This is a genomic window from Pseudomonas sp. QLc11A (genome assembly GCF_052112305.1).
GTDB classification, from domain to species: domain Bacteria; phylum Pseudomonadota; class Gammaproteobacteria; order Pseudomonadales; family Pseudomonadaceae; genus Aquipseudomonas; species Aquipseudomonas laurylsulfatiphila.
The window spans coordinates 57,672-112,886 of the sequence record NZ_JAVAJJ010000020.1 but is presented as its reverse complement, the minus strand read 5'-3'; the positions used below and the strand labels follow the sequence as shown (position 1 = coordinate 112,886).

The 55,215-nt window shown below is 58.9% G+C and carries 58 protein-coding genes, 2 tRNA genes and 3 pseudogenes (2 of these 63 running past the window's edge); 26 read left to right on the top strand and 37 right to left on the bottom strand.

Annotation, left to right across the window (positions count from 1 at the left end; translation table 11 throughout):
* From Q8X48_RS25020 to Q8X48_RS25000, 5 genes are all read left to right on the top strand, one after another.
* Positions 1-258, top strand: the final stretch of a protein-coding gene (locus Q8X48_RS25020) for a CaiB/BaiF CoA transferase family protein (RefSeq protein ID WP_407800147.1). 909 nt of this gene lie to the left of the window's left edge; only the last 258 of its 1,167 coding nucleotides appear in the window; its start codon lies off the left edge, out of view; the stop codon is at positions 256-258.
* The gene (locus Q8X48_RS25015; protein WP_407800146.1) at positions 248-1,390 is read left to right on the top strand and encodes an acyl-CoA dehydrogenase family protein; all 1,143 of its coding nucleotides are present in this window, start codon (positions 248-250) and stop codon (positions 1,388-1,390) included. Before Q8X48_RS25020 ends, Q8X48_RS25015 begins: the two co-directional genes overlap by 11 nt.
* Positions 1,391-1,485: 95 nt before the next feature.
* Positions 1,486-2,913 (top strand): purine-cytosine permease family protein, encoded by a 1,428-nt coding sequence (locus Q8X48_RS25010; RefSeq protein WP_046043091.1) that lies wholly within the window; start codon positions 1,486-1,488, stop codon positions 2,911-2,913.
* A gap of 73 nt (positions 2,914-2,986) precedes the next feature.
* On the top strand, positions 2,987-3,601 hold the full coding sequence (locus tag Q8X48_RS25005) for a TetR/AcrR family transcriptional regulator (RefSeq protein WP_407800145.1): 615 nt from the start codon (positions 2,987-2,989) through the stop codon (positions 3,599-3,601).
* A 187-nt stretch (positions 3,602-3,788) separates the two neighbouring features.
* Positions 3,789-5,030, top strand: a complete 1,242-nt coding sequence (locus Q8X48_RS25000; RefSeq protein WP_407800144.1) for an NADH:flavin oxidoreductase — start codon at positions 3,789-3,791, stop codon at positions 5,028-5,030.
* A 58-nt stretch (positions 5,031-5,088) separates the two neighbouring features.
* Here Q8X48_RS25000 and Q8X48_RS24995 read toward each other — a convergent pair whose 3' ends face one another.
* Together Q8X48_RS24995 and Q8X48_RS24990 are read right to left on the bottom strand one after the other, a co-directional pair.
* Positions 5,089-6,570 carry an FAD-dependent oxidoreductase gene (locus Q8X48_RS24995; protein WP_407800143.1) on the bottom strand — a complete coding sequence of 494 codons (1,482 nt, stop codon included), beginning with the start codon at positions 6,568-6,570 and terminating at the stop codon, positions 5,089-5,091.
* 18 nt (positions 6,571-6,588) lie between these two features.
* The gene (locus Q8X48_RS24990; protein WP_407800142.1) at positions 6,589-7,380 is read right to left on the bottom strand and encodes an SDR family oxidoreductase; all 792 of its coding nucleotides are present in this window, start codon (positions 7,378-7,380) and stop codon (positions 6,589-6,591) included.
* Positions 7,381-7,653: 273 nt separating this feature from the next.
* Here Q8X48_RS24990 and Q8X48_RS24985 point away from each other — a divergent pair, with 273 nt between their 5' ends.
* Positions 7,654-8,355: an EthD domain-containing protein gene (locus Q8X48_RS24985; protein ID WP_407800141.1), complete on the top strand. Its 702-nt coding sequence runs from the start codon at positions 7,654-7,656 to the stop codon at positions 8,353-8,355.
* A gap of 69 nt (positions 8,356-8,424) precedes the next feature.
* Here Q8X48_RS24985 and Q8X48_RS24980 read toward each other — a convergent pair whose 3' ends face one another.
* The gene (locus Q8X48_RS24980; protein WP_407800140.1) at positions 8,425-8,910 is read right to left on the bottom strand and encodes a nuclear transport factor 2 family protein; all 486 of its coding nucleotides are present in this window, start codon (positions 8,908-8,910) and stop codon (positions 8,425-8,427) included.
* 209 nt (positions 8,911-9,119) lie between these two features.
* On the opposite strand from Q8X48_RS24980, the gene Q8X48_RS24975 reads away from it, so the two are divergent.
* From Q8X48_RS24975 to Q8X48_RS24960, 4 genes are read left to right on the top strand one after another with little or no spacing between them, the layout of a single operon-like run.
* Positions 9,120-9,554, top strand: a complete 435-nt coding sequence (locus Q8X48_RS24975; protein ID WP_407800139.1) for a nuclear transport factor 2 family protein — start codon at positions 9,120-9,122, stop codon at positions 9,552-9,554.
* Positions 9,541-10,302 (top strand): SDR family oxidoreductase, encoded by a 762-nt coding sequence (locus Q8X48_RS24970; protein ID WP_407800138.1) that lies wholly within the window; start codon positions 9,541-9,543, stop codon positions 10,300-10,302. Before Q8X48_RS24975 ends, Q8X48_RS24970 begins: the two co-directional genes overlap by 14 nt.
* A gap of 41 nt (positions 10,303-10,343) precedes the next feature.
* Entirely contained in the window at positions 10,344-11,099 is a 756-nt protein-coding gene (locus Q8X48_RS24965) for an SDR family NAD(P)-dependent oxidoreductase (protein ID WP_407800137.1), read from the top strand.
* A 15-nt stretch (positions 11,100-11,114) separates the two neighbouring features.
* A complete protein-coding gene (locus Q8X48_RS24960) occupies positions 11,115-11,891 on the top strand; it encodes an SDR family NAD(P)-dependent oxidoreductase (protein WP_407800136.1) in 777 nt (258 codons plus the stop codon).
* Positions 11,892-12,030: 139 nt separating this feature from the next.
* Here the strand turns inward: Q8X48_RS24960 and Q8X48_RS24955 are convergent, their stop codons facing one another.
* Positions 12,031-12,936, bottom strand: coding sequence for an NAD-dependent epimerase/dehydratase family protein (locus Q8X48_RS24955; RefSeq protein ID WP_407800135.1), 906 nt, complete (start codon positions 12,934-12,936; stop codon positions 12,031-12,033).
* Positions 12,937-13,018: 82 nt separating this feature from the next.
* On the bottom strand, positions 13,019-13,897 hold the full coding sequence (locus tag Q8X48_RS24950; protein WP_407800134.1) for an SDR family NAD(P)-dependent oxidoreductase: 879 nt from the start codon (positions 13,895-13,897) through the stop codon (positions 13,019-13,021).
* Between the two features lie 383 nt (positions 13,898-14,280).
* Between Q8X48_RS24950 and Q8X48_RS24945 the strand changes: the two genes are divergently transcribed.
* The 3 genes from Q8X48_RS24945 to Q8X48_RS24935 all read left to right on the top strand — a co-directional run bounded on the left by Q8X48_RS24945 (position 14,281) and on the right by Q8X48_RS24935 (position 18,503).
* Positions 14,281-15,912, top strand: a complete 1,632-nt coding sequence (locus Q8X48_RS24945; protein ID WP_407800133.1) for a DUF1302 domain-containing protein — start codon at positions 14,281-14,283, stop codon at positions 15,910-15,912.
* 22 nt (positions 15,913-15,934) lie between these two features.
* Entirely contained in the window at positions 15,935-17,308 is a 1,374-nt protein-coding gene (locus Q8X48_RS24940; protein WP_407800132.1) for a DUF1329 domain-containing protein, read from the top strand.
* Between the two features lie 64 nt (positions 17,309-17,372).
* Complete coding sequence (locus Q8X48_RS24935) at positions 17,373-18,503, top strand: helix-turn-helix transcriptional regulator (RefSeq protein WP_407800131.1); 1,131 nt, start codon at positions 17,373-17,375, stop codon at positions 18,501-18,503.
* Positions 18,504-18,790: 287 nt separating this feature from the next.
* Here the strand turns inward: Q8X48_RS24935 and Q8X48_RS24930 are convergent.
* Positions 18,791-18,961: pseudogene (locus Q8X48_RS24930) on the bottom strand (IS3 family transposase); the annotation flags it as partial.
* A 101-nt stretch (positions 18,962-19,062) separates the two neighbouring features.
* Here Q8X48_RS24930 and Q8X48_RS24925 point away from each other — a divergent pair.
* Together Q8X48_RS24925 and tnpB are read left to right on the top strand one after the other, a co-directional pair.
* Positions 19,063-19,260, top strand: a complete 198-nt coding sequence (locus Q8X48_RS24925) for a transposase (protein ID WP_407800130.1) — start codon at positions 19,063-19,065, stop codon at positions 19,258-19,260.
* A 115-nt stretch (positions 19,261-19,375) separates the two neighbouring features.
* Entirely contained in the window at positions 19,376-19,675 is a 300-nt protein-coding gene (tnpB, locus tag Q8X48_RS24920) for an IS66 family insertion sequence element accessory protein TnpB (RefSeq protein WP_407800129.1), read from the top strand.
* 2 nt (positions 19,676-19,677) lie between these two features.
* On the opposite strand, the pseudogene Q8X48_RS24915 reads toward tnpB, so the two are convergent.
* Positions 19,678-19,884, bottom strand: a pseudogene (locus Q8X48_RS24915) (DUF4158 domain-containing protein); the annotation flags it as partial.
* Between the two features lie 264 nt (positions 19,885-20,148).
* Between Q8X48_RS24915 and Q8X48_RS24910 the strand changes: the two are divergent.
* Positions 20,149-20,367, top strand: coding sequence for a hypothetical protein (locus Q8X48_RS24910; protein ID WP_056722256.1), 219 nt, complete (start codon positions 20,149-20,151; stop codon positions 20,365-20,367).
* A 118-nt stretch (positions 20,368-20,485) separates the two neighbouring features.
* Here Q8X48_RS24910 and Q8X48_RS24905 read toward each other — a convergent pair.
* The 10 genes and pseudogenes from Q8X48_RS24905 to thrS all read right to left on the bottom strand — a co-directional run.
* Positions 20,486-20,785 (bottom strand): annotated as a pseudogene (locus Q8X48_RS24905) (tyrosine-type recombinase/integrase); the annotation flags it as partial.
* A 411-nt stretch (positions 20,786-21,196) separates the two neighbouring features.
* Positions 21,197-21,273, bottom strand: a tRNA-Pro gene (locus Q8X48_RS24900).
* 88 nt (positions 21,274-21,361) lie between these two features.
* Positions 21,362-21,718, bottom strand: coding sequence for a MerR family transcriptional regulator (locus tag Q8X48_RS24895; protein ID WP_003179985.1), 357 nt, complete (start codon positions 21,716-21,718; stop codon positions 21,362-21,364).
* Positions 21,699-22,001: an integration host factor subunit alpha gene (gene ihfA / locus Q8X48_RS24890; protein ID WP_002553164.1), complete on the bottom strand. Its 303-nt coding sequence runs from the start codon at positions 21,999-22,001 to the stop codon at positions 21,699-21,701. The genes Q8X48_RS24895 and ihfA overlap by 20 nt, the downstream gene beginning before the upstream one ends.
* Before the next feature lie 3 nt (positions 22,002-22,004).
* A complete protein-coding gene (gene pheT, locus Q8X48_RS24885) occupies positions 22,005-24,383 on the bottom strand; it encodes a phenylalanine--tRNA ligase subunit beta (protein WP_407800128.1) in 2,379 nt (792 codons plus the stop codon).
* Positions 24,384-24,409: 26 nt separating this feature from the next.
* Entirely contained in the window at positions 24,410-25,426 is a 1,017-nt protein-coding gene (pheS, locus tag Q8X48_RS24880) for a phenylalanine--tRNA ligase subunit alpha (protein ID WP_007975711.1), read from the bottom strand.
* Between the two features lie 109 nt (positions 25,427-25,535).
* Positions 25,536-25,892 (bottom strand): 50S ribosomal protein L20, encoded by a 357-nt coding sequence (rplT, locus tag Q8X48_RS24875; RefSeq protein WP_007905879.1) that lies wholly within the window; start codon positions 25,890-25,892, stop codon positions 25,536-25,538.
* A 28-nt stretch (positions 25,893-25,920) separates the two neighbouring features.
* The gene (gene rpmI / locus Q8X48_RS24870) at positions 25,921-26,115 is read right to left on the bottom strand and encodes a 50S ribosomal protein L35 (RefSeq protein WP_002553160.1); all 195 of its coding nucleotides are present in this window, start codon (positions 26,113-26,115) and stop codon (positions 25,921-25,923) included.
* Positions 26,116-26,175: 60 nt separating this feature from the next.
* Positions 26,176-26,727: a translation initiation factor IF-3 gene (gene infC, locus Q8X48_RS24865; protein WP_172435703.1), complete on the bottom strand. Its 552-nt coding sequence runs from the start codon at positions 26,725-26,727 to the stop codon at positions 26,176-26,178.
* The gene (gene thrS / locus Q8X48_RS24860) at positions 26,727-28,649 is read right to left on the bottom strand and encodes a threonine--tRNA ligase (RefSeq protein WP_007975710.1); all 1,923 of its coding nucleotides are present in this window, start codon (positions 28,647-28,649) and stop codon (positions 26,727-26,729) included. Before thrS ends, infC begins: the two co-directional genes overlap by 1 nt.
* Positions 28,650-29,022: 373 nt before the next feature.
* On the opposite strand from thrS, the gene Q8X48_RS24855 reads away from it, so the two are divergent.
* Both Q8X48_RS24855 and Q8X48_RS24850 read left to right on the top strand, forming a co-directional pair.
* On the top strand, positions 29,023-29,325 hold the full coding sequence (locus Q8X48_RS24855) for a hypothetical protein (protein WP_015095842.1): 303 nt from the start codon (positions 29,023-29,025) through the stop codon (positions 29,323-29,325).
* Between the two features lie 291 nt (positions 29,326-29,616).
* Positions 29,617-29,829 (top strand): cold-shock protein, encoded by a 213-nt coding sequence (locus tag Q8X48_RS24850; RefSeq protein ID WP_003179963.1) that lies wholly within the window; start codon positions 29,617-29,619, stop codon positions 29,827-29,829.
* 70 nt (positions 29,830-29,899) lie between these two features.
* Here the strand turns inward: Q8X48_RS24850 and Q8X48_RS24845 are convergent, their stop codons facing one another.
* A complete protein-coding gene (locus Q8X48_RS24845) occupies positions 29,900-30,220 on the bottom strand; it encodes an I78 family peptidase inhibitor (RefSeq protein ID WP_102674384.1) in 321 nt (106 codons plus the stop codon).
* Positions 30,221-30,389: 169 nt separating this feature from the next.
* The gene (locus Q8X48_RS24840; RefSeq protein ID WP_007975706.1) at positions 30,390-30,695 is read right to left on the bottom strand and encodes a hypothetical protein; all 306 of its coding nucleotides are present in this window, start codon (positions 30,693-30,695) and stop codon (positions 30,390-30,392) included.
* A gap of 133 nt (positions 30,696-30,828) precedes the next feature.
* Between Q8X48_RS24840 and Q8X48_RS24835 the strand changes: the two genes are divergently transcribed.
* Positions 30,829-31,041 carry a hypothetical protein gene (locus Q8X48_RS24835; RefSeq protein WP_126050551.1) on the top strand — a complete coding sequence of 71 codons (213 nt, stop codon included), beginning with the start codon at positions 30,829-30,831 and terminating at the stop codon, positions 31,039-31,041.
* A 33-nt stretch (positions 31,042-31,074) separates the two neighbouring features.
* On the opposite strand, the gene Q8X48_RS24830 is transcribed toward Q8X48_RS24835, so the two are convergent.
* The 8 genes from Q8X48_RS24830 to Q8X48_RS24795 form a co-directional block, all read right to left on the bottom strand.
* Positions 31,075-32,103, bottom strand: a complete 1,029-nt coding sequence (locus Q8X48_RS24830; protein ID WP_407800127.1) for a nucleoside hydrolase — start codon at positions 32,101-32,103, stop codon at positions 31,075-31,077.
* A gap of 43 nt (positions 32,104-32,146) precedes the next feature.
* Positions 32,147-32,551, bottom strand: coding sequence for a D-ribose pyranase (gene rbsD, locus Q8X48_RS24825; RefSeq protein WP_407800126.1), 405 nt, complete (start codon positions 32,549-32,551; stop codon positions 32,147-32,149).
* Positions 32,548-33,465, bottom strand: a complete 918-nt coding sequence (rbsK, locus tag Q8X48_RS24820) for a ribokinase (protein ID WP_407800125.1) — start codon at positions 33,463-33,465, stop codon at positions 32,548-32,550. Before rbsK ends, rbsD begins: the two co-directional genes overlap by 4 nt.
* Before the next feature lie 92 nt (positions 33,466-33,557).
* Positions 33,558-34,577 carry a LacI family DNA-binding transcriptional regulator gene (locus Q8X48_RS24815; RefSeq protein WP_407800124.1) on the bottom strand — a complete coding sequence of 340 codons (1,020 nt, stop codon included), beginning with the start codon at positions 34,575-34,577 and terminating at the stop codon, positions 33,558-33,560.
* Positions 34,578-34,580: 3 nt separating this feature from the next.
* Entirely contained in the window at positions 34,581-35,558 is a 978-nt protein-coding gene (locus tag Q8X48_RS24810; RefSeq protein WP_407800123.1) for an ABC transporter permease, read from the bottom strand.
* Entirely contained in the window at positions 35,555-37,108 is a 1,554-nt protein-coding gene (locus Q8X48_RS24805) for a sugar ABC transporter ATP-binding protein (protein WP_407800122.1), read from the bottom strand. Before Q8X48_RS24805 ends, Q8X48_RS24810 begins: the two co-directional genes overlap by 4 nt.
* 55 nt (positions 37,109-37,163) lie before the next feature.
* Positions 37,164-38,135: a sugar ABC transporter substrate-binding protein gene (locus Q8X48_RS24800; protein WP_102699300.1), complete on the bottom strand. Its 972-nt coding sequence runs from the start codon at positions 38,133-38,135 to the stop codon at positions 37,164-37,166.
* Between the two features lie 193 nt (positions 38,136-38,328).
* On the bottom strand, positions 38,329-38,790 hold the full coding sequence (locus Q8X48_RS24795) for a hypothetical protein (protein ID WP_407800121.1): 462 nt from the start codon (positions 38,788-38,790) through the stop codon (positions 38,329-38,331).
* Positions 38,791-39,155: 365 nt separating this feature from the next.
* On the opposite strand from Q8X48_RS24795, the gene Q8X48_RS24790 reads away from it, so the two are divergent.
* The 3 genes from Q8X48_RS24790 to Q8X48_RS24780 all read left to right on the top strand — a co-directional run bounded on the left by Q8X48_RS24790 (position 39,156) and on the right by Q8X48_RS24780 (position 41,388).
* Complete coding sequence (locus Q8X48_RS24790) at positions 39,156-40,244, top strand: asparaginase (RefSeq protein ID WP_102699298.1); 1,089 nt, start codon at positions 39,156-39,158, stop codon at positions 40,242-40,244.
* A 210-nt stretch (positions 40,245-40,454) separates the two neighbouring features.
* Complete coding sequence (locus Q8X48_RS24785) at positions 40,455-40,694, top strand: DUF1654 domain-containing protein (protein ID WP_007975694.1); 240 nt, start codon at positions 40,455-40,457, stop codon at positions 40,692-40,694.
* Positions 40,695-40,698: 4 nt separating this feature from the next.
* Positions 40,699-41,388 (top strand): endonuclease, encoded by a 690-nt coding sequence (locus tag Q8X48_RS24780; RefSeq protein ID WP_126050537.1) that lies wholly within the window; start codon positions 40,699-40,701, stop codon positions 41,386-41,388.
* 87 nt (positions 41,389-41,475) lie between these two features.
* On the opposite strand, the gene Q8X48_RS24775 is transcribed toward Q8X48_RS24780, so the two are convergent.
* A complete protein-coding gene (locus Q8X48_RS24775) occupies positions 41,476-41,841 on the bottom strand; it encodes a penicillin-binding protein activator LpoB (protein ID WP_095965325.1) in 366 nt (121 codons plus the stop codon).
* A gap of 250 nt (positions 41,842-42,091) precedes the next feature.
* Here Q8X48_RS24775 and csrA point away from each other — a divergent pair, with 250 nt between their 5' ends.
* A complete protein-coding gene (csrA, locus tag Q8X48_RS24770; RefSeq protein WP_007975691.1) occupies positions 42,092-42,283 on the top strand; it encodes a carbon storage regulator CsrA in 192 nt (63 codons plus the stop codon).
* A gap of 164 nt (positions 42,284-42,447) precedes the next feature.
* Here csrA and Q8X48_RS24765 read toward each other — a convergent pair whose 3' ends face one another.
* Positions 42,448-42,903, bottom strand: coding sequence for a DUF2214 family protein (locus Q8X48_RS24765; RefSeq protein WP_407800120.1), 456 nt, complete (start codon positions 42,901-42,903; stop codon positions 42,448-42,450).
* Between the two features lie 203 nt (positions 42,904-43,106).
* Here Q8X48_RS24765 and Q8X48_RS24760 point away from each other — a divergent pair, with 203 nt between their 5' ends.
* Positions 43,107-43,859: a carbonic anhydrase gene (locus Q8X48_RS24760; protein ID WP_407800119.1), complete on the top strand. Its 753-nt coding sequence runs from the start codon at positions 43,107-43,109 to the stop codon at positions 43,857-43,859.
* Positions 43,860-43,966: 107 nt separating this feature from the next.
* Here the strand turns inward: Q8X48_RS24760 and Q8X48_RS24755 are convergent, their stop codons facing one another.
* Positions 43,967-44,161 (bottom strand): hypothetical protein, encoded by a 195-nt coding sequence (locus Q8X48_RS24755; RefSeq protein ID WP_095965322.1) that lies wholly within the window; start codon positions 44,159-44,161, stop codon positions 43,967-43,969.
* Between the two features lie 251 nt (positions 44,162-44,412).
* On the opposite strand from Q8X48_RS24755, the gene Q8X48_RS24750 reads away from it, so the two are divergent.
* The gene (locus Q8X48_RS24750) at positions 44,413-44,619 is read left to right on the top strand and encodes a hypothetical protein (RefSeq protein ID WP_095965321.1); all 207 of its coding nucleotides are present in this window, start codon (positions 44,413-44,415) and stop codon (positions 44,617-44,619) included.
* 1,088 nt (positions 44,620-45,707) lie between these two features.
* Here the strand turns inward: Q8X48_RS24750 and Q8X48_RS24745 are convergent.
* The 3 genes from Q8X48_RS24745 to Q8X48_RS24735 all read right to left on the bottom strand — a co-directional run bounded on the left by Q8X48_RS24745 (position 45,708) and on the right by Q8X48_RS24735 (position 48,699).
* Complete coding sequence (locus tag Q8X48_RS24745) at positions 45,708-46,364, bottom strand: trypsin-like peptidase domain-containing protein (protein WP_407800118.1); 657 nt, start codon at positions 46,362-46,364, stop codon at positions 45,708-45,710.
* Positions 46,365-47,202: 838 nt separating this feature from the next.
* Positions 47,203-48,024 (bottom strand): MinD/ParA family protein, encoded by an 822-nt coding sequence (locus Q8X48_RS24740; protein WP_126050527.1) that lies wholly within the window; start codon positions 48,022-48,024, stop codon positions 47,203-47,205.
* A gap of 598 nt (positions 48,025-48,622) precedes the next feature.
* Positions 48,623-48,699, bottom strand: a tRNA-Val gene (locus tag Q8X48_RS24735).
* Between the two features lie 184 nt (positions 48,700-48,883).
* Here Q8X48_RS24735 and Q8X48_RS24730 point away from each other — a divergent pair.
* Positions 48,884-50,167 carry an NAD(P)/FAD-dependent oxidoreductase gene (locus tag Q8X48_RS24730; RefSeq protein WP_407800117.1) on the top strand — a complete coding sequence of 428 codons (1,284 nt, stop codon included), beginning with the start codon at positions 48,884-48,886 and terminating at the stop codon, positions 50,165-50,167.
* A gap of 117 nt (positions 50,168-50,284) precedes the next feature.
* Here Q8X48_RS24730 and Q8X48_RS24725 read toward each other — a convergent pair whose 3' ends face one another.
* The 4 genes in view from Q8X48_RS24725 to Q8X48_RS24710 are tightly spaced (at most 2 nt apart) and all read right to left on the bottom strand, a layout consistent with a single transcriptional unit that may run on beyond the window.
* Entirely contained in the window at positions 50,285-51,256 is a 972-nt protein-coding gene (locus tag Q8X48_RS24725; RefSeq protein WP_407800116.1) for an XdhC family protein, read from the bottom strand.
* Position 51,257: 1 nt separating this feature from the next.
* Complete coding sequence (locus Q8X48_RS24720; RefSeq protein ID WP_407800115.1) at positions 51,258-52,496, bottom strand: c-type cytochrome; 1,239 nt, start codon at positions 52,494-52,496, stop codon at positions 51,258-51,260.
* A gap of 2 nt (positions 52,497-52,498) precedes the next feature.
* Positions 52,499-53,038: a (2Fe-2S)-binding protein gene (locus tag Q8X48_RS24715; protein ID WP_007982256.1), complete on the bottom strand. Its 540-nt coding sequence runs from the start codon at positions 53,036-53,038 to the stop codon at positions 52,499-52,501.
* Positions 53,031-55,215: the 3' portion of a xanthine dehydrogenase family protein molybdopterin-binding subunit gene (locus Q8X48_RS24710; protein WP_407800114.1), read on the bottom strand. Its footprint extends 647 nt past the window's final position; 2,185 of the gene's 2,832 nt are visible here — the last part of the coding sequence; its start codon lies off the right edge, out of view; its stop codon occupies positions 53,031-53,033. Before Q8X48_RS24710 ends, Q8X48_RS24715 begins: the two co-directional genes overlap by 8 nt.

Below are 55,215 nucleotides of genomic sequence, written 5' to 3'. Positions count from 1 at the left end.
GTTGAACAGGTCTGCGACATCCTGCTCGAGGCGGGCGTGCCGTCCTCCCCTGTGTGGAACCTCGCCCAGGCGGCCAGCAGTGAACAGGCCCAGGTGCGACAGTTACTGATTCACCCCGAGGGCTCCGTGCAGCCGCTGGTACCGCAACCGGTTTTCTTCAATGGCCACAAACCCCACGCAGTCACCCACGCCCCACGCCTCGGTGCCGACAACCATGCTTTCGGACTGAACAAACAGGAGCTTTCCCATGAACTTTGAATTAGATCAGGTCGAATTGGCCGTTATCGAAACCGCTGAAAAACTGGCTCGCGAGGTGATCCAGCCGCGCGCTCAGCATTACGATGAAACCGAGACATTCTGTGCCGAGAGCCTGCAGGCATTGGCCGAGCTCGGTGGGTTGGGTATCAACTTGCCCGAGGAGTACGGCGGACTGGGTATCGGCAGCCTGGCCATGAGCCGTGTGGTTGAAGCCGTGGCTGGCGCCTGCGCCTCGACCGCTTCGGCCCTGACTGCGCATTTCCTGGCGACCGATTCGATCCTGATTGGCGGCACTGAAGCACAGAAACAGGAATGGCTCCCCCGCGCCGCCAGCGGAGAACTGCTCGGTGCCTTCGCCCTGACGGAGCCGGCCGCTGGCTCCAACCCGGCCGACATGCGCTGCCGTGCCCAGCGTGAAGATGGCGGTTGGCGGGTGCGCGGTAGTAAGCACTACATCACCAATGCCCGCGAAGCAGGCTTCATTGTGCTCTATGCCAAGACCGACACCGAAGCCGGCCACAAGGGCATCAGCGCCTTCATGATTCCCCAGGACACCGCGGGGATCAGCTTCTCCAGTCCGGAAAAAACCATGGGACTGCGTGGCAGCACGATCTATGAGTTGGCCCTGGACTGCTGGTTGCCCGAGTCGGCATTGCTGGGCATCGAAGGTGCCGGTTTCAACACGGCCATGGCGGTGTTGGATCGGGGTCGCGTTGAAGTGGCGGCCATGTCCTTGGGCATTGCCAATGCCGCCTTGCAAGCAAGCTTGAACTGGGCCCGCGAACGGCAGATCGGCCCCAAGCCGCTTGCTGCCTACCAAGGCACACAGTGGCGTCTGGCCGATATGTACGCACAGCTGGAAGGTGCCCGCATGCTGACCTGGAAAGCCGCCGCCCGCCGTGACAGCGGTGAACGCTTCAGCCTGGACTCAGCCACGGCCAAACTGGTCGCCGCCGAATGCGCCGGTTTCATCACCGATGCTGCGCTCCAGCTCCATGGCGGTTATGGCTACATTCGCGACCTTCCACTGGAACGCTACGTACGCGACGCACGCATCCTGCGAATTTTCGAAGGCACGTCCGAAGTGCAAAAAATCATCATTTCGCGAAGCTTGCTCGACGCCCAGCGCTGATCGAGCGAAAAACCGGGCCTGTTTGACGGGCCCTCCCCTGAGTCACTCCCCCACGAGAAGGCTGTCGTCCGGTACGACGCCCGAGAGGAACTGCCATGTCCGCCACCAAAGAAAGTGCGCAGCGCAAGACGTATATAGAACGGCGATCCATCGATTACATACCTGAGTCCGAGCGCCATGGCCGGCTGCTCAGTCAGTTCACCCTGTGGTTCGGCGCTAACCTTCAAGTCACGGCGATCGTCACCGGCGCACTGGCTGTCGTATTGGGCGGTGATGTGTTCTGGTCGCTGATTGGCTTGTTGATCGGGCAACTGCTGGGTGGCGCGATCATGGCGCTGCATGCCGCTCAGGGCCCCCAGTTGGGCCTGCCGCAGATGATCTCCAGTCGCGTGCAATTCGGCGTCTATGGCGCCGTCATCCCTATCGTCCTGGTCTGCCTGATGTACGTGGGCTTTTCTGCCAGCGGCTCGGTGCTTGCGGGCCAGGCCATCAGTCAACTGGTCAACGTCAGTGACGCCGCTGGCATCCTGATTTTCGCGGTGATGATCGTTGTGCTCACCGTGCTGGGCTATCGGACTATCCATTTGATCGGACGCCTGTCGAGCCTGATTGGCGTGGTGTCTTTCTTCTACTTGTTCTACCGCTTGCTGTCAGCTCATGACATCAGCGAGCTGCTGGGAAATCGACACTTTTCACTGGCCAGCTTTCTCTTGGCAATATCACTCTCGGCTTCCTGGCAGATCGCATTCGGCCCCTATGTCGCTGACTATTCGCGCTACCTGCCGAGAAAGACTTCGGCCTGGAAAACCTTTTTGGCTGTGGGCCTGGGCTCAGTGATCGGCACTCAAATCTCCATGGTCTTCGGTGTATTCGTCGCCGCCTTGGCGGGTGATCAGTTTGCCGGCCACGAGGTGTCCTACATCGTCGGCATGGGGGCCAGCGGCGTCGTCGCGTCACTGCTGTTTTTCAGCATCGTGTTCGGCAAGGTGACCATTACCACACTCAACGCCTACGGTAGTTTCATGTCCCTGGCTACCATCATCAGCGGTTTCAGAGGCAACCAGGAAATTTCCAAAACCGTGCGGTTGATCTACATCCTGGTCATGGTCGGATTCGCCACTGCACTGGCGCTGTTGGGGAGGCATTCGTTCCTTCATGACTTCTCAGCGTTCATCCTGTTCCTGCTGGCCTTTTTCACGCCCTGGAGCGCCATCAACCTGGTTGACTTTTATCTGGTGACCAAGGAGCGCTATGACATCCCCGCCCTCTCCAATCCGGATGGTCGATACGGACGCTGGAATGTCACAGGCATAGCGGTCTACGCCCTCGGCGTAGTGATTCAGATGCCCTTCATAGCCACCAGTTTCTACACCGGCCCCTTGGTTGAAACCTTGGGTGGGACGGACATTTCGTGGTTGATCGGCCTAACCGTACCAGCCCTCATTTACTACTGGGTGGCGCGTAACTCGACGCAACGGATTCCCGCGCAGCTGATTCTTCCGGAAGAAGCCAATCCAGCCTGATTACACACTCACGGCAGGGCGGTCCAGCAGGACCGCCACTGCACCTCTCGCAACGCAGAGCGCCTGACCTCCCATGCTTGCCGCAAACACACAGAAGCACCCCGTCCCAAGTGCCCGCGACCGCCTGCTCGATGTTGCACTGGAACTCTTTGCAACGCGCGGCTACCAGGCCATCGGACTGCGCGACCTGGCTGGCGAGTTGGGGCTTCATGCCGGCTCGCTGTACAACCATATCGAGAACAAACAAAGCCTGTTGTTCGAACTGATCGAAGGCGCGGTCTCCGACCTGTTGGCCGGTACCAAGCGCCGCATGCGGGGAGCCCGGACGCACCGCGACCGTCTCCAGCGCTTTGTGCACGCATTTGTGGTATTCAACATGGCCGAGAAACATCGGCTAATGCTGGTGACACGAGAGTTCGTCAACCTCAGCGATGAGCAACAACAGGAGATCAATCAGCTGAAGAGCAGCTACGCCACCCTGCTGAAGGCCATCGTTTCCGCCGAGTGTGGCGAAACTGGCTGCATCGGTGACCGCACAGGCCTGATCACAGAGGCCGTCATCGGCATGCTTTACGGACAGTCCCTCTGGCAAAGCATTGACGTCCCGGAACAACAACTCACGGATGCCCTCACCCACTTTGCCCTGGGCATCATTGCCTGCAGCAGAGACCCAGCGCTCAAGGCATAAGCACTATGCACCCGTTACGACATACGCCTCATGACGAACTGCATGCCCGCTTGACGCCAATGCCCCGCTTTCGCGTTCACCCCTAGTCCTGTCGGACGATGTTGCTGCCGGGAAGGAGGGAGAACAATCCCGCCAGTTCCCGGGTAGGGAACGCTGCACTGACAATTAGAACAACAAAGGGTTAGCCATGCAGAACAACAACGTTCAGGCCATTGCGCCGTCCCCCTTCAGTCCGCTGACCATTGGTCCGCTGACACTGCGCAACCGTTTCATCAAGTCCGCCACCAACGAGGGCATGTCCACCAATGGCGTACCAAGCAAACAGATGGCCAGGTTCCATGGCGACATCGCTGCCGGTGGCATGGGCATGACCACGCTGGCCTACTGTGCCGTCAGCCCGGATGGCTGTACGCTGCCGAACCAGATCGTCCTCAACCGGGATAACCTTTCGCATCTGCGCGTGATCACCGACGCCGTGCATCGTCATGGCGCCGCGGCCTCGGCACAGATCACCCACGGCGGCTGCTTCACCTTTTTGCCGCCGCGGCAGACAGCGCGCCCACTGTCCTCCAGCGGCGGCTTCAACAAGGTTGGCATGCTCAGCGGCATGTTCCGCAAGCAGGCGATGACCGAGGTCGACATGCTGCGGGTCGCCGACGAGTTCGTGCGCGGCGCGCGGCTGGCTCGCGAGGCCGGCTTCGATGCGGTTGAACTGCACATGGGCCACGGCTATTTGCTCAGCCAGTTCATTTCGCCGTTGTACAACAAGCGCCGCGACCCGTATGGCGGCAGCCTGGACAATCGCCTGCGCTTCCCCGGCCTGGTGCTGCGCAAGGTGCTCGATGCGGTGGGCAAGGACCTGGCGGTGGTGTGCAAGTTCAGCATCACCGAGGGCGTGCGGGCCGGCAATACCGCCGAGGACGGCGCCGCCATCGCCCGCATCCTCGAACGTGAGGGCGCGCACCTGCTGGTGTTGAGCGCGGGGATGAACGTCGAGTCGACGACCACCATGTTCGGTTCCACCTTTCCCAAGGAAAACCGCGTCACCGTCCGCAACCCGATCATCGCCGCCGGCATGTTCATCCAGAGCCTGATCGAACCCAAGGTCGAGTTCCGCGAGCTGTATCTGCTCGAGCATGCCCGCAAGATCCGGGCGGCAGTGAAGATGCCGCTGGCCTACCTGGGCGGGGCCAAGAGCCTGGCCGGAATCGAGCAGCTGATGGCCGAGGGCTTCGACGCCGTGGCCATTGGGCGCGTGCTGATCGCCGAGCGCGACTATGTCAACAAGCTACAGTCGGGTATCAGTCGCGACTCAATCTGCACCGCCTGCAATCGCTGCGTGGCGATGATGTACACCCCGGGCGGCACCTCCTGCGTGCTGGGACAACCCGGTGACCCGCAGCTCAACAGCCAGGGCGCCGCGTCCTGATTCCGGTGGATGTTGCTGCGGTTCGCCGCCACTGCGTTGGGAGCGCAGTGGCGGCCCTTTAGCCTTGCTGTCGCGCTTTGGCGGCATGCAACCCGGCCTGGCGACCGAAGAAGGTCGCATCCGCCAGGGACATGCCGGAACTATAGCCGCCACCCCAACGGGGCAATCCGCACGCAGTACGCCCTGCCGCATACAGGCCGCCAATCGGCTCACGCTTTTCCGTGAGGACTTCGCCAGTCGGCAGGGTATCCAGCCCTCCCAGGGTAAAGTGTGGGTAAAGCGCATAATCGACTCGGCAATCCAGCGCAACGAACGGCGGCTCGTTGAGTGGCTTGAGCCATTTTGCGGCTTTGTGGAACAACGGGTCGCTGCCATCGGCGGCATGGCGGTTGTACAGCGCTACTGTGGATACCAAGGTCCCCTCGGGGAGCCCAAGGTCCCCTTCCACCTCCTCCCAGGTTTCGCCTGCCGCGGCAATCTGGATGCGTGTGAAGTCCGCGGGCGGCTGGAACGTGGCGTTATCGACCAGCAGGTAAATGCGGTCGCCCATCTGCTGCATGATGTGATAACCGACGCGGCCGTGATAGCAATCCTCATTGATGAATCGCTGGCCACGCTCATTGATGAAAATCCCATTGACCAGCGATTCGGGCGCATAAAACGGCAGGCTCAGGAAGGCCTCGCCCATGTGGATCGCCGCGCCCCCCACGCTCATCCCCAGGAGGATGCCCGTGCCATTGTCGCCAGGGGTTCCGATGGGATTGTCGGAGCGCAGCAAATGTGGCACATGGCGTTTGACCATATCGCGATTCATCACGAAGCCGCCGGCACACAGGATGACGCCGTTGCGGGCCCGGGCAAAACAGATCTGGCCAGCGATCCGAACCACCACGCCATGGACATGATTGGCCTCATCGGCAATCAGGGCGAGCACCCGGCTGTCGTAGCGAACCTCCACGCCAAGCGTTTCGACGCGCGCGGCCAGTGTGTCCATCAACATGCGCCCGCCGCCCCAGCCGGTCCACTGCGGCGTGTGTCCGCGCGGGCACGGCTTGGCGTGCTCCACGAACGGCCATGCCTCTTCACTGCCGGACCAGATCAGGCAGTCGTCTGTCACTGGCTCGAGCATTTTTTCCGGCAAAAACGTGTTCTTGTACTTGACCCCTTGCGCGACCAGCCACTCATAGTGGCCAAGACTATTCTCCGCATACAGGCGTACCTTCGACTCGTCGGCGTCGGCGCCGCCTGCCATCATCAAATAACGGAAAAGGTCTTCGGTGTCGTCGCTGAAGCCGGCTTGCCGCTGAGCGGGCGTGCCACCGCTGCCACCCAGATAGATTTCGCCCCCCGACAGAGCGCTCGTGCCGCCGTGGCCGGAGGCGGCTTCCAGAAGCGTCACGGCCGCGCCCGCGCCGGCGGCCTCAATGGCAGCACAAGCGCCTGCGGCGCCAAAACCGACGACAATCACATCTGTCTCGAGGTCCCAGTTGGGAACCTGGTGGGTCCGGCAGGGCCGTGAAGAAGAAAAATTAAATGACATAATTGGCGTCCCGTGATGTCACGCTAAGAAGTCGCCGCCATTGACGTCGAGTGTTGCGCCGGTAATCGCGCTGGCGTAATCGGATACCAGAAAGAGTGCGGCTCTGGCACATTCATCGTCGGTCGGTATGCGCCCGAGTGCGATATTGGCGGCGATCGGTGCAATGATATCGGCCTCCGGCACCCGGTATTCGGCCGCTGTCTGCTGGACATAACCCTGTACCGGCGCGCCCCACATCCAGCCCATATGGACATTGTTGGCCCGCACACCATGAGATCCCAGTTCCCTGGCCAGATACTTGACCGCCACTGCCAGAGCGCCCTTGGACGCCGCGTAGCCCGATTCGCCTGGAAACGGTTTGCGCGTGGCCTGGGTGTTGATCATGACGATTGCGCCGTTACCCTGCTTTTTCATGTGCGGCAGGATTTCCTGCGTCAGCGTCATGGTGCCGATGACATTGGTGTCGAAGACCGAGCGCCAGCTATCGAGATCAGCCTGCTCGATCGCTTCAGGGAAATTGCCATGCACGTAGGCACTGTTCACCAATGCATCGATCCGGCCGAACCGCCCGATCGTTTGGTCTGCCAGGCGCTGGCATTGCGCCCTGTCATTAATGTCGGTCACTACCTTGAGCACCTCGCATTGCGTGCCCAGATCGCGAATCCGCGCCTCTGCATCGTCCAGCTTTACGGCTGTGCGTGCGGCGAGAATCACTGCATGCGCGCCCTCGCGTGCGGCTTCGATGGCAAGCTTGACACCCAGGCCGGGGCCGATACCGGACACCACGACGACTTTGTTTCGTAGCAACATTTCAATGTCTCCAGTTATTGTTATTGGTGTGGATTTGAAAGGTCACCGTATAAGTGAGCGGCGGCCACGTTCTTCGTCCGACTGGACTAAGTGACTGCGCCTGGTGCGTACAGGCGCCGGGAACGACGTGGGCTGCGGGCGAACGACAGATCCCGAATAGTCTGTTTGAGGGATTCCACGGTCTTTACCGTGACTGACCATGGTTTGAAGACCTCATCTGGAGGTCGACACAGGCCAAGATACCCACTCACTGAAACGAGGATCTTTATCGCTATGGAAAAAGTCATCTACCTGCTCTGGCGTGATCCGCAGACCAGTCGCGAAACCTTCGTCCGCCGCCTGCGCAGCGAGGTCGCCGGACAGCTGCAGGCCTTGGGTGCCCAGGGTTTGCAATTGAACCTGGCCGACGCCGATGTCGCACCTGCAGCCGGCCTGCGCCAGGAGAATAACCGGCCGTTGCCCGACGCCAGCCTGTCGCTGTGGCTGGACAGCGCCAACGGCCCCTCGCGTCGTCCGTTTGACAACCTGATCGTTACCGCGACGGCACGCATGGCCGCCTATCTGGTCTGCGAGTCGGTCGCAATCCGCAACACTCGCTTCCCGGCCACACCCGGCGAGCGTACCCACGGTTTCGCCCAGGTGGCCCTGCTGACCCGCCCGCCGCGCTTGACACCGGAAGCGTGGCTGGACATCTGGCGCAATCACCACACCCCGGTGGCCATCGACACCCAGGACAACTTCCAATATGTGCAGAACCTGGTGGTATTGGCATTGACCCACGGCGCTCCGCGGATCGACGCTATTGTCGAAGAGTGTTTCCCACCAGCGGCCATGACCGATCCCCAGGCCTTTTTCGATGCGGTTGGCGACGAGGCGAAATTCCAGCGCAACCTGACCGCGATGATCGACAGCTGCAATCGCTTTATCGACTTCGACAAGATCGATGTGCTGCCTACCAGTCAGTACTGCCTGTAGGCCGATCTGCATTTCTCGGTAACCGCCAAAAAGCCCGACGCACTGCGCCGGGCTTTTTCATTGGTTTTTCTACGCGTGGCAGGCCGCATCGAACAGGCTGGCAGTCAGCTTGAACTGTTCGGGCAATGGTGAAGTCAGGGTCTCGAATACGCGGCGGTACCCTGTTGCAAGGATCTGCCAGGCCCCGTCGCGCTTAACGTATTCATCCTGGTAAAAAGCCGTACCGTGCAGCATCCAGCCCCCGTCCAGATCAATGACATGATCTTCCAGGTACCAGGTGCCCCTGGCCCTGTCGGGCGCCAGCATTTCGATCTCCGGATGATGGCCCTGGTGCTTGGACAGCAGGCCGGGCCTGTCCATTATTGCCTTGAGCCCTTCTACGAATGCAGCGCGGCCATCGAAGCTGTACTTGCCACTGTCCAGGGCGGTTTTCACATCTTCGGCCAGGCAGGTTTCGAACAAGGTCCAGTCGTGGCAGTCGAGCGCGCGAAAGTAGCGGTACTTGAGCTGTCTGATCTGCTCGATTTCGAGGTAGGTGTCCATCGTCATAGCCATCGGTTGTGCTCCTGTGGGTGGGTCTTCGCGCAGGATAGGCAGGGGGTGGGCGACACTCATCGTCCGGCCAGACTACGGCCGGCCCGAAGCCTGTTTGAACAATACCGCCCTGCCCCTTGCGGTAGTCTCCTAGGACGATGCCCCCCCTCCTCCGGAATGCGAGTTTGACCGCACCTGCACCATCGCAGGGCAGACAAGTAGGCTCGAGAATGTCCAAGGCATCGCACCAGCAAGCGCTCTACGAACTCATCTGTCGTTATGCTCAGGCAGTCGACCAACGCGACTGGGCGGTGCTGTCCCGCCTGTTTACCCCCGAGGCAACGCTCAAGGGGCCGGGATTCAGCTTCGATGGCGTCAGCGCCATCGTCGAAGGCATGAACGGCCTGGGTCACTACAGCAAGACCCAGCATCACATCCATAACCACCTGGCTGAAGTGGATGGCTTGCAAGCCAGTGCGGAAACCTACTGCGTGGCCAACCATATCTATGAGACCGAGGGTATCGAGCGCAAGCTCGACTGGGGCATTCGCTACCGCGACCGTTTCGCCTGCATGGATGGCATCTGGCACTTCACGTACCGCGAGCTGTTGCTCGACTGGAGCCAGGACCTGCCCCTGCGAGGAGCCCCACATGAAACGCGTTGAGAACAAGGTCGTGCTTATCACCGGCGGCGCCAGCGGCGTTGGCAAGGCCGATGCCCTGCTGCTGGCCGCCGAAGGCGCCCGTGTGGTGGTTGCCGACGTCAACTGCCAGGCCGGCCAGGGCGTGGCCGATGAGATCGGTGCGCATGCCCTGTTCATCGAACTGGATGTGGCCGACGAAACACACTGGCAACGAGCGATCGCCAAGACCCTGTCCCACTTCGGGCGCCTGGACGTGCTGGTCAACAATGCGGCGATCTGCCCGCTGGGGACTATCGAGCAAGCCAGCCTGGAACAGTGGCGCAACGTCATGCGGGTCAATGCTGACGGCTATTTTCTCGGCTGCAAGTACGCTGTCGAGGCGATGAAAAATAATGCCGCGGGCGGCTCGATCATCATGATGTCTTCGGTCGCGGCCCTCGCCGGCCTGGCGCCGATGTGCGCTTACAGCAGTTCCAAGGGTGCGGTGACCGCGCTGACCCGCAGCGTGGCCGTCCATTGCAAGCAGCAGGGCTACCGCATCCGCTGCAATTCGGTGCACCCGGACGGCATCTGGACCCCGATGACCCAGGCCATGGTCCCCGACCTCGACCCGGTAGCCCTGGGCATCGGCGACAACCCCATGGCGCGCATGTGCATGCCCAAGGACGTGGCCGACCTGGTGCTTTTCCTCGCCTCGGATGAATCGCGCTTCATCAATGGCGCCGAGCTACGCATCGACAACGCGCAGCTGATTTCCGGTATCGCTTGATGTTCCACCAACAAAAAAAATCTCTGACAAAGGAACCACACATGAACATGCTCAAAGGCAAAGTTGCCCTGATCACCGGTGGTGGCCAAGGGGTCGGCCAGGGAATCGCCTATGCCCTCGCGGATGAAGGTGCAACGGTCGCAGTGGCAGGCCGCACGCGCGTCACCCTGGAGCAAACCTGTGCAGAAATCCGTCGCCGTGGCGGCACCGCGCTGGCCGTGGAATGTGACGTGATGAGCCAGGCCGACATCGATCGCTGCGTCGCCCAGGTAATAGAAGCCTTCGGCGGACTGAACATCCTGGTCAACAATGCCCAAATCGTGCCGTTAGGCAGCATCCTCGAGGTCAGCGACGAAGCCTTCATGCAGGGCATCGACTCGGGCCCCATGGCCACCTTGCGCCTGATGCGGGCCTGCTACCCCTACCTCAAGGGCGACGGCGCGGTGATCAACCTGGCCTCCTCGGCGGCGGTACGCTGGGACGCATCGGGCTACGGCCATTATGCCGCGACCAAGGAAGCAATCCGCGCCCTGAGCCGTGGCGCCGCTTGCGAATGGGGGGTGGTTGGCATCCGTGTCAACGTCATTGCGCCGCATGCGCTATCACCGGGCCTGCGCGGTTGGGTCGAAAACAACCCGCAAGAGGCCCAGGCCTTTTTCAGCAGCATCCCGTTGCGCCGGGTCGGCGATTGCGAGACCGACATCGGTCGCACCGTCGCCTTCCTGGTCAGCGACAACGCACGTTACCTGACTGGCGCGACCATCCCGTTGGATGGTGGCCAGGCTTACTGGGGTTAATCGAGGAGCAACTGTATGCAACGTTTAGCAAACAAAGTCGCCATTATCACCGGCGGGGCCCGCGGTATGGGCGCACAGACCTGCCGACTGTTCGTCGAGCACGGCGCGCAGGTAGTCATCGCCGACCTGCTGGAAGCCGAGGGCCAGGCCCTGGCCAGTGAACTGGGCGACGCCGCCAGCTTTCGCCGCCTGGATGTCAGCGACGAGGGAAGCTGGCAGCAACTGGTGAACGAGACGGTAGAACGCCTCGGGCGCATCGATGTATTGGTGAACAACGCCGCCGTGCTGGTCTTCGGCTCCCTGGAGCAACTGTCCAAGGCCGACTTCGAGCGGGCGCTATCGATCAACCTGACCGGTACCTTCCTTGGTATCCATACCGTGGCGCCAATCATGCGTGCGCAGCGCGCCGGCTCGGTCGTCAACATCTCCTCGGTGGACGGCTTGCGCGGAGTCAACGCCCTGGCCGCCTACGTCTCCAGCAAGTGGGGCGTTCGCGGGCTGACCAAGGTTGCGGCGCTGGAGCTGGGCCCGCATGGCGTGCGAGTCAATTCGGTGCATCCGGGCGGGGTCGATACGCAAATGTCCAACCCCACCGGCGCCCCGCGCGACTCGCTCAACAACCAATACCGTCAGGTACCGCTGCAGCGCATCGGCGCCCCGGAGGAAATTGCCCACGCCACGCTGTTCCTCGCCAGCGACGACGCCAGCTACTGCAATGGCAGCGAACTGTCGGTGGATGGCGGCGCGGCGGCTGGTTGCTACTACGAAGGCTTGCCGGGTTCGCCCATCTGAATCATGAGGCCCCCATAGAAAAGACCCGCACGTCGTGCTGGCCTCAGGCGACCCCCGCCTTTCAAGCGGGGGAAACTTTTAATCGTGTGACTCACCTGCCGACACCGGCCATGCAGGACAAGGCCGGTGTCGGTTGTCTCTAGCCGCGGTACTGACTCACCACTTCGTTCACCGCACGCTGGATATCCTGGCGCACGTAACCGAGCAATTCGGCGTCCTGCGCGTCGGGCTGGTAGCTGATGGTGTTGCCACGCCCCGTATAGAGGGCCATGTCCGGTAGCAGCGGGTGCTCCTGGTCCAGAGATGGCATCTCGGCGTCGTTGCCGACAGCGCGCAGGAAGGCCTGGAAGTATTGGGCGTAACTGAGATTCTCGTCCCCTACAAGGTATGCCTTGCCCGATTCGCCGCGCTGCAGTGCACCCCAGATTGCCTGGGATAGCGAGCGAGTAGAGATGAAGTTGCTGCCACCCGCCGGACCGTAGAACGGCATTGGCGCGAACTTGCCTTCAGCATAACGGGTGTAGGCCTCGAACATATCCACCTTGAGTCCCGGCACCATCCCTACAACGAAGGGCGCGTTGACGCTGCAGACTCTGAAGTCCGGCCCGGACAGTGCTCTTGCACCGTCATCCGATAGATGACGCGAGCGCACGTACGGGATGCTGTCGATCAACTCCGGTGCCACTTGAGGATAAAAGCTGCCCACCAGCACCGCCTGCTTGATCCCGGCGCTACGAGCCAGCTCGAAAAAGCGCGGGATGGCCTCGACATTCGCGCGTTGCCAGTGAGCATCGATATCACCCTCCTGCGGAACGTGGCGGATGTCGCTGCCGGCAGCGAACACCAGGGCATCGAAGCTGGCCAGCTCGTCCCGGCTGAGGGTACCCGCGATGTAGTCGCACTGCAGTTGTTTCAACTCGGCGAGGGCGCTGCTTGCGGCCGCCGGTTTACGGCCGGCGATAGTCACGTCGTTACCCTGGTCCTTGAGATAGAGGGCAGCATGACCACCGATCAGGCCGGTCCCGCCAATTACGAGAATCTTCATCGAATATTCGCTCCTGCTTGAGCCCGAAGTCGGGCCGTTTTTTGGGGGGGGAAGCGCCAGGGCAACGCCGGGCGCGCACAGCTCAGATAACGCGTGCGGGGTGCTGTCGCCGAGGAGCACCGAGCATCTCGCGATAGGACGGTGGCTGACGTCCGGCCTCATCGCTGATGCCATAGCCCAGGGCCAGCTCGGCGCTGATCAGGGTCTGCCCGGAGAGGCTGGCCAGTTCCGGGGCATCGAGCAGCGAGCGGATCACTCGACCGTTGAATTCCGGAGTTTCTGCCATGGCCATGAAGGCATCGTATTGGTCGGTGCGCTCCGCTCCGGCAATAGCCGTGCGTTCGGTACGCTGCGGGCCGAGCCAGAGAGATATCGCGGCAACGCCGGTGCCCTCGAAGTCCACCGCCATATCCGCGGCCAGCTTGTCGCAGCCGGCCTTCTGTGCACCATAGGCCGGACCGTGCATGTAGCAGCCGGCGCCGAAGGAGGACACAAACGCAATCAGGCCATGTCCGTTACGCACCAGCAGGGGCGCGGCATGGTAGCTGGCGACATAGGCCGAGCGCAGACCGACGTCGAGGATGTCCATCAACTCCAGGGGTTTGTCCCAGAACGGCCCTGGATCTATCAGGTTCTCGTGGAGCAAGGCGGCGTTGTTTACCAGAAGGTCGAGACGCCCCTGCTCGCGTTCGACGCGGGCGAGGAGTTCGCGTACCTGTTCATCGTCGCGGTGGTCACAGGACACAGCGATGCCCTTGCCTCCAGCGCGAGTCACTGCCTCGGCGGTTTCCGCCAAACTACCAGGCAGCGGCTGACCGCGCAGCTGGCTGGTGCTGGCGGTGGCTGAGCGGGCACTGAGGTAGACGGTCATGCCCGCCGCACCGAGGGCGATGGCAATGCCCTTGCCAACGCCGCGGCTGGCGCCAGTGACAACCGCGATCCTGGAGTTATCCGATTTCATCTGTGCTTCCTTATTATTGTTGGTGGTGATGCGCAGCCCGTCAGTGCGGGGTCAGAAATTGAGACCGTTACCGCTGGCCTGCTCCACCGCCAGTGACCAGTACTGTTTTGCCTGTGAAGTCCATCATCCCGCTACCCTCGTTGGCTTGTCGTTTCGGCGATTGTTTGCCGGCGCTACCGGGGCGGCATCGTCCTGAGGGACTACCTCGAATCCAAAGGGCGCACAGCCGCATCAGACGGTGCTGGCATGCAGAAGGCGGTCTTTCTACACCTAGTCCGGTAGGACGATGAGGACGTACAAGCGTCGACTCCATAGTCATGTCGCAGCGTTCACACCCCGACACATACCGACCGGGTAATACCTGGCTCAGGTAAGAGGACGACATGATAAAAACAATAATCGCCCAGCAACCCCTGCGTTCCGCCGCTCGCTTGTCTCTGGCCATGTTGGCCGGTGGGCTGGCTGGTCAAGCCCATGCCTTGAGCTACCAGCCCAGCGAAGATTTGAAGGTCCAGTGGAACACCAACCTCACCTATGGCCTGGCCTGGCGCACCGAGTCCCGCGACAAGCAGTTGTCCGATGGTTTCCCCAACCCTTTGATCGCCAACATCGACGACGGCAACAACGCCTTCGACCGCGGTAGCCTGATCAGCAATCGATCCAGCTTCCTCACCGAGATAAACCTCAACTGGCAACAGGATTACGGCCTGTTCATGCGCGCCAGCGGCTTCTACGACGACGTCTACAACCGCGACAACGACAACGACACCGGCACCTCGAACTGCTTCGTCGGCGGCGAATGCTCAAGTGCCAAGCACTTTTCCCAGGAGACCATCGACCAGCACGGACGTGATGTACGTCTGCTCGACTCCTATGTATACGGCAGCTGGAACCTGGGCGGGCACGACGTCAACCTGCGCCTGGGCGACCAAGTGGTCAGTTGGGGTGAAAGCCTGTACATCGCCAACGGTATCTCCGGCGCGCAAAGCCCGGCCGACGCCACCAAGGCCAATACCCCCGGAGTCGAGGTCAAGGAGATCTTCCTGCCAGTGGGCCAGCTGTTCGGCCAGATCAGCGTGACCGATAACATAGGCCTGCAGGCTTACTACCAATACGAATGGCGCAAGACCGAGATCGACGGCGTCGGCAGCTTTTTCTCGGTCACCGACCAGATCGACGAGGGCGGCTTCACCGATGCCTTCGGCCTGACCCACCGCCTGAAGGACGACAAGCCCAGCGACAAAGGGCAGTACGGCGTGGCCATGACCTATATGGCCGAAGCTCTGAACAATACCGAATTCGGTTTGTACTACTCGCGCTTCCATGACAAGGCACCGCAGCTGGATTTCCTCAGCCACTGGAACGAAGCCGCTTACCTGGTGCGTTACTTCGATGAAGTCGACCTGTTTGGCGCCAGCTTCTCCACCGTACTTGGCGAAACCAACGTCAGTGGCGAGATCAGCTACCGCGACGGTGCGCCCGTGATGGTGGATACCGGCCTGGTGCCTTACTCGGTACGAGGCGAGACCCTGCAGACCCAGGTGTCCTTCGTCCACATGCTGAGCAACACCTGGGTGGCCGACACGGTCAACCTCACCGGTGAAGTGGGCTACAACCGCGTCCTGCAGAACGACAAGGCGCCAAGTTTCAATGTGTTCGTCGCCGATGGCACGGGCGGGTTCGCCTCCCTCACCACGCCGAACACCGACACGCTGTTCAACGACACATCGTCTTGGGGCTACACCGTCGGCGCCACCTTTTCCTACCTGAACCTCATCAATGGCTGGGATATGAGCATTCCCCTTGTGTTCAGCCAGGCGGTCAACGGCGACTCCTCGCTGCTCGGCAGTTTCGGCATGGGTGAGGGAGACAATCGCCTGGGTGTCGGCGTCAGCTGGAGCTACCTCAACAACCTGACCCTCGATACTCGTTACAACGCCTTCCTTGGCGACGCCAAGGACACCCCGCTGGCCGATCGCGACAACCTCGCCATCAGCGCCAAGTACAGCTTCTAACTCAGTGCGCCGGAGAATCCACATGCATATTCAGCACAAGACCCTATTGCTCAGCGTGTTGCTTGCCAGCAGTTTCAGCAGCGTCGCACTGGCCAAATCAAGCCCTGAAGAGGCCGCCCGTCTGGGCCGCGAACTCACCCCCATGGGCGCGGAAAAAGCCGGCAATGCCGATGGCAGCATTCCCGCCTGGAGCGGCAAATGGCGCGGTGCACCGCCCAACCTGAACTACGCCGGCAGCGGCAGCCAGTACCCGAATCCCTACGCCGATGAGAAACCGCTGTTCACCATCACGGCACAGAACATGGCGCAATACGAAGGCAAGCTTTCCGACGGCCAGAAAGCCCTGTTCCGGCACTACCCGCAGACGTTCAAGATGCCGATCTACCCCAGCCATCGCGATTTCCGCTACTCGGAAAGGGTCGAGAGCAACATTGCGAAGAATGCTGTCGATGCCGAACTGATCAGCGATGGCAACGGCGTGACCAATGCCATTGGTGCCTCTCCCTTCCCCATCCCGAAAAATGGCTACGAGCTGATGTGGAACCTCAACCTGCCTGCCCGGGCCTGGAAGGAGGACGCCGTCTACACCATGGCCCTTACCCTGTCCAACGGTGAGCGCTCGCTCGAGTCCATGGACTACAAGATCTACTCGGTCTGGGACGACCCCAAGGAAAGCGTCGGTAGCTCCGGCGGCGTACAGGCCTACGCCATGGTGTCCACCCTGGAACCTGCGCGTAAAAAGGGCGAGATCATCCTTGCCCACACGTTCACCGACCCCATGGCCTCTCCATCCCAGGCCTGGCAATACGTTCCTGGCATGCGTCGGGTACGTCGAGCCCCCACCGTGGCCTACGACACCCCCTTCGGTGCCGGTGGCTTTCGCGTGATGGATGAAGACCGCCTATTCAACGGCGCGCCGGATCGGTACGAGTGGAAGTTGCTCGGCAAACAGGAGATGTATATCCCCTATAACAACAACAAGCTCGACGATCCCGGCCTGAAGCTCGACCAGTTGCTGGCTACCAAAGGCCACGTCAATCCCGATTACATGCGTTACGAGTTGCACCGTGTATGGGTTCTGGAAGCCAACCTCAAGCCCGGCAAACGGCACGTCTATGGCAAGCGCAGGCTCTATATCGACGAAGACTCGTGGATCGGCGTGCTGGCCGACAACTACGACGGCAAGGGCGCCCTGTGGCGCAGCAACATGCAGACCACGGTGTACGCCTACGACATGCAGGGCTTCCAGGCGCGCCTCGCGATGTTCCATGACCTGATCGCCGGTTCCTACCTGACCGACCGCCTGCTCAATGGTCAACCCCCCGCTCGCCTGAACAGCAGCAGTTTCGAAGCGGACTATTTCACCACTACCAACCTACGCAAACTCGGGCGCTGACAATCAGAGCCACTGCCCGAACGCCACGCGGTCGGGCAGCAGGCTCACACGACATGAGGTCCATATGCTACGTCCCCTGAGCCTTGAAGAATTCAGCGGCATGCTCGGCAGCCTTTACCAGGGGCCGCTGGAAAGTATTCCCTGGAGCACCTTTCTAGACCAACTCAAATGCTCGATGGGGGCCAAGCACGCCACCCTCACCCTGCGACCGCCGAGCCAGCACGTGGACGGTCTGAGTATCAACACTGCCGGTTCCTCGGCGGCGATGTCAGCGTCCTACAATCAGTACTTCTACACCCTCGACCCCTTCACCGACCTGCCCAATCGCCAAGTCGTCATCTGCACCGAATTCGTTTCCGAGAAGGACTGGCTGGAATCCGAGTTTTACAAGGGGTTCCTGGAACCTGTGGATGTGTTCCATATCCTTGGAGCCGACATCAACACCAGCCTTGGCTCCAAATGCCGGATCCGCATCTCCCGCGATCGCGCCAGCGGGCCATTCAATCAGCAGGACAAGGAGTTTCTTGCCTCGTTCCTGCCGCACCTTGAACGTACAGTCATCCTGCACATGTGCCTCAACCGCATCGAGAGTGAACGCAACCTTTATGCTGGCGCCGTCGACAAACTGGCTGTGGGCACCATCATCCTCGACCAGGACGGAAAGGTCCTGCAGAGCAATCGACTCGCCCAACGCCTGCTGGCGGAAAGGGACGGTATCGAACTGGTCAACGACGGTCTGCAAGTGGGGACGGTGCGCGATTGCCAGGAATTCCACAAACTGATCGATCAGGCCTTGCTCTCGCAGAAGGGCAAGAACCCCTCGCTGGTCAAGGCCATGCGCGTGCAACGTCCTTCCGGGCGGGTCAACCTTGGCCTGATCGTGCGCCGCGTGCAGCAAAGCGAATGGAGCGACGGCAGATACTGCCCGGCAGTGGTCATTTTCATCAGCGACCCTGCGCAGAAATCCACCGCCCTTGAAGAAATCGTCCGGTCGCTGTTCGACCTGACGCCTGCCGAAACTCACCTGACCTTTCAGTTAGCCAATGGCCAGACCATTGATGAAGCCTCGGAGGAACTCGGCATCAGCCGCAACACGGCACGTGCGCAACTGCGTTCTATCTTTTCGAAAACCGGGGTCACCAGCCAGACCTTACTGGTGCGCTTGATTCTGCGTAGCGTCGCCACCCTCGGTTAAGCGGCCGCCACGCACGATAAAACGGGTTTCCTTTAGCGAAGGATGATTATGAAAACAAAAAAAACACTATTTATCGCCGCGCTATTGTGCGTTGCCACTTTTGGCTATGTGGCGCTTCTAGTGACAATCCCGACATTGCAGCATACAGCCATCAGTCAATGTCAAAAGTATGGATACTCGTGCTTTCTAATACCCTTCAGATTCTGGCCTTGAGTCTCTGGCTATCCTATAAGGCTGCTGGAGTTCTCCGTGGACTCGCCCCTATAAAGCTGGGCACCAACTCCCCGTTAAACTGATGCCGCGGCCAAGCGCCTAAACTCCCGTGGTGAGCGGTATTTCAGCGCGCTGTGCGGCTGCTCCTCGTTTTAACGCTCGAAGGCAATTGCCAAGTTGCGCAACACTGTTTCCCGACCAGGTTTGAGCATATGCGCGATGTAGTCGCGCTTGATCGTTTTGATGGTAAGGGGCCGGCGAACACACCCTCCGAGCCCGGCCGATAAGGGCGATTGTGTCCGCGTAATTTTATGCGGACGCAATTACCTTTAATGTCAGGATCGCCATGCGTGAACGTAAGTCCTACACAGCATCCTTCAAGGCCCAAGTCGTCCATGAGTGCGAGCAGTCCGTCGTTTGCGTGGCAGCCATCGCGATGAGTCATCGTATCAACGCTAATGTCGTGCGCCGTTGGCTGCCGCTTTACCGTGATCAGCAGGCTGTCGCGCTACCAGCTTTTATCCCTTTGAAAGTCGAATCTTAACGATTGGCTGAAGCGCCGGCGATCATTGAATTACCGCTTGGCCAGCAAACGCTCACGGTGAAGTGGCCAATTTCCGATCCTGAAGGGTGCGCCCGATTCATTCGTGGGCTCACCAATGATCCGCATCGATGCCATCTGGCGCGCCACCGAGCCCATGGACATGCGTGCTGGCACCGAGACCGCGCAGGCCAGGGTGATCGCGGTGTTCGGTGCGGCGAAGCCGCACTGCGCTTATCTATTCGCCAACTGCCGCGCCACTCGCATGACAGTCCTGGTGCATGTCGGGTTTGGCATCTGGCTGACTGCTCGCCGATTGAATCAAGGTAAGTTTCACTGGCCTGGTATTCGCCAAGGCTCTGAACTTGAGTTGGATACCGAGCAACTTCAGGCTTTAGTGCTGGGCTTGAGTTTCTGAAGAAGTTCATCGAAAAGAACGAAATAGTGCAGTTGCTGAAAGACCTTTAGCTGGACTGCCAGGCCAATCGACAGGGTCGGACTCTTAGCTGTGTTATTGACCCATTCGATCTCCGAATCAGACAGGGAATAGCTTCGATGAAGCTCCTTGGTGTGCAACTGACTGGGGTAAGAGAGAGTAGATCTGTTGTTGAGTACTTCTAGCTGCAAGCAACCGCTTTGCGAGTAGGGTGTCCACCGACCACGTTTGGCTGATGACTGCCCTTGATGAGAGGCCGCTTTTGGCCGATTTCTGCCTGTCGCCACAGTCAGCTTTAGGTCGTCCTCTGCCGGTCAAAAATCAGGAGCGTGAGCAAGCGCAATTCAGGTGAATGTTGAATGCAAACAGCTAGATAGAACTAGGTAATTAGCCACCAGTCTCAGCCAGCGTGAGATGAACTAGGCTTCCGGCAACATTTCTCAAGGATGACCGTCATGCCAGATAGCTCAGACTGTAAGATCGCGACGGCTGACGCTCTGACATTGCTCCTCCACAATCAACACGCCCTAGGTGCAGCAATAGAAGAAATAACCAAGTGGCTTTTAGAAAATGGGGTTGGCAGTGTTGCCGCTAATGCGATATCGGCCATGGAAACGCTGGACACAAATGCTCAAGCCATCACAGATTCCATAATGAGGATACGCCAGTCTTAGATCACTCAGTGCAGTCTAAGGCTGCCCTCTGATCTGAATCGGTCTCTGATTTTATAGGCACATTTGACCGATAGTGGGACGAGTAGCGACGGTCTAGCACGACCGTCACAATGAATGGTCAGACTTCCGTCTGCTCCGCCATTTCCAAGGCATCATCGACCTCGACTCCCAGGTACCTAACAGTGCTTTCAAGCTTCGTATGACCTAGTAAGAGTTGGACGGACCTCAGGTTCTTTGCCCTGCGATAGATCAAAGAAGCCTTGGTTCTCCGAAGCGTGTGAGTACCGTACATGGTTGGATCAAGGCCAATGGCTGCCACCCAATCTTTGACTATTCGAGCGTATTGTCTGGTGGAAAGATGGTCTGAGGCGTGCAACCAGCTCGGGCACAAGAAATCCTTGCTGCGAAGGCACTTTTGAGCAGGAAATCAGCGCAGGGGCAATCGTGCCGTTCCCCGCCTATGACCCTGCCCTGCGTACCCGTTATGCCTTCAGCCACCTGAAAGAGCGCTCACTGCCACCCGCGGTAGAGATTTAGAGCCAGTCTCTTACGGGCTCTGCTTGGAGATATGTGGCGGATACGTGGAGGTTCATACCCGAAGAGGAAAACGTTCCTCCCTATTAACGATGCAATCGTGCACGCCTCGCACCCGATGCTCTTGAACATCCCGCGTTGGAGCACTCTACGTTAATTCCCCTCCCTCTCGACCAGCGGATAATCGAAATCCTCAGTGGGGCAAAAAGTGGGGCAAAAATCAGCTCCGCGCAAAAACAATAAATCATAAAAAAATCCAGTCACCGCTAAGTGACTGGATTTCTTAAAGAATAAATGGTCGGGACGGAGTGATTCGAACACTCGACCCCTAGCACCCCATGCTAGTGCGCTACCGGACTGCGCTACGCCCCGACTAGGCGTGTTACCCGCTCCTCATCTCGAGGAACGCTCAAGAATATATCGCAAGCTTTTGAAAACTGGAAGTATTTAAAGCAGGAATTTATTTCTTGAGTACCACCAGAACATCTTCGAGCTCGGCGATCATCTGGCGGATCATTTGCTTGTATTGAGTGGTGTCGTCTTTGGCTTCATCACCGGACAAGCGCAGGCGCGCTCCGCCGATGGTGAACCCCTGATCATAAAGAAGCGCGCGGATCTGCCGGATCATCAGCACGTCCTGGCGCTGATAATACCGGCGGTTTCCGCGGCGCTTGACCGGGTTGAGCTGAGGAAACTCCTGCTCCCAGTAGCGCAGCACGTGTGGTTTTACCGCACACAGCTCGCTGACTTCACCAATGGTGAAGTAGCGTTTGCCCGGGATGACGGGGAGCTCGTCGTTATGACTTGGTTCCAGCATAAGCCTCAACTCGGGCCTTCAACTTCTGCCCTGGACGAAAGGTGACCACACGGCGAGCCGTGATCGGGATTTCTTCCCCCGTTTTCGGATTGCGGCCAGGCCGCTGGCGTTTGTCCCGAAGGTCGAAATTGCCGAAACCGGACAATTTGACTTGTTCGTTGTCTTCGAGAGCGTGCCTGATTTCTTCAAAAAACAGTTCGACCAATTCCTTGGCCTCCCGTTTATTCAGGCCCAGCTCTTCATACAGACGTTCCGCCATCTCAGCTTTCGTCAGAGCCCCCATACGTCACTTCCTTAACGTGGCGTTCAACCTTTGTTCGAGCGAGGTGAGGATGTTTTGCGTTGCGGTATTCACCTCATCGTCATTAAGAGTGCGCGATGGATGCTGCCAGGTCAAGCCGACTGCGAGGCTTTTTCTATCAGGATCAATGCCTTTACCCTGATACACGTCAAATAGCCTGAGGTCTGTCAGCCATTCGCCTGCATTTTCACGGATTACGTCCAGTACAGCCGTGGCTGCAATATCTTTGTGCGCAATCAGTGCAAGGTCACGACGCACTTCAGGAAAGCGCGATAACTCGTGGAATTTAGGCATTTTGCCCGACGCGACTTCCGCCAGAACCAATTCGAAGACGAAGACCGGACGGTCGAGACCGAGGGTTTTCGACAATTCGGGGTGGATTGCGCCAATGAAGCCGACCAGACGACCATCGCGTTCGATGCGTGCGGTTTGACCCGGGTGCAATGCCGGGTGCTTGCCTGGCACGAAAGTGAACGCATCCAGGGCACCGGCGAAGCCCAGCACCGCTTCCACGTCAGCCTTGACGTCAAAGAAGTCGACGGTATCGCGACCCTGCGCCCAGCCTTCCGGCAAGCGACTGCCGCAAACCACACCGGCGAGCATCGGCTCTTGCTTCAAACCTTCGAGCTGACCGACAAAACGCAGGCCGCTTTCGAACAGGCGTACGCGATCCTGCTGGCGGTTCAGGTTGTGCTGAAGCGCCTTGACCAGACCCGGCCACAACGACGAACGCATGGCGGCCATGTCATTGGAGATCGGATTGGCGAGCAGCAACGGCTCAACACCCGGATTAAACAGTTCGAACTGTTTCGGATCGATGAAGCTGTAGGTAATTGCTTCCTGATATCCACGGGCAACCAGCAGGCGGCGCAGTTCAGGCAGGTCGCTACGGGCTTCGGCCTTGGCTTGCGGCGCCAGACGCGCTTGCGGATAACGAACCGGCAGACGGTTGTAGCCATACAGGCGTGCCAGTTCTTCGATCAGGTCGACTTCCAGACTGATATCGAAGCGATGGCTTGGCACTTCTACGCGCCACTGCCCTGCCCCGTCGGCAGTAATGGCCAGGCCCAAGGCATTGAGCAGGCGCTCCACTTCAGCCGAATCCATTTCCATACCCAGCATCTGGGTAATGCGCTGGGCACGCAGGGTGACCGGAGCAATTTTCGGCAGGTGCTGTTCGCTGACGGTCTCGATGATAGGACCCGCTTCACCGCCGGTGATTTCCAGCAGCAGGCCAGTCGCGCGCTCCATGGCCTCGCGGGCCAGTTGCCAGTCCACGCCACGCTCATAGCGATGGGATGCATCGGTGTGCAGGCCATAGGAACGGGCCTTGCCTGCTACGGCGATCTGGTCGAAGAAGGCACTTTCCAGGAACACATCACGCGTGGTCGCGGACACACCGCTGTGCTCGCCACCCATGACGCCGGCGATTGCCAGTGCGCGGGAGTGGTCGGCAATCACCAGCGTATCGCTGCGCAGGCTGACTTCCTGACCGTCGAGCAGCACCAGCTTCTCGCCCTCTTCGGCCATGCGCACACGGATGCCGCCGTTGATTTCGGCGAGATCGAAGGCGTGCAGTGGCTGACCCAGCTCCAGCATCACGTAGTTGGTGATGTCGACGGCAGCATCGATGCTGCGCACGTCGGCGCGACGCAGACGCTCTACCATCCACAGCGGCGTAGGCTTGGACAGGTCGACGTTACGGATCACACGACCCAGATAACGCGGGCACGCGGCAGGTGCGAGCACTTCTACCGAACGTACTTCGTCGTGGGCGGCAGGCACCGAAGCCACTACCGGACGGCTGACCGGAGCGGCGTACAAAGCACCCACTTCACGAGCCAGGCCGGCCAGGGACAGGCAGTCGCCGCGGTTCGGGGTCAGGTCGACCTCGATGCTGGCGTCTTCCAGGTCCAGGTAAACGCGGAAATCTTCGCCCACCGGCGCATCGGCCGGCAGTTCCATCAGACCGTCGTTACCTTCACCGACCTGCAGCTCGGATTGCGAGCACAGCATGCCGTTGGATTCAACGCCACGCAGCTTGGCCTTCTTGATCTTGAAGTCACCTGGCAACTCGGCGCCGATCATGGCGAAAGGAATCTTCAGGCCCGGGCGCACGTTGGGCGCACCGCAAACCACCTGGAAGGTTTCCGAACCGTTGCTGACCTGGCATACGCGCAGCTTGTCGGCGTCCGGGTGCTGCTCGGTGCTCAGCACCTCGCCAACCACCACGCCACTGAAAACACCGGCGGCCGGCGTAACGCTATCGACCTCAAGACCGGCCATCGACAGACGAGCAACCAGCTCGTCGCGACTTACCTGCGGGCTAACCCAGCCACGCAGCCATTGTTCACTGAATTTCATCCTGCTCTCCTAAGAATTCGTTACGACTAGCGAAATTGCGCGAGGAACCGCAAGTCGTTGTCGAAGAACAGACGCAAGTCGTTCACGCCGTAACGCAGCATGGCCAGACGCTCAACGCCCATGCCGAAGGCAAAGCCCGAGAACTCTTCCGGATCGATACCGGACATGCGCAGCACGTTCGGGTGAACCATGCCGCAGCCCATCACTTCCAGCCAGCCGGTCTGCTTGCAGACGCGGCAGCCTTTACCGCTGCACATCACGCATTCCATGTCGACTTCAGCGGATGGCTCGGTGAACGGGAAGTAAGAAGGACGGAAACGCACCGCCAGCTCTTTTTCGAAGAACACCCGCAGGAATTCTTCGATGGTGCCTTTGAGGTCGGCGAAATTGATGTCGCGATCGATCAGCAGGCCTTCGACCTGGTGGAACATCGGCGAGTGGGTGATATCGGAGTCGCTGCGGTATACGCGGCCTGGGCAGACGATGCGGATCGGCGGCTGCTTGGACTCCATGGTGCGGACCTGTACCGGCGAGGTATGGGTGCGCAACAGCATGTTCGCATTGAAATAGAAGGTGTCATGCATCGACCGGGCCGGGTGATGGCCTGGGATGTTGAGCGCTTCGAAGTTGTGATAGTCGTCTTCGACCTCAGGGCCTTCGGCGATGCCGTAGCCGATGCGGGTGAAGAACTGTTCGACGCGTTCCAGAGTGCGGGTAACCGGATGCAGACCACCGGAGGTCTGACCACGGCCAGGCAGGGTCACGTCAATGGACTCGGCGGAGAGTTTGGCAGCCAGATCGGCTTCTTCAAACAATGCCTTGCGCGCATTAAGGACCTCTGTGACACGCTCCTTGGCAACGTTGATCAGCGCACCGACCTGCGGACGCTCTTCTGCCGGCAAATTCCCCAGGGTCTTCATCACCTGAGTCAATTCACCCTTCTTGCCAAGGTAGTGAACCCGGATTTGCTCCAGGGCATTGATATCTTCAGCGCTTTGCACAGCCTCTAATGCTTGAGAGACGAGCGCATCCAGGTTTTCCATGTACAGACTCCAGATACAAAATAGGGGAAGAGCTTGAAGGCTCTTCCCCTATTTATGACGTTTAACACCTGACCCCACAGATGCGAGGCCGGGTGACTGTCGGGGGTACTTAAGCCAAGGTGGCTTTAGCTTTCTCGACAATCGCAGCAAACGCCGCTTTTTCGTTCACTGCCAGATCAGCCAGAACCTTACGGTCGATCTCGATGGACGCTTTTTTCAGGCCGGCGATGAAACGGCTGTAGGACAGACCGTTGATACGAGCACCAGCGTTGATACGAGCGATCCACAGAGCGCGGAACTGACGTTTTTTCTGACGACGGTCACGGTAGGCGTATTGGCCTGCCTTGATTACCGCTTGCTTGGCAACACGGAATACGCGGGAGCGTGCGCCGTAGTAGCCTTTAGCAAGTTTCAGAATTTTTTTGTGACGCTTACGGGCAATGACGCCACGCTTTACACGAGCCATGAGTTACTTCCTCTATTCTTGACTAAAATTAACGAAGGCGCAGCATGCGCTCGACTTTTGCCACGTCAGACGGATGCAGCAAGCTGCTACCGCGCAGTTGACGCTTACGCTTGGTCGACATTTTGGTCAGGATGTGGCTCTTGAAAGCGTGCTTGTGCTTGATACCGTTAGCAGTTTTCAGAAACCGCTTAGCAGCACCACTTTTGGTCTTCATTTTTGGCATGTTCGGATACTCCGCATTCAGTTGATAAACATAATCAGAAGGCCTGCCGTGCCCTGTTGATTACTTCTTCTTTTTCGGGGCGATGACCATGATCAGCTGGCGTCCTTCCATCTTAGGATGCTGTTCGACCGAACCGTACTCGAGCAAGTCACCTTCAACTCGCTTGAGGAGTTCCATCCCCAGCTCCTGGTGGGCCATCTCACGGCCGCGGAATCGCAAGGATACCTTGGCCCTGTCCCCGTCACTCAGGAAACGTACCAGGTTGCGCAGTTTTACCTGGTAATCCCCTTCCTCCGTCCCTGGACGAAACTTGATTTCTTTAACCTGAATCTGCTTCTGGTTTTTCTTGGCCGCAGCAATCTGCTTCTTCTTTTCGAAGATCGATTTGCCGTAGTCCATCAGTTTGCAAACAGGTGGTACTGCATCGGCGGAAATCTCCACCAGATCCAGCTTGGCCTCTTCAGCCTTAAGAAGCGCGTCTTCGATTGACACAATCCCGAGCTGTTCACCTTCAGCCCCAATTAACCGAACCTCGCGTGCCGAGATATTCTCGTTGATCGGGGCTTTCGGTGCAGTTCGTTTATCTTGTCTCATTTCACGCTTAATAATAATTACTCCGAATCTTGGCGACCACGCCGGGAAACCGCTTGGGCGAGGAACTCAGCGAACTGGGCGACGGGCATCGAGCCCAGGTCAGCACCTTCACGAGTACGCACAGCGACAGTCTGCATCTCGACTTCCCGATCTCCGATAACCAAGAGATAAGGAACCTTGAGCAAAGTATGCTCGCGGATTTTAAAGCCGATCTTTTCATTTCTCAAGTCAGACTTGGCACGAAACCCGCTTTCGTTGAGAGTTTTTTCCACTTCGGCGGCAAAATCAGCCTGTTTATCAGTGATATTCATCACCACTGCCTGGGTCGGAGCCAGCCACGCAGGGAACGCACCCTCGTAGTGCTCGATCAGGATTCCGACGAACCGCTCGAAGGACCCCAGGATCGCCCGGTGCAACATCACCGGGTGCTTGCGGCTGTTGTCTTCGGAGACGTATTCGGCTCCCAGACGCACAGGCAGGTTAAAATCGAGCTGCAGGGTACCACATTGCCAGACGCGACCGAGGCAATCTTTCAGCGAGAACTCGATCTTCGGACCGTAGAACGCACCTTCGCCCGGCTGCAGATCGTACGGCAGGCCCGCGCTGTCAAGGGCTGCGGCCAGTGCCGCTTCGGCGCGATCCCAAAGCTCGTCGGAACCGACGCGTTTTTCCGGACGAGTGGACAGCTTCATCTCGACATCTTTAAAGCCGAAATCGGCGTAGACGTCCATGGTCAGCTTGATGAACGCGGCGGACTCGGCCTGCATCTGCTCTTCGGTGCAGAAGATGTGGGCGTCGTCCTGGGTGAATGCGCGCACACGCATGATGCCGTGCAAGGCACCCGATGGCTCGTTACGGTGGCATGCACCGAACTCGGCCAGGCGCATCGGCAGCTCGCGGTAGCTCTTCAGGCCCTGGTTGAACACCTGCACGTGGCAAGGGCAGTTCATTGGCTTGATCGCGTAGTCGCGGTTTTCCGACTGAGTGGTGAACATGTTGTCGGCGTAGTTGGCCCAGTGCCCGGATTTCTCCCACAGGCTGCGGTCAACCACTTGCGGCGTCTTGATTTCGAGATAGCCGTTGTCGCGCTGAACCTTGCGCATGTATTGCTCGAGCACCTGGTACAAAGTCCAGCCGTTCGGGTGCCAGAACACCATGCCCGGCGACTCTTCCTGGGTGTGGAACAGGCCCAGGCGCTTGCCGATCTTGCGGTGGTCGCGTTTTTCGGCTTCTTCGATGCGCTGGATGTAAGCCGCCAGTTGCTTCTTGTCCGCCCATGCGGTGCCGTAGACGCGCTGCAATTGCTCGTTCTTGGCATCGCCACGCCAGTAGGCGCCGGACAGCTTGGTCAGCTTGAAGGATTTAAGGAAGCGGGTGTTCGGCACGTGCGGACCGCGGCACATGTCGACGTATTCTTCGTGATAGTACAGGCCCATGGCCTGTTCGTTCGGCATGTCCTCGACCAGGCGCAACTTGTAGTCTTCGCCACGGGCCTTGAACACTTCGATCACTTCGGCACGCGGAGTGACTTTCTTGATCACGTCGTAATCTTTCTCGATCAGCTGCTGCATGCGCTGTTCGATGGCCGCCAGGTCGTCCGGAGTGAAAGGACGCTCGAAGGCGATGTCGTAATAGAAACCTTCGTCGATGACCGGACCGATGACCATTTTGGCGGTCGGGTACAACTGCTTGACCGCATGGCCAACCAGGTGGGCGCAAGAGTGGCGAATGATCTCCAGCCCCTCTTCATCCTTTGGCGTGATGATTTGCAGCGACGCGTCGCTGTCGATGATGTCGCTGGCGTCGACCAGCTTGCCATCGACCTTGCCCGCAACGGTGGCCTTGGCCAGGCCAGCACCGATGGATGCGGCGACCTCGGCTACGGAAACCGGGTGATCGAATGAACGTTGACTGCCGTCGGGAAGAGTAATAGTTGGCATGGCGCCTCCTCTCCTAGTGGTGACCCCTACCAAAGGTCACGTGGGTTGGGATGAGCCAGTACAAGATCCGGTCCAGGCCATTCAATGACGAACGCCTGCCTTACAGCGGCAGGAGCCTTGCGGCCAACCGGAAAACCGAACCAGAGTGACTGGGATTCAAATCAGGGTTAATCGCGCATCTGCCGCCACCGGGACTGAAGGTCCGCCGGAGCCTGCAAACGCCCGAGCGGGGCATGCTAGCACAGATGAACGGTGGTAGCTGCGCAGAGGCTTTCCAACGCGGCAAATCAGCCGTTTTTATGCCAGAGTGATGAACTTGAGCCGCGCGTTAGCGCTCAGATAAAAGACATTGACCTCAAAGGAGCATCCTGGCATGCGTCTGAATCGTTTATTCGCTGTAGTCGCACCAATCGTTCTGCTGCTGCCGCTGGCCGCCCACGCCGAATGGCCAAAAGGTGAACGCGAGAAGTACATGTCTCAGTGCGTGCCTGCGGCCGCGCAAAAAATCGGTGAAGCCGCGGCCAAAGCCCACTGCGCTTGTGGTGCGGATGCAATCAAGTCGTTCCCGGCCAGCGACATCCAGGCATTGATGGATAACAAAGCCAGTGACGCCATGAAACAGAAAGCCTTTGACCAAATTGCAGCCTGCAAGGCTGGGAACAAAGCCAAAAAATAAGCACAGATCGGCGTTTTCAACCCTGTTTTACTGGCAAAAATCCCCCGCAACAGGCCATTCCGTACAATTTATGCAGGTTTTACAGCTTTTTTTATCGCCTTCACTTTCGGCTAGAAGCCTTATAAAACGGGGCTTCCAGCCATTTCAAGGCATAAAGAAACCACGACTGATCGGCAAACAGCTCACCCGGGGGGGTCCCAAACCGAACATTTCGACTATGATACTCGGGTGTGCCCAGTTGGCCTGAGCAGCACAGTACTACTGAAAATATATGTTTCTTGGAGATACACCATGTCTAATCGCCAAACCGGCACCGTTAAATGGTTCAACGATGAAAAAGGCTTCGGCTTCATCACTCCTCAAGGTGGCGGTGACGACCTGTTCGTACACTTCAAAGCTATCGAAAGCGACGGTTTCAAAAGCCTGAAAGAAGGCCAGACTGTTTCCTTCGTGGCTGAGAAAGGCCAAAAGGGTATGCAAGCTGCTCAAGTTCGCCCAGAGTAATTTCCAGGCGCACTAAAAAAACCCCGTCCATGTGACGGGGTTTTTTATGGGTGAAACAAAAGCCTGGGGATCAACCGCAGTTGACCCGGGTGACCACCCTGCTGGCATCGGTGTTCAGGTTCAGGCGATCGGAACGGTACTCCAGCGTCACCATATCGGTTGGCAGCAGGAACCGCGCGCTTTGCGCCCCAGCTCGGGTACGTGCCTGCTCAAGCAGCTGCGGCGATGCCTGTTTGCCGATGGTGAACTCGGCAGCCTTCGCCTCACAGCGGCTGTGACCCGTGTCAGTCGTCGCAACATCCGCAGGTGCCGACTCCGTAGAGGCAGTGCTGCAACCGGCCAGCGTGGCAACGGCCAGCAAAGTACCCAATGACGCGAGCTTCCAAGGCATGAAGCCTCCTTATTCAATGATTAGGCTGAGATCGTGCGACAACCAGACTGGCGTTTGGTTTCACAGGCAGGCAGTGCCGGCACCCTGCCCGCAATCCGGACGAGCCGCGATTCTGCCTGAGCGCCGCCCTCCCCTTAATCACTGAATCGTGACTGAATATGAACAACGCTCAATAGACGTCGATGTAGTCGTAAGGCGGATTGGGCCAGTTCTCTTTCAAGGCATTGAAGATCTGCATGACCCAGACTTCATCGCTGGCCGCGACCCGTCCGACATATCCGGAGCCCTTGGCCCAGGTTTCGAGCCGGAACAACAACCCGTCGATATCGGTACCGCCCACGACACCCGAGGAGATGTAGGCAATGCCTCCCTTGGTGACCCGCAACTGGGTGTGCTCATCGTCACTGGCGCCGGCCAGCAACTGACGCACGGCCTCGAGGGTCAGGCCATCCGGGGAGTTCAAATCGATCTGCACAGCGTGCTCCTTGAAAATTCGACAGAGACCAAGTGTCGCATAGCCCTTCTTTCATGCCTAAGTCGACGTGTCAAAAGCCCCGCAAAATGGTTAACTCGGCACTCAGACTTCCCCCGACTTCACGAGTGCCATCATGACCACCGTAAGTATCGACGCTGACATCAAGGCAAAGTGGCAGGACGGCCACAGCTCCTACAGTCCAAGCAGCACGGAAGAGCTTGCCATTATCGGTATCGACCTGCTGGTCAGGGACCTTGGAACCGAAGCCGCCCAATCGTTCATCGAGCAGATTTTCGAGAAGCACCTGTCGGACCAGAAGGGCGACGCTGCCAGCGGGCGGGAGTGAACCCCGCAGGCAGGCACCTGCGGGGCATGCAGCTTATTTCAGACGGGCCAGACGCTCGGTCAGCAGATCGAAGAAGCCCTGGGCATCGCCGCTTTCAACCCAGAACGCATTCTTCGGCGCTTTCAAGCCGTCATACCAGTCAACGATCGTTTGCCCGAAAGTCGGCCCCTCGCGGCTGTCGACCACCACATTGACCGAGCGACCGCTGAACAATTGCGGCTTGAGCAGGTAAGCGACCACCGTGGCGTCATGCACCGGGCCACCCGAAATGCCGTAGTGTTCGATATCGCCTTTGATGTATTCATTGAGAATGTCGCCCACCAAACGGCTGGCGTTGTTGTTCAGCGCCGCAATCTGTTGCAGACGCGCTTCGCTGGTCAGGATCTTGTGGGTCACATCCAGCGGCAGGTAGGTCAGCTTCACGCCACTCTTGAGTACCACTTCGGCGGCTTGCGGATCGGCGAACAGGTTGAATTCGGCCACCGGCGTGATGTTGCCGCCGTTGAAGTGCGCACCGCCCATGACCACCACTTCCTTGATGCCCTGGACGATACCTGGCTCCTGGATCAGCGCCAAGGCCAGGTTGGTCTGCGGGCCAAGCATGGCGATGGTGATGCTGTGGGGCTCGGCAGACTTCAGGGTATCGATCAGATAAGTGATGGCACTGCCCTTGGCCAGGCCTTGTTTGGGCTCATGCACGGCAATGCCCGAGAGCCCTTCCATGCCATGAATGTTCTCGGCATAGATGGGTGTGCGCATAAGGGGTTTCGGCGCGCCCGCAAAGACCGGCACTTCTTCACGCCCCGCCCACTCCCGGGCCAGTCGCGCATTGCGCGAAGTCTTGTCCAGGCGAACGTTGCCCGCAACGGTGGTCAATGCCCGGACATTCAGCTCGTCCGGCGACGCCAGGGCGAACAACAAGGCAACGACATCGTCAGCCCCCGGATCGGTGTCGATGATCAAGTCGATTTTTTGTGCCGCCTGGGCGTTCGTTGCGGTAATCAGGGACAAAAGCAGCAGACTCCGGAGCAGTTGGTGCAGTTTCTGAGCATAGCGATACATGGCGCACTCCTTGTGCATGAGAAATCCAAAGGCAGGCAGTCCGTCAAAACGTAACCCCGGCGAACAGCACGATGTTGCAGTACGGCTGGCACTCGCCTGTACGAACAATCGCCCTTGCCTCTCGGCTCAGGACCTTGAATTGTTCATGGCTGAGCACCTCACGGCGCCCCAGTGCGCATTCACCGTTCAGTTCATCCAGGGCGATCAGGGCCGACGGTTTTTTATCGAAAATTTCCTGAGCCAGCACATGGCTTTCCACCTGCATCTCACTGAGCACCACCTTCAAGGTGCTGACAAAATCCGGAATGCCCTGGGTCAAGGCCAGGTCGATCAATTCAACGCCCGGTGGAACCGGCAAACCGGCGTCACCAATGACGACCATGTCGCCATGCCCCAATGAGGCGATCAGCCGCGACAAGGCGATGTTGAGCAAGGGTGTCTTTTTCATGGAGTTTTAAACGCCTGCACATCGCTCAAGGCGGGAATCGAAGGTTGCGCGCCGGCACGGGTGACCGACAGCGCCGCAGCCACCTGCCCGAAGCGGATCGCCTGTACCTCATCCTGCCCCGCAGCCAACGCCGCAGCGAAACCACCGACGAACGTATCGCCCGCCGCCGTGGTGTCGACTGCCTTTACGACAGGCGCGGGGAAATGTTCGAAGCGCTGGCCATCGGCAAACAGCGAACCTTGCGCACCGAGGGTGATGATCACCTTGCCGGCGCCCAGGGCAATCAGCCGGGTCGCCGCGGCTTGCGCGGATTCCAGGGAGTCCACCGACAGACCGCTCAAGGCCGACGCTTCGCTCTCGTTGGGAATCAGGTAATCGATAGATCCGTACCAGTGCGATGGCAACGGACGGCTGGCCGGCGCCGGGTTGAGGATGACCGTCTTGCCCAGCTCGCGCCCCCGCTTGAGTGCATGGCCGACGGAGGCATCGGGCACTTCCAGCTGGCAGATGAGCACGTCCGCCGCTTGTATCACCGAATCAAAACGGTCAATGGCTTCAGCGGTCAATGCGCCGTTGGCACCTGGGACGATCACGATGGTGTTCTGACTGCTGTCGTCGACCACAATCAATGCCACGCCGCTGGAACCGTCAATGGTGCTCACCGCCTGGCAATCGATCTGCTCGGCCAACAGCGCCCCGCGCAGCGCCTCACCATAGGCGTCATTGCCCACACAACCGATCATCGACACCTGGGCTCCGAGCCGTGCCGCAGCCACAGCCTGATTGGCGCCCTTGCCGCCGGAGACGGTGGCAAACGACTGACCAATCAGCGTTTCACCGCCCTTGGGCAAACGCGGCGCCCGGGTCACCAGGTCCATGTTCAAACTGCCTATTACCACTACTTTTGCTGGCATACGTTGCTACTCATCGATTCTGTTTCGGCGACGCTGTCGGTTCAGCGGCTTTCTGTTTTGAACGGCTCTCTGTTTTCAACGGCTCTCTGTTTTCAACGGAAGTGGGCAAACGCGCCGGCCAACGGCGCCGTCGATTCACGGATGACAATACTCGGCGTCACGATCCGCTGATCGGTCGCCAGGCCCGGCGTGGCGATTCGCCGTAAAAGCACTTCGGCAGCCATTTCACCGAGCTGCAGGATCGATTGCCCCACCGTAGTCAACGACGGGTAGACATACCGACTCATCTGGATATCGTCGAAACCGATCACCGACAACTCGCTCGGTACGCGAATATTGCGCTCAGCGGCGGCCCGCAGCACACCGATGCCGATCATGTCGTTGGCGGCAAAAATGGCGGTAGGCGGATGGCTTTCCAGCAAAATCGCGGCAGCGCTGTAACCGCCGGTGCTGGTGAAATCGCTTGCCAGCATGCGCTCGGGAGAGACTTCGACGCCCGCCTCTTTCAAGGCCCTGCGATAACCCGCCAGACGCATCTGCGCCACACTGGTGTTTTCCGGTCCGCTGATCGTGGCGATATCCCGGTGGCCCAACTCCAACAGGTGCCGGGTCGCCAGGTACGCGCCGTATTCATGGTCGATGCGCACCAGGTCGGCATCGACTCCGTCCAGGCCGCGGTCGACGATCACCATGGGCGTGCGCACGCCTTTCAGACCCTGTACCAGGCGACTGTCGCCGCCGGCCGAGGCGACGATGAGGCCGTCGATGCGTTTTTCCAGCAGCACCCGCAGGTAGCTGCGCTGCTTGTCCGGATTGTCGTCGGAGTTGCACAGGATCACGCAGTAACCGTTTCGCTCGCAGTAATCCTCAATCCCCCGGGCCAGTTCGGCGAAATACGGGTTGAGGCTGTTGGGGACCAACAGGCCGATGGTCGCCGTGGTCTTGGCCTTGAGTGAACGGGCCACGGCGCTGGGGACGTAGTCGAGGGTCTTGATCGCCGCCTCGACCTTGATCCGGACTTCCTCACTGACCGGACGGGTCTTGTTCACCACATGGGAAACCGTGGTGTAGGAAATGCCGGCAAGGGCTGCCACATCTTTGATAGTCGCCATGACTCAGGTCCGCCGGTTTGCGCGTTGACTGCGATAAGTGTCCAGCACCACCGCCACCACGATCACGGCGCCGGTAATGATGCGTTTGGTCGGTTCCGTTGCCCCGATCTGCGCCAGCCCCGCGGCCAGCACGGAAATGATCAGAACGCCAAAAAACGTGCTGATCACCGAGCCGCGCCCGCCCATCAGACTGGTCCCGCCAATCACCACGGCGGCAATCACCTGCAACTCAAGACCGGAGCCGGCATTCGGGTCGGCGGCTTCCAGGCGAGAAATCTGGAACAGCGCGGCAATGCCGGCCAGCAATCCCATCAGGCTGAAAACCAGGATTTTGTAGGGCTTCGGATTGATCCCCGCCAGCCGCACGGCCTCTTCATTGGTGCCGATACCGATCAGATAGCGACCGAACACCGTGCGGGTCAACACGGCCTGGGCGATGAATATGATCAGCAACGCAATGATGAACGAGGGTGAAATGCCGAAGGCGATCGGATTGGACAACCAGGCGAACGCATCGCCGATGTAGGCCGTACGCGAACCGGTCATCTGGTACGCCACTCCGCGCGCCATTTCCAGCACGCCCAGGGACACGATGAACGACGGTATCCGCCACGCCACCGTGATTGAACCGGTGATGGTGCCTGCGAGCGCCGCGACGGCCATGCCGAGCAACGCTGCGGGCAGCACGCTCCAGCCCCAGCCAAGTATCGCCACGCTGACGGTCGAGGCTGCCAGTGCCAGCACCGAACCCACCGACAGGTCGATGCCTCCGATGATCAACACAAAGGTCATGCCGACTGCCAGCACCATCAGGTCCGGAATCTGGTTGGCCAGGGTGCTGAACGTATCGTAGGACAGGAAGTGACTGCTCAACACCGAGAACAGCACAATCATCGCCAACAAGGCACCCGCCAGGCCCAGATAGGTGCCCAGGCCATAGAAGTTGCCACTGCGTGTGCCGGCGAAAGAAGCGGTTTTCATGGAAGATCCCTAGGCGCGGCGTCGAAGCGCTGCGCATCACGTTTTTGATAGCCGGCAAAAGCAGCGGCGAGCAACTCATCCTGGGTCCAGCTGTCGCGATCGAACGTATCGATCAGGCTTCCTGCCGACAGCACACCGATCCGGTCGCAGATCAGCATCAGCTCGCGCAAGTCGCTGGAAACCACCACCAGCGCCTTGCCCTTGCGGGTCAATTCACCGAGCAGGTTGTAGATATCGAACTTGGCGCCGACGTCGATGCCCCGGGTCGGCTCGTCGAACAGCAGCACCGAGCAATCGCGCTCCAGCCAGCGACCGATGACGACTTTCTGCTGGTTACCGCCGGACAGCTCGGACACCAACTGTGCCGGACCGGAACTGCGAATGCGCATGGCGTCGATCTGCCGCTGGGCCAGGGCGTTTTCGCCATCGTTGTCGACAAAACCGGCACTGGAGATGGCGGGCATGTTGCCCAAGGCGATATTGGCACCGATCGACTGCGTCAACAAAAGGCCTTCGCCCTTGCGATCTTCGGTGATCAGCGCGATGCCATGCCCGACCGCATCCACTGGCGAACGCACAGTGATGACCTGCGCCGGCGAGCCGAGGGCAATCGTACCGCTGTCGGCGATATCGGCACCGAAAATCAGGCGCAACAACTCGGTGCGCCCCGCGCCGATCAAACCGGAAATGCCGAAAATCTCTCCGGCACGCACTTCGAACGACACATCGCGAACCTTGTCGGATCGGGTCAGCCCCTTGACCGTCAAAACCGGAGCACCGATCTTGCGCGCCCCCATATCGATGTGTTCGCCGAGTTCGCGACCGACCATCAGGGTGACCAGTTGCTCGCTGTTGTAGTTGGCCATCGGCGCGACACAGACCAGATTGCCGTCGCGCAGCACGGCAATGCGTTGCGCAACCCGCGCCAGCTCTTCGAGGCGATGAGAGATATAGATGATCGATACGCCGCGAGCCTGCAGGCGGGTGATCTGCTCGAACAGCATTTCAACTTCGCGTGCCGTGAGCATCGCGGTGGGCTCATCGAGAATCAGCACATGACAATCGCCGATCAGGTTGCGGGCGATCTCCACCATTTGCTGGTGACCGATACCCAGTTCGCCGACCAGGGTATCCGGGTCAATGGCGTCGAGCCCGACCTGAGCCATGGCCTCGATGGCAGCCCTGCGCAATTGCTTGCGACTGATCCAGCCGCCGTTGTTGGGCAGATTGTGAAGGAACAGGTTTTCCGCCACCGACAGGGTCGGCAGCAGATTGAGCTCCTGCATGACCATGCGGATGCCGAGGTTTTCCGCCTGGCTCCGGCTGCCCGGACGATAGGCCTGCCCCTGAAACTGCATCTGCCCGGTGGTCGGCGCGACCAGCCCGCCAATGATTTTCGAAAGCGTGCTTTTGCCTGCGCCGTTCTCGCCGGTCAGCGCCAGCACTTCACCGCGCATGAGCGTCAGATCAATGCCGGCCAGAACCGGTTGGGCGTAGGTCTTGCCGATACCGCTGACCGAGAGGACAGCGTTCGTAGCGCAAGCGGACATAAAAACTCTCCACGCGCCCGTCCGGCTGGACGAGCGCCGTTGCGTCGCCAGAAGGTTACTGTGTGACCGACTCTTTGGTGACCAACTCTACCGGCGTTTCGATCACGCCATTGGCGCCGCCGTCGACCTTCTCGCCCTTGAGAATCTTCAATGCCGTCTCGATGCCGAACACCGCCTGCCTGGCTGCAAACTGGTCGGCAGTGGCGAGCACCCGACCATCCTTGAGCATCGGCTGGATGGCATTGATATTGTCGTAGCCGACCACTTGCACCTTGCCGGCCTTGCCCGCGGCGCGCACGGCAGACACCGCACCGACCGCCATGCTGTCGTTGCCGGCCAACAGGGCCTTGGTTTGCGGGTATTCGCTGAGAATCGAGGCGGCCACCTTGTTGCCTTTGTCGATTTCCCAGTCACCGGATTGCAGCGACACGACCTTGATCTGCGCCGCCTCCATCGCATCCTTGAAACCTGCGGTGCGCTGCTGGGCATTGGTGGTGGTGGACACACCTTCGATGATGCCGACTTCGTCACCGGCCTTCAGCTGTTTGGCCAGGTAATCGCCGACCAGGCGTGCACCCTTGCGGTTGTCCGGGCCTACGAACGGAACACTGATGTTTTTGCTTTTTACGACGGCGGGGTCCAGTTGGTTGTCGATGTTGATCACGGTGATACCGGCATCGATGGCTTTCTTGATCACCGGCACCATGGCCTTGGAATCTGCCGGTGCAATCACCAGCGCATTGACCTTGGCCAGGATCATCTGCTCGACGATACGCGTCTGGCCTGCCGTGTCGGTTTCATCCTTGATGCCGTTGGAGATCAGCTCGAATTCGCCGGAGTGATCTTTCTGATAGGCCTTGGCGCCGTCTTCCATGGTCAGGAAAAACTCATTGGCCAGGGATTTCATGACCAGTGCGACTTTCGGTTTTTCTGTGGTTTCAGCGAAGGCAGAGGAGACAGGCAGTGCAGCGGATGCGGCAGCCAGCACAGCGACAGCGAGAAGACGTCCAGCAAATGGCAGCTTCATGGGTTCACTCCGATCTTATGATTATTGTGAGCAACGCTTGCGCCGGCGTAAGCTTCACGACCCACTGTGATGGAAAGCCATTACAGTGGGTCGCGCAAACGTTTGCGTGACCCAGACTATGCGAATCCTGCCGGTATTTGTCAACGTCCTGAAAAGTGCTTTCAGAGAGGATTGGCGAAAAACGGCATTCAGTTCATGCCGTGGTGTTGATCACCGATCCCGTGCCGGAACCCTTGGTCATCTCTTTGATCAGACTCGCGCTCACCTGCAGGATGGCGCCGTTGGTTTGGGCGACCTGCCCCTGAATGGCCGCTACCGCGGTGGTCTTGGCTTCCGGGGTCGGATAGGACGCCGCCTGGGCCTGAGCCAATTGCTGCTGTTGCTCACGCAATTGCTGCTGCAACTCCTTCAGGCGCTTGAGCAGGACCTTCACCGCAACACTGGTGTTATCGCTGGTTTCCGATTCGGCCTGTGCGCCGGCACTTTCTCCCAGACCTACCGGACCGGTTTTAACCTGGGTGCCGTCGCCTTCCTTTGCGCCCAGCGCTTTGGCAGCCGCACCCTCTGTTGCATCGCCCAAGGCACGAACGGTCGCCGCAGACTTCCCCCCGATGGTGATGCCCGCAGCATTCGGGAAGCCAATAGATAACGACATGTGAACTCCTGCAGAAATAGATCCCTTGAAGGAGCATCGACCGACGCGCGCTTTTCTTTAATCGTTAACGACGATTTGGTGCCCTTAAATTTTAAACAGGAATCTTAAACAGAACCGCCATCCGTTTCGGAGAGCCGAACGCCAAAGTTAAACATGTTCGGCAATCCGGACGCCCGGCCCCGGAACCGCCTTCGGACACAAACTGCAATACCGTTACAAATCATTAAGTTACGCGTATTTTTCGATTCAAGGTGTTACTGGTACAGATCCTGCTCTCTTCCTCGCACCTCCGGCGTTCAGATTCGCCCGGGGCGTATCTAGATGAACCTGCATCTGCACCGTCTCACAACTAGAAGAGAAAAATAATGACATCTGCACTCAAGACCTTTGTTCCGGGCGCCTTGGCCCTGCTGCTGCTTCTGCCGACCGCCCTTCAGGCCAAAGAAGCCGAAACCCAACAGAAACTGGCCAACGTGGTGATCCTGGCCACCGGTGGCACCATTGCCGGCGCCGGCGCCAGCGCCGCCAACAGCGCGACCTACCAAGCGGCGAAAGTCGGCATTGAACAATTGATCGCCGGCGTTCCAGAACTGAGCCAGGTGGCCAACGTTCGTGGCGAACAGGTCATGCAAATCGCTTCCGAAAGCATCACCAACGAAAACCTGCTGCAACTGGGCCGCCGCGTAGCCGAACTGGCCGACAGCAAAGACGTCGATGGCATCGTGATTACCCACGGCACCGACACCCTGGAAGAAACCGCGTATTTCCTGAACCTGGTGGAAAAAACCGATAAGCCGATCATTGTCGTGGGCTCCATGCGCCCGGGCACCGCGATGTCCGCCGATGGCATGCTCAACCTGTACAACGCAGTGGCCGTGGCCAGCAGCAAGGATGCGCGAGGCAAAGGCGTGCTGGTGACCATGAACGATGAAATCCAGTCGGGTCGCGACGTCAGCAAAATGATCAACATCAAGACCGAAGCGTTCAAAAGCCCCTGGGGTCCGCTGGGCATGGTGGTAGAAGGCAAATCCTACTGGTTCCGTTTGCCAGCCAAGCGCCACACCATGGATTCCGAATTCGACATCAAGACTATCAAGAGCCTGCCTGACGTCGAGATCGCCTATTCCTACGGCAATGTCAGCGACACCGCCTACAAGGCCCTCGCTCAATCAGGCGCCAAAGCCATCATCCACGCCGGCACCGGCAATGGTTCGGTATCGTCTCGTGTGGTCCCGACCCTGCAAGCCCTGCGCAAGGACGGCGTGCAGATCATTCGCTCCTCCCATGTCAACGCCGGCGGCTTCGTATTGCGCAATGCCGAACAGCCTGACGATAAATACGACTGGGTCGTGGCCCACGACCTGAACCCGCAAAAGGCTCGGATCCTGGCGATGGTCGCGCTGACCAAGACCAATGACAGCAAAGAGCTGCAGCGGATGTTCTGGGAATACTGATTCGCCCTCGCCCGACCGATCCGGTCGGGCACCCTGTGCGCCATTCTCCAGTCCTGGCGATTGGCGCCACTCGTTCTGACAAAAAAACTCCCTGCGCCTTACACCAAATAGAACAAACCGCTGTCAGAGGATTTTCTTGATTTTTAAGCAGTTGCGAAATTGCCTACAGTTAAATACTGTATGCACGTACAGCTTAATAAGGATAATTCCATGGACACTACTTCTGCCTCTCCTGACACCTATGTACGCATGGGCCTGCGCGTTCAGAAAATCATCAACTCCCCCACCGCACAAAAGGCCAGGGCAGCACTGATCTTCCGCCTGCCTGACGAGCCGGTGGATGAATGGGAACGCTTGCTGGAAGAAATCGACGAGAACGACAACGTCACCCTCGCCTATCGCGACGATGGCGGCGTGCAGATTTTCTGGGTTGTGCCGAAGGAAGATTGAGTCGATGAGTGCCCGCTGGTTTGCTTTGTTTTTTGTGTTTTTTGTCATGGCTGCGCAAGCCGACGCTCCGCGCACCTTCACCGAAGCGAAAAAGGTCGCATGGAAGCTCTACGCCCCCCAATCCACCGAGTTTTACTGTGGCTGCAAGTACACCGGCAACCGGGTGAACCTTGCCGCCTGCGGTTATGTGCCGCGTAAAAATGCCAAGCGCGCATCCCGCATCGAGTGGGAGCATATCGTTCCGGCCTGGCAGATCGGTCATCAACGCCAGTGCTGGCAAGAAGGCGGTCGCAAGAACTGCACCCGCTACGATCCGGTTTACCAGAAGGCCGAAGCTGATTTGCACAACCTGGTGCCCAGCATCGGCGAGGTCAATGGCGATCGCAGCAACTTCAGTTTCGGTTGGCTGCCCGAACAGTCGGGACAGTATGGTTCGTGCCTGACCCAAGTCGACTTCAAGGCCAAGAAAGTCATGCCCCGCCCTTCCATTCGCGGCATGATCGCCCGGACCTACTTCTACATGAGCAAGCAGTATGGCTTGCGCCTGTCAAAACAGGATCGACAACTGTACGAAGCCTGGGACAAGACCTATCCCGTACAGGCCTGGGAACGGCAACGCAACCAGAGCGTGGGGTGCGTCATGGGACGCGGCAACGAGTTCGTCGGCCCGGTGGACATGAAGGCCTGCGGCTGAATCCAGGCGACACCTGAAACAAAAAAGGCCTCGAGGCTAAAGCCCCGAGGCCTTTTTTTGTTTGCCCAACATCTTCGCTGCCGACTGTTATTGAGCGGCCGGACGCTCAAGCACCAGCAATTCGATGTTCTGTTTCTTCGAGCGAGTGAGCACAGCACGGACCTCATCCTGTTTGGCTTCGGCCTCGGCTTTCGAATTGAACGGCCCCATCAGGATTCGCGTATTGCCATTTTCCTTGACGACGCTGGACATGAAACTGTGTTCGATCAGCCAGCCACTCAAATCACTGACCGCCTGAGGGGTTTCACCTCGCACTTCAAGATCCCATTGCGGGCCGGACGCTGCCGCGGGTACGGCAGCCACGGCCGGCTTTGGCTTCGGCGCATCCACACTGCTGCCCTCTCCACATCCCGCCAGTGCCAACATCGCGAGTACCAAGACCATTTTGCGCACGGCGTTTCCCTCTAAATGCTTAAAGCGGGGATTTTAACATCCATGAATACTTCACGAGTGCCATAAAATGGGCTCAAAACAACGAGAATCATGGTGGCGGCCTCTGTATAGTTACGCCTTGGGAATTAATGCCACATCTGCGCGTCAGAAAGAGGCACCCAAACTGTGAGACTTCGCACTAATCTATACATACCACCGACCTCTGCACTGTCCGAATCAGGTGCCCCACAAAGCAATCAAGGAGAAGACCATGCTGATACTCACCCGCAAAGTCGGTGAAAGCATTAATATCGGTGATGACATTACGATCACCATCCTGGGCGTAAGCGGCCAGCAAGTCAGGATCGGCATCAACGCCCCGAAGGACGTTGCAGTGCACCGTGAAGAAATTTATCAGCGCATTCAGGCCGGCCTGACCGCCCCGGAAAAGCCGCAATCCTGAGTTCTGTTGCAGTCAGTAGCCAGCCCGTTCAGTGCGCAACCACGGCTGGCTAAAGATTCAGCATCGCATCGAAGCTTTCAGGGGTCGATACTAGCGACAAGCTCAAGACCCTGGCTGTCAGATATTTCTTGTTTATCCAGGGGAAGGACGCGTTCGCTCCGTGGCTAACCGAACACCACCCCGCGCGCCATGCCAGTCGCCACCACCACCATCAACAGCACCAGCAGTGCCTCGACATGACTGATCCGTGCAAACAGCTTCGCACGGCCGGTATCGAAGGCGACTTTGCGACCCAGCGCTATCCGCCATTTGATCAACGTCACCATGGGCGCAATCTCCAGCAGCAAGATCAGCACGAACAGCGTCATCTTCAGATGAAACAGCGGCTGATGCAGGTAATAGTCCGTGCCTTTCTCGTACCCGCCAAAGGCTCGCATCCCCCCGCTGATCAGTAACACGACAGCTGAAATACCCCAGATATTGTCCGCCATCAGGACACTGCGCACTTCTGCGGTCCCATCGGCCAGACGCCGAAAAGACGTGCCTCGAGTCAGCACCGCCCAGAATCCCAACGCAACCGCCAAAAGATGAACCGCCGCCAGAAACCAATGAGTCAGCATCGAGAAACTCCCGCCAGGTAGAAGCTGTATGAGCCTGACAGTAGTAGCCCATGAAATGGCTGCTTGCACGGCATCCTCGGACCAGGCCCGGTACACAATATGACAGACCAACTAGACTCCACTGCGCTGGCATTGAGCGACCGCGGCAGTCCCAGCCCCAACAGCAACTCACTCTCACCGCATTGAACTGAGTAAACAAAATCATGTGTGAATCATGTGATTCAATCTCTGCTTCAAACAAAACAGGCCGTCGTCGTTTTCTTCAATTTGCCGGATTGAGCGCAGGCGCCCTGCTGCTTGCCGGCACACTGCCCGGCAAAATCATCCAGGCAGCCGAAAAAGCGACAGCCCCACCCAAACCACAAAACGTGATCAGTCCCGACATGGCGCTGAAAAGACTGATGGAGGGCAATGAACGATATGTAAGCGGTACATCCAAGACTCATGATTTCAAGGCTGAGCGAGAGGCCCTGGTGTCGGGTCAAAATCCGTTTGTGGCCGTGCTGAGCTGCTCTGACTCACGCATCGCCCCGGAGTATGCGTTTGACACTGCGCGCGGAGATCTTTTCTCCATCCGCGTCGCGGGCAACTTTGTCACCCCGGAAGGCCTGGCCAGTCTTGAATACGGGGTCGCCGTACTGGGCGCCCCGCTGATTCTGGTACTCGGCCATGAGAGCTGCGGCGCCATCGAGGCCGGCATCAAGGCTGTCAAGGACCAGACGGTTTTCCCCGGCCATATCCCGAAACTGACCGACGCACTCAAGTCAGCCATCGAGGCCGTGCTCAAGCAACCCGGAAGCCTGATGGAAAACGCCACCGCGCAGAACGTCAAAAATTCGGTCAACAGCCTGAAACAGGCCTCGCCCTTGCTGACCGATGCGCAGAGCAAAGGCATGCTGAAGATCGTGGGAGGTGTCTATCGCCTGGCGAGCGGCAAGGTAGAGCTCATCGCCTGACCCACAACGCACACATCGCTAGTATCGGCGCATAGTCCCGCATAAAAAGAGTCCCGCATGCAAAGAACGCCGCATGCAAAGAGCCCAGCGCGATGGCTGGGCTCTGGTCACTTCCGGTTTTCCATCATTTTGTCGGCCAGGGCTTTAGCCCTCTCGATCAACAGGTTCTGCCTGTCTTCGTGCGTAGCCCCGCCCACAACCGGGGCTGTCAGATTGCTTTCGGCAATCAACGCAGCGCAGAAGTATTGATCCCAAACGGCTTTGTCTACGGGTGCCTGTTTGCTGATTTGATCGACGTTCATGGGCGGCTCCTTTCAATGAGGCAGCCCCACTAGTTTACGCCTGAATGGCCAAGAATCCGGATCATCATCCACCGTTGTCCGCCATTCGTCGCCTGCGAAAACACAACGATGAGTTCACCCGCATCCGTGGCTTGAGGATTGCACAGATCGCGCGTAGCAGCGCCGGAACGACATAATTCTGACGCAGCAGCCATTCAATCAACGCTTAAGGACTCCAGCGATACGCTTGGTCAGTCACCGGGAGATGTAACGTGTCAACGCTCAACGAAATCGCAATGAACCACGCGAGAATGGCTAAGGAAAAAGCAGCAGAGTCGACCGAACTGAGCGAGCGACACCTCCAGATTGTAGGGAGCTTCGAGGTACCGTCCATTGACGTACAACAGAACGTCCCCATGCACCTGATCGCTGGAGCGCAGGAGGTGCATCTGGTTCATGCGACGGGTTTCGCGCTCTGACCTTTTATGAGGCAAGCGACATACTGATCGATTTACCCGGCAACAGGTAAGTGGATTCGGCACTGGCAATGGAACATGCCATCTGGATGCAATCACCTGTTGCCTGGCTCCCACCCACTCCTCGCATCACAATCCCCCAAAAAAATCCCGCAGGCGCAACACAGTGGCGTGAGACTCGTGGCAAGGTGCCGATGAACCTGGCTTTGCTTTCGTCGGGTCTGAAGGCAGGATGCGCGCCTACCAACAAGAAACCACCGCACTCCAGGGTTATCCAATTAGTTGTAACCATGACTAAAGACCGCGTAAACGAAATCGATTTACTTCGGTTTATCGCGGCAATTGCCGTCCTGTTCTTTCATTATTCTTTTCGGGGGGCATGCTTACGACGATCTGTCCATCATGCCTTACCCCTGGATTATTCCAGCTGCAAAGTATGGATATCCGGGGGGTTCAGCTGTTTTTCATGATCAGCGGCTTCGTGATATTCATGACGGCTTCAAATGCGAATCTCAAGTCATTCGCAACCTCCAGGATCGTTCGGCTCTACCCCACATTCTGCGGCATGTTGCACCATTACGTTCATTGCAATCCTGTTGATGGGCAATGGCCGCTTTTCAGCTTCTTTTACTCAATACCTCGCCAACATGACAATGCCTAGCGAGTTCATGAAAGTACCGTCTATCGATGGCGCCTACTGGTCAATCTTCATCGAAATCCGTTTTTACCTTTTGATCGCCATCCTGTTGGTCGCCCGACACCACGGAGTGGCGCCGCATCGGTTTTTATCTTGATCGGTTTATTTGCACCGACATTCACGACACAACAAAAAAGGGCCCACCTTGGGGTGGTAATGCTGTTCAGTTAAGCGAGAATGATCCACTGTAGGAGCGAGCTTGCTCGCGATGGTCGTTAACGATGCCGCGTGTTTACTGACTAAACGCGGCGCTCTTGAGTCCATCGCGAGCAAGCTCGCTCCTACAGAATCCTTAACTGAACAGCATTACACCTTAGGGTGGTCCCTTCCAGACCGCCAGGCCGGGCGAATTTTGCCTGGTAGGCGCGATAGCCAATTGGTTGATAGCTAAAAGTTACTTCACGACATACCTGGCGCCGTGTGGATCGTTGAGCTTTGCCTGCAATATCCCCCACTCGCGCTGAATGATCGAGTAAGGAATAAAGATGCTGATCCTCTCAGCACCCTCAACACCGGAGTGATTGCTCACATCGTTCAGAGTGGTTGAGTAGAAACCGATATTGATGCCGACAATACAGCCGTCACTGGTGAGGACCGGCCCACCCGACATGCCCTTGACCAGCGGGGCATCATGGATGGCATAGAGATCACCGCTGCGTTCATCGGTATTGAGGAACGGCGTTTGATACACCTTGCCTTTCCCGGTAGTGGTCATGAGGTAAGGACTCGCCCCAACGGCAGTGATGCTCTCGCCCACACGCGGTGCGCGCCATGATGGGTAGCGGCCGTTGGCCTTGTGCAGGATGAAGACGAGATCACAGCCCGTGCTGCAGCTGTACTTCACGTTGGGGATGAACGGAGTGTGGCGCGTGGTTACCGCATAGTCATCGTTCCATTGCACGGCCGAGGCCATGTATAGATACGGTGCGGGAAACCCCGAATGGACTAAAAAGTATGAATCATTGGCAGCACCCGAAAAGTCGGGTTTTACGATGCCGTTGCATCCTGCAGTTACAGCTCCAATTAAAAAGTAGGCCATGATCTTGATCATGATATATCACCGACTTAATTGGGAGAGTGTGACTGTTTTTTGTTGTCAATATTTTGTCTTTTGTCGGGGTTGTAGTACTCCTCGCCGCTTGTTCTAGTTGGACGCTTCCTTACTTATGGCTGAGTTTGTAATGACGCGTATGAATAAATCGCGCTAAAGCCAATCGCTTTTCGATCAACTCCAGAAGTTCAAATATTTGGCGCCTGAAAAGTGTTAAATACGAGAAAGAAAATCAAGAGTTTCTATAGACTGTTTCGTTAGTGGCGCCAGCTGAATAAATCGCTATACCCGTCAGCCACAAGAGCGAAAAGAAGCCTGATGCTAGCCCAGTCGCCCTGCACTGCAGCTGCGCCGCAACTGGCTTGATATTCCGCCACGCGGAATATGATTCATACAGTTAAAGGAAGCTACGCAGAGTAACTCCTGCCAGGGATTCAACATAACTTGAACTAAACATCGCTGATTGCTAATCAACTCAACCAACTTAAATTAATCCAAACGCAAAAGTCCTGATTGATCCCAACCAGGGAACTTCTCTTATTCCTTAATAGTTGTTGGCACCCAGTGTCTGGCCGCAGGCATCAAAGCCGGGGACTGCTCCAGGCCGAGTCATTTATCGCACTACTGCGCCCCAACCCCTTCCAGACTTTGAGCCTGAATCGGCGTTCACATTGCCTCGTGTGAACGAAGCCGATACTTTGTGAGCGCTCTGCATGAAATCCAGGACAACAAAAAAGGGCCCGCCTTTCGGTGAGCCCTTCCAGACCGCCCAGCAAAAGCGCTTCCAGGCTTAAGCGGACACCAACATCGCATCACCCATACGAACAGAAGAAAGATGTCACCCCCTCGAATTATCGACAAGTCGGTCAACGAAGAACTCCATATGCCCTCTGGGGGTAGCCAGCAAAGGCCAGGCGTCGACCAATAAAGCGATTTCCTGAAATGCCTGGGCGCTCTTGGAGCGCGGAAAGTGTTCGTAGACTGCCCGCTGCTTCTGCACTGCCCTGCGCGCACATTCATCGTACGGAATCGCTCCTACATACCGCAGGGTTACGTCGAGGAAGCGATCGGTGACTTTGGCCAATTTAGCGAACAGCGCGCGACCTTCCGTCGGGCCCTGCACCATATTGACCAGCACCCGAAAACGGTCCATTCCGTAATCACGATTAAGCAGTTTGATCAGTGCGTAGGCATCGGTGATCGAGGTCGGTTCGTCGCAGACCACCAGCATGACTTCGTGGGCCGCCCGGACGAGACTGACCACCGACGAGCCGATGCCCGCAGCTGTGTCAATCACCAGCACATCGAGACTGTCACCAATTTCACTGAAGGCCTGGATCAGGCCTGCGTGCTGAGCCGCCGACAAATGCACCATGCTCTGGATGCCAGAAGCTGCGGGGACGATTCGTATCCCGCCCGGACCGCGCAAAAGCACATCGGAAAGCTCACAGCGACCTTCGATTAAATCGGCAAGCGTGTACTGCTGGGAAAGCCCCAACAGGACATCGATATTCGCCAAGCCAAGATCGCCATCAAGCAATACGACTCGCCGTCCAAGTTTCGCCAGCGCCAATGAAAGATTCACGGCCACAGTCGTCTTGCCGACGCCGCCCTTTCCGCCGGTCACGGCGATAACTTGTATAGAACGCACACTATCCATGTTATTGATTCCCTTCCATGCGCAACGCGTGCGAGTAATCGCAAACTAATCCCAGGTACGCAATGGTAACCGAAAAGTGCAGACACATAGCCACTATGCTGTATCACAGGATCACCAGAAACGCGGCAACCCACCACCTGGCAATTTCGCGAACCACTTCGAGAAGTTTAGGGTTGAGGTGCCAGGCGTGTTCAAGCCGGACCTCAGGAGGGTCAGAAGGAGCACGGCATCAACAACCGGCAGGACATTCACCAGCGCCTACTGATGAACCTGATAAGCGCCGACTTTGAAACCGCCGCTCGCATGCTTTCGCGTGTCACGACACCTTACGAGATTACCGAAAAGGTATCGCAATTGGTCAGAGCCAAAAGCCTGAGGGCGCTGGAACAGGAGCCTGGTGAGCCGGAAGACGAAATAATCGAGCCGGCCTCAATTACCACGGCTGAGCTACAGGTTCTGCGTTGCGCCTGGCGACGCTCACATTGCCGCGTGTGAACGGCCCTATACTTTGTGACCGTCTTGATGAAATCCAGGACAACAAAAAAGGGCCCACCTTTCGGTGAGCCCTTCCAGACCGCCCAGCAGAGCGGATTTTGTTTGGTAGGCGCGATTGGACTCGAACCAACGACCCCCACCATGTCAAGGTGGTGCTCTAACCAACTGAGCTACGTGCCTGCTGTGAGGCGGCATTCTACGGAATTCCGGAGGGGTGTCAACACCTTTTTTCGCGCTAACCCTATGAATATGCAAAATATTTAATTTTGCCGGTACAAAGAAGATTTTCCGGGTGGCTGGCGGGCGATTTTCAACTCGGGTAGGATCAACGCACTCGTAAAATATATTAAACAGAGGCTGCCGAATGGCTAACACTCCCTACCCAGAGTCCTATTACGCCGCATCGGCCAATGCGGTTCCGCCGCGCCCGGCGTTGCAGGATGACGTCGAGACCGATGTCTGTGTGATTGGCGCCGGTTACACGGGGATGTCCTCTGCCCTGTTTCTGCTGGAGAACGGTTTCAAGGTCACGGTGCTTGAGGCCGCCAAGGTGGGTTTCGGGGCGTCCGGGCGTAATGGCGGGCAGATCGTCAACAGCTATAGCCGCGACATCGATGTCATCGAGCGCACGGTCGGTCCCAAGCAGGCTCAGTTGCTGGGGCAGATGGCGTTTGAAGGTGGCCGGATCATTCGTGAGCGGGTCGCCAGGTACAACATCCAGTGCGATCTGAAGGACGGTGGTGTGTTCGCCGCGATGACCGCCAAGCAGATGGGTCATCTGGAGTCGCAGAAGCGCCTGTGGGAGCGATTCGGCCACACCCAGCTCGAGCTGATGGATCAGCGCCGCATCCGCGAAGTGGTAGCGTGTGATCAGTACGTCGGCGGGATGCTGGACATGAGTGGCGGCCACATTCATCCGCTCAACCTGGCGCTGGGTGAAGCGGCGGCGGTCGAGTCCCTGGGCGGGACGATCTACGAGCAGTCGCCGGCTGTGCGTATCGAGCGCGGTGCGAATCCGGTGGTGCACACGCCACAGGGTAAGGTCCGGGCCAAATTCATCATAGTCGCCGGCAACGCTTATCTGGGTAATCTGGTGCCGGAACTGGCGGCCAAGTCGATGCCTTGCGGCACGCAGGTGATTACCACCGAGCCCTTGGGCGAAGAACTGGCCAGGACCCTGCTGCCTCAGGACTACTGTGTCGAAGACTGCAATTACTTGCTCGACTATTACCGCCTCAGCGGTGACAAGCGCCTGATTTTCGGCGGCGGCGTGGTGTACGGCGCGCGGGATCCGGCGAACATCGAAGCGATCATTCGACCGAAGATGCTCAAGGCCTTCCCGCAGCTCAAGGACGTGAAGATCGATTACGCGTGGACCGGTAACTTCTTGCTGACCCTGTCGCGCCTGCCTCAGGTCGGACGCCTGGGCGACAACATCTACTACTCCCAGGGCTGCAGCGGCCATGGCGTGACCTACACGCACCTGGCGGGCAAGGTGCTGGCCGAAGCGTTGCGCGGCCAGGCCGAGCGTTTTGACGCGTTTGCCGACCTGCCCCACTACCCGTTCCCTGGCGGACAGTTGCTGCGTACGCCGTTTGCGGCATTGGGTGCGTGGTATTACGGATTGCGGGATAAATTCGGGTACTAAGCGACACGCAATACATTGTAGGAGCGAGCCTGCTCGCGATATCGGTCTGGCAGCCAACGGATGTGTTGGATGTTACGACCTCATCGCGAGCAAGCTCGCTCCCACAGGTTTTGGGGGTTAGAGACGATCTCGTGGGATACCGCTGCGAATCCGCAGGATGTCCGCCAGTACCGCCAGGGCAATCTCGGCTGGCGTCTTGCTGCCCAGGTTCAAGCCGATCGGCGCATGAATCCGCGCCAGTTCGGCATCGCCCAAGCCCCCAATACGCCGCAAACGCTCGAAGCGCTTCTGTGAGGTCTGCAGGGAGCCCATCACACCGATATAGAACGCCTCGGTGCGAACCGCCTCCATCATCGCCAGGTCATCGATACGCGGGTCGTGGGTCAATGCCACCACCGCCGTGTCGCTGTGGCAGCCGCCGTCGGCGATGAACACCGACGGCAGTTGGCGGCGAATCTCCACGTTGTCCAGCACGACGCCTTCCAGCACTTCGTCCCGCGGATCGCACAGAATCACCTCGAACCCCAGGCCCACGGCAAATTCCGCGCAGGCCTGAGCCACACTGGAATAGCCGGCCAGCAGCAGACGCTGGGCCGCGCCGACACGCACACGCACGCGATCGATTTCACGCTCGATACGCACACCCTGCTCACGATCATCGAACAGGCTGCGCGCACCGCTTTGCAGATCGACTTCACGGATCAATCGACGTCGGCCCAACAGCGCCGACTCCAGCTCGCGCAAATGCGCCTGCACGTCACATTCGGCATCAAGCTTCTCGACCAGCACATCCAGCACCCCGCCACAGGGCAGGCTGACGCGCGAGCGTGGGTCGTCGCCTTCGCCGTAACGAACGACGCTGACCGGCTGCAGAAACGCGCCCTCGGCGACTCGCTCGAGAAAATCCTCCTCGACACAACCACCGGACAGCGAGCCAATCCAGTGCCCGTCAGTGTTCACCGCCAGCAGCGAACCCGGTGCGCGCGGTGCCGAGCCGTAAGTGGCCAGCACCGTGCACAGCCAGATGCGCTGACCGGCCGTCGACCACTCCAGCGCCCGGCGCACCACTTGCAGATCGAGATGCTGCATATCAGTGCGCCTTGTGCTCGAGCGGCGGCGCATCGGCCCGCAACTTCTGCACGTCGTTCAGCGCCAGGTCATTGGGCTGACCGCCCCAACCCTGACGCAGGTAGTTCAGCAGATCCGTGAGTTGCCCGTCGCTCAACTTCTCGGCGAAGCCCGGCATCGGCTGCATGCGCTCGAACCCGGAGAACTTCTGCTCACCGATACCGTCGTCGATCACCCGCAGCAGGTTGCGCGGATCTTCCAGGCGCAGCGTGGTGTTGCCGCGCATGGCGACGGCGATGTGCGGCTTGCCCTCGCCGCCCGGCGCATGGCAACCGGCGCAGACGTTCAAATATTCCTGACGGCCACGCTGGGCACTCGGGCTCAGTTTGTCCAACGGCACTTCGGTGAGCACTTTCGCCGCCGGTGGCTGATCGCCGAGCAGGAAGGTCGCCATCGCCGCCAGATCCGGATCGCTGAGGCCCTGGGTGCTGTTGTGGAACACCGGGAACATCTCGTTGAACATCGTGCCCTGGGCGCTCATGCCGTGCTTGAGGAACGAGCTCAGGTCCTGATGATTCCAGCCACGGGCCGCCAGGTCAGTGGCCAGCAGGCTTGGCGCCAGATAACCATTGAGAATGCCGCCGGTCATGCGCTTGTCTTGCTGCATCGCGCCAGGCAAGCCGCGCGGGGTGTGGCACTCGCCACAGTGGCCGAGCACGTCGACCATGTACTGGCCGCGCTTCCAGGCTTCGCTTTTGCCTTCGGCAGACTCCAGCTTCACATCCTTGCCGTACATCATGTTCCAGCCCATCAGGCCCAGGCGCACGTTGAACGGAAAGCTCAGGCGGGTGACCGGGGCGGCGCGCTCGATCGGCTCGACGGTTTTCAGGTAGGCATGAATCGCATCGGAATCGGCGCGCGGCATCAGGTGATACGAGGTGTACGGCATCGCCGGATACAGGTTCGCGCCATCGCGGCGCTTGCCTTCGGTCAGCGCGGCGAAGAACTCGTCATCGCTGTACAGGCCGATGCCGTGCTCTTTACTCGGGGTGATGTTGGTGCCGTAGATCGTGCCGAACGGCGACACGATCGGCAGGCCGCCCGCATAGGGTGCACCACCCGGCGCGGTGTGGCAGGCCATGCAATCGGCGGCGCGGGCAAGGTACGCGCCTTGCTTGACCTGCGCCTCATCGGCGTGGGCCAGCAACACAGGCGCAGCCAGGCCGACCGCCAGCGTCAGGCGGGACAATAGTGACTTCATGCTTAACCCTCCTTGACCAGGCCGAGATCGGTCAGCACGTTGCGGGTGGCGCTGTAGTAGCGCACGTACCCGGTGCAACGGCAGATGTGATGACCGAGGCTGTCCTCGATGACTTTTTCCAGCTGGCTTTTGACGATCGGCTGACGCTGCAGCTTTTCCACCAGCACGGTCGCGGCATTCACGAAGCCCGGCGCGCAGTAGCTGCACTGGAAGGCGAATTCGTCGACAAAGCGCTGCTGGATCGGGTTCAGCTCGGTGACCTTGCCCTGCTCGTCGCGGGTCGCATGGCCTTCGATGGTCCGAACTTTCTTGCCTTCGAAATAGTGCGCACCGGTGATGCAGGTGCGCACTTCTTCGCTGGTGCCGTCGGGGTTGTCGACGATCACCACGCAGGCGTGGCAGATGCCCTGGCCGCAGCCCAGGCGCGAACCGGTGAGGTTCTTGTATTCGTGCAGGTAGTCGATCATCGGCAGGTCATCAGGGATGTCCACCGGGCCGACGGATTGACCGTTGAGGGTCAGTTGAAGCGGACGGTTAGCCATTGAGGGCCTCCTTGATGCGTGCAGAAGTGATAGGCAGGTCGCGGACACGTTTACCGATGGCATGGGCCACGGCATTGCCGATGGCACCCACCACAGGAATCATCACCACTTCGGCGATGCCCTTGGACGGGTCGCTTGGCGAGAGTGGCGGCAGGATCTCCGCCGTCTGCTTCCACACCGCAACGTGCCGCGCCATTGGCAGGCGGTAACGGTTGAAGTTCCAGTCACCCTCCCCTGGCCCGCCTTCGTACAGCGGCATTTCTTCCATCAGCGCATGGCCGATGCCCATGGCGATGCCGCCTTCGAGCTGGCCCTTGACCAGCTCCGGCACCAGCACGCGACCGCACTCGACCCACGAGTGATGGTTGAGTACCGACACTTCGTTCGAACCCTTGTTGACCTTCACTTCCACCAGCGTCGCCACCGGGCTGTAGTACGTCACCGCCGCGTTGTTCAACTGGGTTGCCGGGTAGGCGATGTTCTGCCGGTCCAGCAAATGGAAACCGGCGCTGTTCATCTGCGCCTTCTTCGCTTTCGGTGCACCGTCGCCATACTTCACGGCCAGGCCATCGAGCGGCAAGCGCTCACGCACGCCGTCGATGCTGAATTCGGCCTCGGCCCAGCTCCAGCGGTTGAAACCGTGCACCGTGGCGCCGCTCACCAGGCCGCGCTCGTGAACACGCTTGGCCAGCATGGCGAACGGCAATGGTTCCATGCCGTTGGCGGTGAGCTTGCCATCGACCCAATGGGCGTCTTCGCGGCGCACCACATAAGGGTTGGCCTGACCGCCGTAAGGGCCTTGACGCCAGATCTCCAGCGCCGCCGGCCACAGGCCGTGGTTGAACAGCACGCGCGCCGCTTCACGGGTGGCGTGGCTGAAGTAGTACGCCGAGTTGGTGGCCGACGATGCCGAAGCCACCTTGCCGACCCAACGCGGGTTGCGCAGGACATTATCCTGTTCGGCCTGGCTCATGATGTACGGGTTGCCGCTGCTGATCAGCTGCAACTCATTCCATTCGGTTTCACCGGTCTTCACTTCGTGCGCCGGGATACCGAGGAAATCGGCCACGACCATGGCCTGCGAGGTCGACATGCCGGTGCCGATCTCGATACCGATGTGGCGCAGGCTGATGCGACCTTCGGCGGTGAATTCAATACTGGCCATCGGCGCTTCGGAACCGGTGCCGAAGTCTTTCTGGCAGATGGCGAAACCCACCCCGTACCAGTTGTCCGGATCGGCGGCTTCGCGTTGTTTCTTGATCGCGTCGCGGTTTTTCCAGACTTCGTGGACCGCCGCCTTGTCGAGAATCTCGTGCAGGCGCAGGGCACCGGCCGGGATCGCGCCCTGGGTGTTTTTCATGCCCGAGCGCAGCGCGTTCTTGCGGCGCAGTTCAATGGCATCGATACCCAGGCGATCGGCGATTTCGTCGACCATCATTTCGGTCGACGCCATGCTCTGCAGGGTGCCGTAGCCACGCATCGACCCGGCTTCTACCGCACGGGAATGGTAAGCCGTGACCTGCAGGTCGTTCTGCGGCATGTAATAGATCGATTGCGCGGCCGTGGCGCCCACCGCCGCCACCGACGGGCTGTAGTTGATTCGCCCGCCACCGTCGACGCTCATTTCAGCGCGGAAGATCTTGAAGCTGTGGTCGTTCTTGTCCACCGCCAACTGGTAGCGAATGTCGAACGGGTGACGCTTGATGCCGCTCTGGAACTGCTCGTAGCGGTCGTTGGCCAGACGCACCGGCACACCGGCGCCGTACAACGCGGCCAGCGCTGCGTAGTAGACGAAAATGTTGTGGTCTTTGGAGCCGTAACCGACGGTGTAACCGGGGTGCATGTTCAGGTGGGCCATGCCGAAACGCGACGGCGCAATCATCTTCGCGGTCTCGGTCGCGGTTTCCAGCGGGCACTGGGTGGCAACAATGAAATGCAAGGTCTTGGTGGCCGGGTCGTACCAGCCGTTACCGTTGTCCGGCTCCAGGGCGGCCGGTTCGATCGACGGGGTCTTGTAGCGCTCGTCGAACACCAGCCAGTTGTCCGGCGGCGTATCGATCTGCTGCTTCATGCGCTCGGCGTAGAACAACCCGCGCTCGGTCAGGTTGCCGTGCAGGTTCGGCTGGGAGTTCCACACCGGACGACGGTTTTTCAGCATCGGGAACAGGATCGAATCC

Coding starts and splice junctions, on each gene's coding strand:
- Q8X48_RS24845 (WP_102674384.1), bottom strand. CDS start 30,220: ATGCCTTGGAAGCTCGCGTCATTGGGTACTTTGCTGGCCGTTGCCACG.
- pheT (WP_407800128.1), bottom strand. CDS start 24,383: ATGAAATTCAGTGAACAATGGCTGCGTGGCTGGGTTAGCCCGCAGGTA.
- Q8X48_RS24755 (WP_095965322.1), bottom strand. CDS start 44,161: ATGAACGTCGATCAAATCAGCAAACAGGCACCCGTAGACAAAGCCGTT.
- Q8X48_RS24910 (WP_056722256.1), top strand. CDS start 20,149: ATGCCAGATAGCTCAGACTGTAAGATCGCGACGGCTGACGCTCTGACA.
- Q8X48_RS24760 (WP_407800119.1), top strand. CDS start 43,107: ATGTGTGAATCATGTGATTCAATCTCTGCTTCAAACAAAACAGGCCGT.
- Q8X48_RS24740 (WP_126050527.1), bottom strand. CDS start 48,024: ATGGATAGTGTGCGTTCTATACAAGTTATCGCCGTGACCGGCGGAAAG.
- Q8X48_RS24815 (WP_407800124.1), bottom strand. CDS start 34,577: ATGGCGACTATCAAAGATGTGGCAGCCCTTGCCGGCATTTCCTACACC.
- Q8X48_RS24785 (WP_007975694.1), top strand. CDS start 40,455: ATGGACACTACTTCTGCCTCTCCTGACACCTATGTACGCATGGGCCTG.
- Q8X48_RS24765 (WP_407800120.1), bottom strand. CDS start 42,903: ATGCTGACTCATTGGTTTCTGGCGGCGGTTCATCTTTTGGCGGTTGCG.
- Q8X48_RS24745 (WP_407800118.1), bottom strand. CDS start 46,364: ATGATCAAGATCATGGCCTACTTTTTAATTGGAGCTGTAACTGCAGGA.
- thrS (WP_007975710.1), bottom strand. CDS start 28,649: ATGCCAACTATTACTCTTCCCGACGGCAGTCAACGTTCATTCGATCAC.
- Q8X48_RS25000 (WP_407800144.1), top strand. CDS start 3,789: ATGCAGAACAACAACGTTCAGGCCATTGCGCCGTCCCCCTTCAGTCCG.
- Q8X48_RS24850 (WP_003179963.1), top strand. CDS start 29,617: ATGTCTAATCGCCAAACCGGCACCGTTAAATGGTTCAACGATGAAAAA.
- Q8X48_RS24790 (WP_102699298.1), top strand. CDS start 39,156: ATGACATCTGCACTCAAGACCTTTGTTCCGGGCGCCTTGGCCCTGCTG.
- Q8X48_RS24950 (WP_407800134.1), bottom strand. CDS start 13,897: ATGAAATCGGATAACTCCAGGATCGCGGTTGTCACTGGCGCCAGCCGC.
- Q8X48_RS25005 (WP_407800145.1), top strand. CDS start 2,987: ATGCTTGCCGCAAACACACAGAAGCACCCCGTCCCAAGTGCCCGCGAC.
- Q8X48_RS24805 (WP_407800122.1), bottom strand. CDS start 37,108: ATGTCCGCTTGCGCTACGAACGCTGTCCTCTCGGTCAGCGGTATCGGC.
- Q8X48_RS24960 (WP_407800136.1), top strand. CDS start 11,115: ATGCAACGTTTAGCAAACAAAGTCGCCATTATCACCGGCGGGGCCCGC.
- Q8X48_RS24945 (WP_407800133.1), top strand. CDS start 14,281: ATGATAAAAACAATAATCGCCCAGCAACCCCTGCGTTCCGCCGCTCGC.
- Q8X48_RS25015 (WP_407800146.1), top strand. CDS start 248: ATGAACTTTGAATTAGATCAGGTCGAATTGGCCGTTATCGAAACCGCT.
- tnpB (WP_407800129.1), top strand. CDS start 19,376: ATGATCCGCATCGATGCCATCTGGCGCGCCACCGAGCCCATGGACATG.
- ihfA (WP_002553164.1), bottom strand. CDS start 22,001: ATGGGGGCTCTGACGAAAGCTGAGATGGCGGAACGTCTGTATGAAGAG.
- rpmI (WP_002553160.1), bottom strand. CDS start 26,115: ATGCCAAAAATGAAGACCAAAAGTGGTGCTGCTAAGCGGTTTCTGAAA.
- Q8X48_RS24780 (WP_126050537.1), top strand. CDS start 40,699: ATGAGTGCCCGCTGGTTTGCTTTGTTTTTTGTGTTTTTTGTCATGGCT.
- Q8X48_RS24935 (WP_407800131.1), top strand. CDS start 17,373: ATGCTACGTCCCCTGAGCCTTGAAGAATTCAGCGGCATGCTCGGCAGC.
- Q8X48_RS24925 (WP_407800130.1), top strand. CDS start 19,063: ATGCGTGAACGTAAGTCCTACACAGCATCCTTCAAGGCCCAAGTCGTC.
- csrA (WP_007975691.1), top strand. CDS start 42,092: ATGCTGATACTCACCCGCAAAGTCGGTGAAAGCATTAATATCGGTGAT.
- Q8X48_RS24830 (WP_407800127.1), bottom strand. CDS start 32,103: ATGTATCGCTATGCTCAGAAACTGCACCAACTGCTCCGGAGTCTGCTG.
- Q8X48_RS24970 (WP_407800138.1), top strand. CDS start 9,541: ATGAAACGCGTTGAGAACAAGGTCGTGCTTATCACCGGCGGCGCCAGC.
- Q8X48_RS24855 (WP_015095842.1), top strand. CDS start 29,023: ATGCGTCTGAATCGTTTATTCGCTGTAGTCGCACCAATCGTTCTGCTG.
- Q8X48_RS24800 (WP_102699300.1), bottom strand. CDS start 38,135: ATGAAGCTGCCATTTGCTGGACGTCTTCTCGCTGTCGCTGTGCTGGCT.
- Q8X48_RS24980 (WP_407800140.1), bottom strand. CDS start 8,910: ATGGCTATGACGATGGACACCTACCTCGAAATCGAGCAGATCAGACAG.
- Q8X48_RS24810 (WP_407800123.1), bottom strand. CDS start 35,558: ATGAAAACCGCTTCTTTCGCCGGCACACGCAGTGGCAACTTCTATGGC.
- Q8X48_RS24990 (WP_407800142.1), bottom strand. CDS start 7,380: ATGTTGCTACGAAACAAAGTCGTCGTGGTGTCCGGTATCGGCCCCGGC.
- Q8X48_RS24730 (WP_407800117.1), top strand. CDS start 48,884: ATGGCTAACACTCCCTACCCAGAGTCCTATTACGCCGCATCGGCCAAT.
- Q8X48_RS24795 (WP_407800121.1), bottom strand. CDS start 38,790: ATGTCGTTATCTATTGGCTTCCCGAATGCTGCGGGCATCACCATCGGG.
- Q8X48_RS24725 (WP_407800116.1), bottom strand. CDS start 51,256: ATGCAGCATCTCGATCTGCAAGTGGTGCGCCGGGCGCTGGAGTGGTCG.
- Q8X48_RS24965 (WP_407800137.1), top strand. CDS start 10,344: ATGAACATGCTCAAAGGCAAAGTTGCCCTGATCACCGGTGGTGGCCAA.
- Q8X48_RS24975 (WP_407800139.1), top strand. CDS start 9,120: ATGTCCAAGGCATCGCACCAGCAAGCGCTCTACGAACTCATCTGTCGT.
- Q8X48_RS25010 (WP_046043091.1), top strand. CDS start 1,486: ATGTCCGCCACCAAAGAAAGTGCGCAGCGCAAGACGTATATAGAACGG.
- Q8X48_RS24715 (WP_007982256.1), bottom strand. CDS start 53,038: ATGGCTAACCGTCCGCTTCAACTGACCCTCAACGGTCAATCCGTCGGC.
- Q8X48_RS24720 (WP_407800115.1), bottom strand. CDS start 52,496: ATGAAGTCACTATTGTCCCGCCTGACGCTGGCGGTCGGCCTGGCTGCG.
- pheS (WP_007975711.1), bottom strand. CDS start 25,426: ATGGAAAACCTGGATGCGCTCGTCTCTCAAGCATTAGAGGCTGTGCAA.
- Q8X48_RS24940 (WP_407800132.1), top strand. CDS start 15,935: ATGCATATTCAGCACAAGACCCTATTGCTCAGCGTGTTGCTTGCCAGC.
- Q8X48_RS24985 (WP_407800141.1), top strand. CDS start 7,654: ATGGAAAAAGTCATCTACCTGCTCTGGCGTGATCCGCAGACCAGTCGC.
- rbsK (WP_407800125.1), bottom strand. CDS start 33,465: ATGCCAGCAAAAGTAGTGGTAATAGGCAGTTTGAACATGGACCTGGTG.
- Q8X48_RS24955 (WP_407800135.1), bottom strand. CDS start 12,936: ATGAAGATTCTCGTAATTGGCGGGACCGGCCTGATCGGTGGTCATGCT.
- rplT (WP_007905879.1), bottom strand. CDS start 25,892: ATGGCTCGTGTAAAGCGTGGCGTCATTGCCCGTAAGCGTCACAAAAAA.
- Q8X48_RS24895 (WP_003179985.1), bottom strand. CDS start 21,718: ATGCTGGAACCAAGTCATAACGACGAGCTCCCCGTCATCCCGGGCAAA.
- Q8X48_RS24835 (WP_126050551.1), top strand. CDS start 30,829: ATGACCACCGTAAGTATCGACGCTGACATCAAGGCAAAGTGGCAGGAC.
- rbsD (WP_407800126.1), bottom strand. CDS start 32,551: ATGAAAAAGACACCCTTGCTCAACATCGCCTTGTCGCGGCTGATCGCC.
- Q8X48_RS24995 (WP_407800143.1), bottom strand. CDS start 6,570: ATGTCATTTAATTTTTCTTCTTCACGGCCCTGCCGGACCCACCAGGTT.